Here is a 56,979-nt window from a genome sequence, read left to right as displayed (position 1 = left end):
CCGCTCGCCTTCGAGCTCGGTGTCGCCGCCGCCCAACAGTTCGACATCCGGGGCCGGAGCCGTCCCGCGCTGATCACGCTCGCGACCGAACTGGGCGACACCGTCTTCCTCATGATGCGCAGTGGGTCGGAAGCCGTCTGTCTGGAAGTCGAAAGCGGCCCGGCGCCGATCCAGGTCGTCACCCTGCGCATCGGCAGCCGCCGTCCGCTCGGTGTGGGCGCCGCCGGTCTCGCCATCCTCGCGGCCATCGAGCAACCGGAACGCGACGACGTGCTGCGGGACGTCGTGGAGCAGATCGAGCACGACTGGGGAATCACCGAACAGACTCTCGACGAGCTCATCACCCGGACCCGACACCAGGGCTACGCCCACATCGAGGACCAGATCACGGTCGGCGTCGCCGGGGTGGGCATGCCGATCCGCGACCTGTTCGGGCAGCCGATCGGCAGCGTGGGAGTCGCGGCCCCGATCAGCCGCATGCCGACGGCACGGGTTCGGGATGTCGCCGACGCCGTGGGACGCGCGGTCGGCCACATCGAGACGCGACTCTTCGCACATGGACCACGAGTTCGGCCGACCAGGGGGTCGTGACCTCGCCGTGCGCACAAGCGAGCTGCTGCTCGATCTCGACGCCGGCCCCTGAGGGGCGGCGCCGAGATCACCGACGATGCGGCTCGTGCGGTCAGACGGAGGTCAGGACTACTTCGAGGGGGCGACCTCGATGTAGGTGGTGCCGGTGACCGGGCGGTGGTCGTAGGTGCCGGTGACGGCGGCGCCGCCTTCGTAGCGGGGGCCGGTGATCACCAGTTCCTGGTCGTTGGCGTAGGTCTTGACGTTGAGCTTGGCGTGCTCGCCGGGGATGGTGATCTTCCAGCGGGTGGGGTACTTCTTGCCGGTGGTCGGGCTGGTCCAGAGGGTGGAGTTGTCGGGCGTGAGGGTCGCCTCGGCGACGGTCTGGGTGCCGTCGGGCTTCAGGACGGTTGCCCAGCTGTTCTCCTTGCTGTCCTCCGTCTTCCAGAGGCTGACCTTGTCACCGTTGGACAGGTTGAGGTTCATCCAGCCCCATGAGGCCTCGCCCGCCGCGATGTTGGGGAGGGGGCCCCACTGGCGGTCCAGCCAGGACTCTCCGCGGACCTTGTCGGTGCGGCCGTTGAGCGTCAGTGTGCCGGAGGTGTCCATGGTGGGGATGGCGTACTCGTAGTTCGGGTATTTGGCGTCGCCGAACATGGGGAAGTAGCCCGTCCCCATGTTGTAGAGGACGTTGCCCTGGGGGTGGAAGGTGACGTCGATGGTCCCCTCGGGGACCTTGGCGTGCAGCTTCTGTTCCTTGGCGTCGCCGGTCCAGCTGATGTTGTCGGTGTGGATGTCCACGCCCTGCTTGTCGGACAGGCCTGCCCGAGCCGGGAGGATTGCCTCCGACCTGGTGTACCAGCCAGTGTCCTCATCGGTGATCGACACAGCCGAGGAGGCTCGCCCCTGCTTGGCGTCGCCGGCGCTCAGATAGTGGGCCAGGAAGCCGTAGTGGTGGCCTCCGGCGGTCACGTGGGCGGTGACGTACCAGGACTCGTTGACCCGGTCGGGGTTGGCGGTGAGGTCCGCGGCGGGGTCGACGGCGACCGGGAGGCTGGTCTGGTTCAGCCCCTTCCCGGAGGCGGTGGTGTGCGCCGCAGCCGTGCCGGAGGCTGTGGTCGCGGTGGCCGTTCCTCCCGAGGCGAGGGCGAGAGAGGCGATGAGTGCGGCGGTGACGGTGGTCGCGCCGACAGTGGTCTTGCGCATGGTGACTCCTTGTGCAGATGTCCTGCACGGATGGCATGAACGTACGAAACGGTTTCGTACTCTCGATGGATGCAGTTGGGGGCGGAAGGGAAATCCGCTGACGTCGGATGGACGCTGCGCCGGCTCGTCGGCGGGCGGCGTCTGCCCTCGGGCGCTTCGCATCGCCACCCGAAAGAAATATCCAACACCCGTAGGATTATTGATATGGTGGCCCGTGTCAAGCCGGTCTCCGGGCAGGGGCCGCTGCGTCCGATCCGGGACCGGCGCTGACCTGGGACGGTGCTCAGCTGTACCGACAGGGGCGGATACGCTGGTGCGATTGACGGGCACGCACCCGCCCGCACAGCCGACTGAGGAGGACACGTGGGAGGCAAGCCGACCACCACGCGACGCCCGGGGCGTCCGGGCGCGGATTCCGCCGAGATGCCCTCGGCGCCGGACGTGTTGCAGCGGGGCCTGGAGGCGTTCGCGGAGCTGGGATACGACCGGGCGTCCGCGCGGGAGTTCGCACGCCGTCTCGGGGTCGGCCCCACCTTCATCAACGACCGCTACGGTTCCAAGGCGGCCTACTGGCGTGCGGTGGTGGATGCTGCCCTGGGGGCTCAGCTCACCCGCATGGTGCCGGCCGCCCCGGGGAGCGACGACGAGGACGTGGTGCGGCAGTTCGTCAGGGAGTTCTACCGCACCACCATCGGCGAGCCGTACCTGGCCATGCTGATGGCGGACGAATCCGCGCGGGACACCGAGCGGCTGGACTACCTCTACCAGAGCTACATCGAACCGGCGCTCGCCCTCGTCACGCCCAGCATCGAGAGGCTGATGGCATCCGGGCGCATGGCACGGGTCTCGATCGACGTCGTGTTCTTCGCCATCATGACTCCCGTGTCAGGACTGGTGCAGGAGCCGCTCGCCCGGCGCGTGGGCGGCTACGAGCACATGACGCAGGCGGACCGTCTCGCCAAGGCGGAGGCCCTGGCCGCACTGGTGATGGACGGCCTACTGGCCCCGGGTAACGCAAAGAGCCGGTAGCGAGGTGTGAAATGGCATGTTCCGCGCGGGAGGACTACTGCGCTCACCGTCCAGGACGTGGTCAGCGCCTCCAGTCGCCCACCTGCTCGGTGTAGTTCGTGCCGGTGACCTTCTTGCCCTCGTAGACCCCGGTGTAGACAGCGGGTGCCTCGTAGACGCCGTTGCCGGCCTTGTCCGCGGCCTCCTGGTCCTCGGGGCCGTTGACGCGGACGGTGAGACGGGTCTTCAGCGAGGGGATCTCGACATGCCAGCCGGTGGCATAGGTCTTGCCGGTCTTGGTGCTGGTCCAGGTCTTGTCCACGCCGTCGGCCAGGGGTTTGACCGCCGCCAGGTCGTAGGAGCCGTCCGGATGCAGGACGGTGGCCCAGGAGTTCTCGCTCTTGCTGTTCACGGTGTCCCAGAGGGCGAGCGTGTCGTTGTTCGGCAGGCGGACGCTCATCCAGGTCCAGCGCATGGTGGGATCGTCCACGGGGGTTTCGCCCCACTGCCGGTCCAGCCAGCTCTTTCCGGAGATCTTCTGGGTCTTTCCGTTCAGCGTGAGGGTGCCGCTGGTCCGCATCGACGGCAGGGCGAATTCGTACTGTGTGTCACCCAGCATCGACCAGGTGCCGGTCCCCGCGTAGTTCAGGGCCGGGCCCTTGGGAACGAGCTTGATGTCGAGGCCGCCCCACGGGGTGGTGGCCTGCAGTGACATGCGCTGCGCGTTGCCCTTCCAGGTCAGGCCGGGCATCTTGATGTCCAGCCCGGTGGTGCTCCAGTGGTAGTCGTTCTTGGCGATCGGGACGCCGTACCTCTTGTACCACCCGCTCGTCTCGTCCGTCACGACGACCGAGAGCGAGTACTGATCGACGTTGGGCTGGCGCAGCGTGATGACGTGAATGCCGAAGTCGTGACCGCCGGCCTTCACTTCGCTGTTGACGTAGATCGAGTCGGTCCAGGTCTTGCCGCTGGTGGCGGGTTGGGCGGCGAGACCGGTCGCGGGGTCGAACGCTGCCGGTATCCCCTTGTCGGTGGTGACGTCGGCCGCCTTGCGCTGTTGGGGCGAGGCCTGGGCGGCGGGCAGTGCCGCCATGCCGACCATGGCTGCGGTGGCGGCGGAGATGATGCCCAGTTTTGCCCGCTTGCTCATCTTCATGGATGTTCTCCCTGGAGTGCGGGGGACGGCTGTCGAGCCTTTCGCTCAACGCTCGTGGAGTGATCATAGGAGTGCGAGGGTGATTCGCTCAATGTCTGTTGAGTAAGTTGGCGGGGTGACGTGGAACACCGTGCGGAGGCAGGTGCCATTGCCTGGCCTGTCGGCTGTGGGAGGGTGAACGGCCATGGGATGACCCTTGGTCAGGTACGGAGCGGCGATGCGGTTCACCAAGCAGGCCCCCGGTGCCCAACTGAACGCCCTGACGCCGGACTTGACCCGCGCGGGCACGCCGGTGGCCGCAGTGGTGTGCGGCGAGCGGGGAGGGCCGGATCCCCTCCCCGCTGGTCTCGATCCAGCTCCCCGGCGGGTGCGCCTCGGCGGGTCCCGTTCGGACCGCGGCGGCGGCTTGAGTCGCTCATTGCGTACGACCGCCGGGCCCGGCCCGAAAGCCGCTCGGGGTGCCCGGCGGGCCTCTGGTCGCTGGCCTGTCCGGCGTTGTGGTCGGTCACGCCTGATACGGGCGGTGGATCATATGGTCGGCCGCAGGGCGACATGCGCGCCGGCCGCACCCATCACAGCCGCCTCTGGTGTCTCAGGGCGGCACTGTCCGCCCCGTCACGGCTGGAGGACGGGCGAGACGAGACATCAGTCGGCTTTATGATGGCCCTTCAGCGCTGATTCCGGCAGCAGTGCCTCGACGGCCGGACGCAGATGCGCGACGAGGTCATCGACGCTGGCATGCTCGACGGCGGGGGCCTTCAGCACATAACGCGTGATGGCAACACCCAGCGTCAGCGCGCCCACCAGCTGGCCACGCAGCTCGCTCGATTCGCCGTCGGATGCACCCGAAACGCGGCTGTGCTGGGCGATGGCCGTTACGTTGAAGAGTTTCAACGCCTCCTCGGCGCTCTCGTCGTGGGTGAGCATGGAGCGGAAGGTGGAGGCGGTCGCCTCCGGCTGCTCGTCCATCGCCTCCAACACCGCGCGGATCATCCGCTCGCTCAATCCCTCAGCCGGTCCGGCTGCCACCGCCGCCATGTCCAGATTCAGCTGCACCGCGGCCCGGAACAGTTCCTGCTTGCTGCCGAAGTGCTGCATGACCAGTGAGGGATCGCACCCCGCCCGTTCGGCCACCGCCCTGATCGTGGCCTTCTGGTAGCCGGACTTGGAGAACTCCTGCCGGGCGGCATCCAGGATGGCCGAACGCGTACGGGCGCGGCGCTGCGCCCTGGTGTTGATCGGCGTATCCGACATCACATCACCCAATTCGCTCAACGCACGCTGAAAGTCATCCCGGCGCGCACCTGCGATGACTCTATATGCGTTGAGCGAAGAGGCCCCAGAGCTGACACACGCCCGCCGGTCGGGTGGGGGTTCAGCAGTCGTTGTCCGGGATGAGCGCCTCGCGCTGAGCCGTCTGGGCCACTCGCATGAGGAGACGGCGGAGGTGGTTGGCGTCGTCCTCGTCGAGGTCGGCGAGCAGGCGTGCCTCGGCAAGGGAGAGGCCGTGTTGAGCGCGTTCGAGGTGGGCGCGTCCTTCGTCGGTGATCAGAACCTGGCGGGCCCGTCGGTCCCGCGGGTCGGGCCTGCGCGTGATCATCTGGCGGGCCTCGAGATCGTCGAGCAGGTATGTCATGACGGTGCGGTCGAGGTTCACCTGCTGCGCGAGGGCGAGCTGGGACGGGGGTTCGCCGTGGGCCAGGGCGACCAGGACGAGGTAGCCCCGCGGCCCGCCCGGCAGGTCCGCCACGGAACTGGTGGCCATTCGGCCGAAGGTCGAGGAGACCATGCGGAGCGCCCACCCCAGCTCCGACTCGACCCCGGCTCCGTTGGCAGAGGAAGGGGATGCGCTCATCCGGTCAATCTACCGCACTCGCACAGCCTGCCAGATAGTCTTGTCGCCAGAACATCTGTCGTGCATAGTTTCTGGCCAGGAACCCAACCTGCGCGGACAGGAAGTGAGAACGTGATGAGTGCCGGTACCCCGCTGCAGGGCAGCACTGCCCTCGTGACCGGAGCCACCGCGGGCATCGGCCGTGCCGTGGCGCAGCGACTGGCCGAGCAGGGCGCGGAGGTCGTCCTTCACGGGAGAGACCGCACCCGCGGCGAGGCTCTGGCCAAGACCATCGAGCAGGCGGGCGGATCCGCCCGGTTCGTCGCCGCGGACCTGGCCGACGCCGAGGACACCCTGCGGTTGGCCTCGGAGGCGGGCGACATCGACATCCTCGTGAACAACGCGGGTGTCTTCACCGCCTTCACGCCGACCGCGCAGACCGACGCGGCCGCCTTCGACCTGCACGTCGCGGTCAACACCCGGGCCCCGTTCCTGCTGGTCGGTGCCCTCGCCCCGGCCATGGCCGCCCGGGGACACGGCTCGATCATCACGATCGGGTCGAGCTCCGTCAGGACTCCCGCGCCGATCGGCGCGGCCTACGGGGCCTCCAAGGCCGGCGTCGAGCTCCTCACCCGGTACTGGGCCACCGAATTCGGTGGCAGCGGGGTACGGGTCAACACCGTCTCGCCCGGTCCGGTGGTGACTGAAGGCCTCTCCGCCGCGCTCGGGGACCAGATCTCCGTACTGGACCAGGCCAGCGCCCGGGGCCGGGCGGGCGAGCCGAGTGAGATCGCCGACATCGCCGCCTTCCTCGCCGGCCCCGCGAGCAGCTACATCAATGGCGCGATCATCTTCGCCGACGGCGGCGAGACCAGTCGGCTGCCGGTGTGAGGAAACCGCCGTGGAGATCCTCTCGATCGGTGCCACCGGGCTCGTCGACGGCGCCGTAGCCCGCCGCCTCGCGGGCATACGGCCCGTCACGTCATCCACCTGGCGCTCACCCGGGTCGCGGCGGTCGCTCCCAAGTCCCTGGGCAACGAGCTCCACCCATTGACCTCGTCATCGCCCGCACGCGAGGACAGGCCCCGGCTTCCGGGGGAGCGTCACGCCGCCCCCCGCGCAGAGTCAGGGCATTCCGCCGGCGACGAGTCGGCACCTTCCAGCTATCGGCTTTGCTGAACTGCTCACCCCGAACGTGGAGCCCGAATTGTCCGCTCTCGCCCGCTGGTGCTATCGACGCCGGCTCGTCGTCGTCCTCCTTTGGCTCGGCATGCTCATCGGGCTCGCCGCCCTGTCGCAGGGCGCCGGAAGTGCCTACAACAACAGCTTCTCGCTACCGAACACCGAATCCACCCGGGCCCTGAACCTGCTGAAGTCGTCCTTCCCGGCGCAGGCAGGTGACTCGGACACCGTGGTCTGGCATGTCAAGACCGGCTCCGTGCGCGACAGCGCGACGAAGACGCGGATGACGGGCACGCTGGACAAGATCTCCAAGCTGTCCGAAGTCAGCGATGTCACCAGCCCCTACGATCCGCAGGGCGCGGCCCAGATCAGCAAGGACGGCCGCACGGCCTACGCTCAGGTGAACTTCGCCAAGGTCCAGCAGGACCTCGACAAGTCGGACATCCAGCGGGTGATCGACACCGCCGAGGCGGCCAGGACCGACGGCCTCCAGGTCGAACTCGGCGGCCAGGCGATCCAGAGCACCGAGCAGACACCGCCGGCCACCAGCGAACTCGTCGGCGTGGTTGCTGCCGCCGTGGTGCTCTTCCTCGCCTTCGGTTCGCTGTTCGCCATGCTTTTGCCGATCCTGACCGCGGTAGCCGGCGTCGGCACCGCCATCCTCGCCACCGGCCTGCTCAGTCATGCGACGACCATCGGGGAGATCGCCCCGACCCTGTCCGCCCTCATCGGCCTCGGTGTGGGCATCGACTACGCCCTCTTCATCGTCACCCGGCACCGAAAGGGCCTGCAGTCCGGGCTCGACGTCCAGGAATCCCTGGTCAGGGCGGTGAACACCTCGGGACGTGCCGTTCTGTTCGCCGGCGGCACCGTCTGCATCGCCCTGCTCGGCATGTTCGTCCTCCAGACCAAGTTCCTCAACGGGGTCGCCGTCGCCTCGGCGCTGACGGTGGCGCTGACCGTGCTCGCCGCGGTCACCCTGCTTCCGGCCCTGCTGGGGCTGCTCGGCACGCGGGTCCTCGGCCGCCGGGCACGGCGCCGGCTGGCCGACGGCGAGCCACTGCCCGAGAACGCCACATCCGGCCCCTGGGCGCGCTGGGCCGCTCTGGTGCAACGGCGCCCGCGAGTGCTGTCCCTGGTCGCCCTGGTGGTGATGGTCGTCCTCACCCTTCCCGTGTTCTCCCTGCGTCTGGGCTCGTCCGACGCGGGAAACAACCCCGCGTCCACCACCACGCGCAAGGCCTACGACCTGTTGGCCGACGGCTTCGGCCCCGGCTTCAACGGGCCGCTGCAACTGGTCGCCGAGGCCCCCACGGCCGCGGACAAGGCCGCCCTGACGAAACTGTCGGCCCAGTTGAAGAACGTCGAAGGGGTCGCGAGCGTCGCCGCGCCGCCCATCCGGCCGGGCTCCACTGTGGGCATCGTCCAGGTCGTTCCCACCACCTCCCCGCAGGACAAGCAGACCTCCGACCTGATCGATCACCTGCGTGACAAGGTGATCCCCGCGGCCGAGAAGGGCACCACCCTCAAGGTCCACGTCGGCGGATCGACCGCGATATTCAACGACTTCGCGACCGTGCTCACCGGCAAGCTGCCTCTGTTCATCGCAGTGATCGTGATCCTCGGCGGGCTGCTGCTCCTGCTCGCCTTCCGCAGTCTGCTGATCCCGGCCGTCGCGGCCGTGATGAACCTGCTGGCCGCCGGAGCCTCCTTCGGCGTCCTGATCGCGGTGTTCCAGTGGGGCTGGGGCTCGGACGCCCTGGGGCTCGGCCGGGCCGGTCCGGTGGAAGCCTTCCTCCCCGTGATGATGATCTCCATCCTGTTCGGTCTGTCCATGGACTACCAGGTGTTCCTGGTCAGCCGGATGCACGAGGAATGGGTGCACACCAAGGACAACGCCCGAGCGGTGCGGGTCGGCCAGGTGGAGACCGCGCGGGTCATCACCGCTGCCGCCGCCATCATGGTCTGCGTCTTCATCGCCTTCGTCTTCGGCGGCGAGCGCACGATCGCCGAGTTCGGCATCGGCCTGGCCTCCGCGGTCGCCCTGGACGCCTTCATCCTGCGCACCATCCTGGTCCCCGCGTCCATGCACCTGTTCGGCAAGGCCAACTGGTGGCTCCCGGCCTGGCTGGACCGCAGGATGCCCCACCTCTCCGTCGACCCGCCGGACGAACCCCTCCCGTCCCCGTCGTCGGACAGCCCGGCCCCGGAACCCGAACCGTCCACCCGCTCCTGAACACCGTCCCGCACAGTCCGGTGGAGGCGCCCGGGTTCATCGGCCGCCTCCACCGGCTCCCCTCCGGCGACCGCCCGAGTCATGTGCGTCGTCCGTTCTCCCTGACCAGGTGACTTCCATGACCAACCTGCTGGTTCTCGGCGGCAGTGGCCGCACCGGAATCCATGTGCTCGTTCAGGCCGCGGGACGTGGGCACCGGGTTCGCGCGCTGGTGCGCGACCCCGACGCCGTCCAGGCTCCGGCCGGCGTCGAGCTGATCCGGGGCACGCCCTCGAACGTCGACGACCTCCGCAAGGCCGCCCAGGGCAGCGAGGCCGTGATCAGCGCGCTCAACAACTCCCGCGCCTCCGACAACCCCTGGGCCAAGCCCGTCAGCCCGCCCATGTTCATGACCGACGCCATCCGCAACACCCTGACCGTGATGGGCGAGCAGCACATCCGCCGGATCGTCCTCACCTCCACCCAGAACTCCGGAGACGGCAGGGATCAGTCCAACCCGTTTTTCAGGGCCCTCGTCAAGCTGTCCAACCTCAAGGCCACCTTCGACGACCACGACGGGGTGGACGAGGTCGTACGCGCCTCTGGCATCGACTGGACCCTCGTGCGGGCGGTCCTGCTCGCCGACAAGCCCCTCGTCACCCCGGTGCGGGCCGCCGAGGCCGGCACCGAGAAGCCGGGCCCGCGGATCAACCGCGGTGACCTCGCCGCTTTCCTCCTGGACACCGTCGAGCAGGGCACGTGGATCCGCAAGGCTCCCGTCGTCTGGAACCAACCCGACTAGTTGACATATCAAAGAGATGAACTGATATTTCAAGGAACTCACGGCGTATCAATGACGACGCGTTCGGAGGACCCCTTGAACTCGCCCACTCCCGTTACCGCCGGTGCGGTCTCCTTCCGCAGTGCCGGATGGACTCCGCGGCTAGTCCTGTCCCTGATCTCCCTGGTCTGCCTCGTCGAGTCGGCGGCCTTCGTCAACATAGCCACCAACACCGCGCTCCCGCGGATCATCGGGCACTTCAACACCACCCAGGGCGGCTGGCTGGTCACGGTCTCCGCGCTGGCCGGAGCAGCCTCCTCCCCACTGTTCGGCAAACTGGCCGACCTGTACGGCAAGCGCCGGATGATCCTGATCTCGCTGGTCGTGGCCGGCCTCGGCGAGATCCTCGCGGCGGCCGCTCCCGCGTTCTGGGTGATGATCGTCGGCCATGTTCTGCTCGGCGCGCTCACCGCCCTGCTGTTCCTGTGCTACTCGCTGATCCGGGACGTCTATCCGAAGAAACTCGTTCCCTTCGCGGCGAGCGTGTCGGTGACGGGCATGGGGCTGCTGCTGGTCGGTGCGCCATTCCTGATCGGCGCGCTGATCGACAACTTCGGATTCCGTTCGGTGTACGTCTTCAACCTCGCGTGGCTTGCCGTGACAGGGGTAGTCCTGGTGCTGACCACGCCGGAGACGAGCGTGCGTCGTCCCGCGCGCATGGACGTGCTCGGTGTGCTGCTGCTGGCCGGCGGTGTCACCTTGATCCTGCTGCCGGTGAGCAAGGGCGCGGACTGGGGGTGGGGCTCGGCCCGGGTCATCGGCCTGCTGATCGGCGGCGCGGTCGTGCTCGCGGTCTATGCTCTGGCCTCGCTTCGGACCCAGGAACCGGTACTGAACCTGCGGGTCCTGTTCCGTCGGCCCGTCCTGTTCGGCGTGCTGGGCGGGGGTATGGGCAACAGCCTCGCACTGGTGCTGACGACGCTGCTGGCGTTGCTGGCCATGACGCCGCGGAAGTTGGGCGGAACCTACGGTCTCGGCTTCTCGGCGACCCACTACGCCCTGGTGACGGTGCCGTTCACCCTTGCCAGCGTGGTGGCCGGCATCGCGGTCGGCGTGCTGGTCCGGCGTGTTGGCCCCCGGTTGCTGATGTATCTGGGCCTGGGGCTGCTCACCGCCGGCTCGCTGGTCCTGGTGTCCGCCCACGACACGCTCGGCAAGATCCTCGTCGCCTGCACGATCGCGGGTCTCGGGAGCGGTGCGGCGATCGCCTCCATGCCGAACCTGGTGATCGCGGGCACGTCGGAGTCGGAGCAGGGGGCGATGTCGTCGGCCGGCGGGCTCAGTTCGGGCCTCATCGGCGCCGTCATGACCACCACTGTGTTCGCCATCATGACGCCCACCGCGAAATCTCCGGCGCCCGGTGTGCTCATCTACGGCGACTCCGGTATCTCGACCGCTTTGCTGGCCGTCGCCGGAGTCGCCTTCGTCACCCTGCTCTTCGGTGTGATCTTCCTTCGCCCCCGCGACGGTGGGTCGGCCGAGAAACAGGGGCTGGCATCCGTAGAGGGAACCGCGCTGGCCGTGTAAAGAAACTGGCTCGGTCAGTCACGCACCGTGGTGATCTCGCTGGCGACGACGGACGGCCAGCGGGTCAGGATTCTCAGGACGCGCGCGTGCAGGTCGCCGATGTAGTCGCGGGCAAGCGCGGCGGCGGCATCGCCGTCGCGGCGTTCGACGAACTCGACCAGCTCCGCGTCGAGCGAGGGAGCGGCCATCGAGGTGTCGGACTCGGTGAGAATGAGCGCCAGGACGCGGGTGATGTCGTTCTGCAGCCTGTCGTGGATCCTGATCAGGTAGTCGTTGTCGGTCGCCGCGGCAAGGTGTGCGAAGCATGCGGCGACCGCTTCGACCCGCCGCATGGGCTGCTCGTCGACCTCGTCGCTGCCGCGTATCGCCGTGGAGAGCGCGGCGATGATGTGCCGGCGCTGTTCGGCGGTGGCGTCCTGCACGCCGAGTCTGATGGTCTCGGGTCCGACGATCCGCCAGAGCGTGAACAGATCGTCGACGGACTTCAGGGTGAGCGGGGTCACCTGGTAGCCCTTGCGCGGCATCGTCTGCACGAGGCCCTCGTGGCTGAGGCGGCTGAGTGCGTCGCGGATCGGGGAGATGCCGAAGCCCGTGGTCTCGGCAAGTGAGCGTTCGGTGAGGCGCCGGCCCGGGACGATCCGGCAGGACACGATGTCGGCCCGTAGCTGTCGGTAGGCGGCGTCGCCGAGGGACAGGGGTTCGGACGAGGGCACTGACACGTTGCTCGCTCCCGCGATCGAGGCGCTCGGTGATATACCAGTCAACCGATGATAGCCCTCACGGGCGGACACCGACCGGCCCCCGTGCCTCATCCGGCGACGTGGGTGGTGTGGCGTGGCCTCAGCGCCGCAGCGGAAGCACTACGCCGTCGCCGCTCTTCGTCCGGTCGGTCAGCAGGCGCACGGCCGACGCGCGGGTTGCCGCCGCGGCACGGCGGGTCAGCCGCGTGACTCCGAGCGCGTCGCGCCGGTCGATCACCGAGTGCCATGCCACGCCTGCGGCCAGGAGTGTGTCGACGCAGTCGGCCGAGATGAGGATCAAGGCCAGGACACGCCACATCTCGCACGACAGCGACCGGTAGACCTCGATCATCCGGTCGTTGCGGGAGGCGTTCGCGACCAGGTCGAAGGTCTGTTCGGTGATGTCGATGAACCGGACGACCCCGTCCCGGTCCAGTGGGCCGGCGAGCACGGCGTTCCCGTCCACCATCAGCTGTCGCAGCTGGGCGGCCTGTTCCGGGTCGGCCCGGCTGGTGCCCAGCGCGGCCATCTCCGGGCCGAGCAGTGCCCAGACGGCGAACAAGTCATTGACCGACTTCAGGGTGAGTGGGGTGATCCGGTACGCGTGGGGGGAGACCGCCTGGACCAGGCCGTCACTCACGAGGCGCGTCAACGCGTCGCGGACCGGGGGCGACCCCAGTCCGAATCGAACCGCGCTGGCGCGCTCGGTGAGCGGCTGGCCGGGGACCAGTTCGCCAGTCATGATCCGGGTCCGCAGCATGCGGTAAACGTCCTCGGGCGACTGGGCTTCTGTCGCCGGAGCCCGTCTGTCCGCCATGGTCCCGCCTCTCGGCCGAACGTCGCGCAAATCGGTGCGGCGTACCACACCGGTGTGGCCTGACGAACGCCATGTTATGACGAGGTCTCTGAAGTGCCATATCGGAGTTAGAGAATATTTAAACGTATTGGCGCAGCTCGCGGCGTGCCAGGGACATCTTGTGCACCTCGTCCGGCCCGTCGGCGATACGCAGCATGCGGGCCTGGGCGTACAGCTCGGCCAGGGGGAAGTCCTGGCTCAAGCCGCCACCGCCGTGGGCCTGGATCGCATGGTCGATGACCCAGGCGGCCATCCGCGGTGCGGCCACCTTGATGCCCGAGATCTCGATCGCCGCACCGCGGTTGCCGACGGTGTCCATCAGCCATGCCGTCTTCAGCACCAGGAGGCGGGTCGTCTCGATGCGTATGCGTGCTTCCGCCACCCACTCCTGGAAGACTCCCTGTTCGGCGAGCGGTTTGCCGAAGGGGGAGCGCTCGTGGGCTCGGGTGCACATCAGGTCGAATGCGCGCTCCGCCATGCCGACCAGGCGCATGGCGTGGTGGATCCGGCCGGGACCGAGGCGTGCCTGCGCGATGGCGAAGCCGCCGTGCAACTCGCCCAGGAGGTTCTCGCGAGGGACCCGGACGTCGTCGTAGAGGATCTCGGCGTGACCGCCGTGACCGCTGTCGGAGTACCCGAACACGCTGGTCGATCGCAGGACGTTCACCCCGGGGGTGTCGAGCGGGACCACGACCATGCTGTGGGTGCGGTGGTGTTCTCCGCCCGGGTTCGAACGGCCCATCACGATGGCCACCTTGCAGGCGGGGCTCATCGCGCCGCTGGACCACCACTTGCGGCCGTTGATCCGGAAGCCGCCCTCGTCCTCGGTGATCAGGGTGTCGATGTTGTTCGCGTCGGAGCTGGCGACCAGGGGCTCGGTCATCGAGTAGACGGAGCGGATCTCACCGTCCAGCAAGGGCTGGAGCCACCGCTCCCGGACCGACGGCGTGGCGAAGTGCGCGAGGATTTCCATGTTGCCCGTGTCGGGCGCGGAGCAGTTCAGCGCTTCCGGCATAATCCACGGGCTTCGGCCTGTTGTCTCGGCGACTTGCGCGTACTCGAGATTGGTCAGGCCTGAGCCCCGCTCTCCGGGAAGGAAGAGGTTCCACAGGCCACGGTCGCGGGCTGCCTTCTTGAGCTCCGCCATGACCGGCGGGGTCTCCCACGGCCCGATCTCGGTCTTCTGCCGCGCATACACCGGTTCCGCGGGGATGACGAACTCGTCCAGGAACTGGGTGGCTCGTAGCTTGAGATCCCGGATCTTCTCGGTCACCGTGAAGTCCATGGTTGTTCTGTCCTGTCGTCTCGATCGCGCGCTCAGCAGCCCGCCGCTGCCTGCGGCGGGTTGAGTGCCGTACGGCGTTCCGAAGGCCGGGACCAACCTTGCCACAGGTCCCTTTGGTGGTCCACTGGTCCACAGTACGGATCGACGGCTCTGATGGGGGTCTTCTCGGCGATGCCCATCCGTACGCGCCTCCGCTCGCCGACAGCACGGTGGTGACCGAGTCACAGGTCCAGAGGTTCCCATGTGGCGAACACACCGGTCGGCAGGCGACGTCGCCGACACTCAGTCCATACGGATGATTCCCCGGCCAAGTGCGGCGGTGACGGCGGCGGTGCGGTCGCCGACGTCGAGCTTGGCGTAGATGTGCAGCAGATGGGTCTTGACCGTGGCCTCGGACAGGCGCAGGGCGCGGGCGATCTGCTTGTTGCTCTGTCCCCGGGCCACGGCGGACAGGACTTCGAGTTCCCTGCCGGACAAGCCGCCGCCCCGGTCGCCGCGCATATGGGCGAGGACCTTGGCGGCCACCGTGGGCGACAGTGCCGCACCTCCCCGGGCGGCGGTACGGAGGGCCTCGCAGAGCTCGTGTCGTGCGGTGTCCTTGAGCAGGTAGCCGACCGCGCCGGCGTCGATCGCGGCGGTGATGTCGGCGTCCGTGTCATAGGTCGTCAGGACGAGTACCCGCACCTCGGGGTGGGCGGCGCGGATGGCGGCGGTCGCGGCGGTGCCGTCCATACCGGGCATCTGCAGATCCATCAGCACGACGTCGGGTGCGAGTGCGGCGGTCTGGCGCAGTGCCTCGGCACCTGTGGAGGCTTCGCCGACAACAGTGAGGTCGGGCTGGGTCGAGAGCATGGCGGCGAGCCCGTCGCGGACCACGGGGTGGTCGTCGGCGAGGAGCACCCGGATCGTGGGACCGGTCGCAGGACTCATGACGCCGGGGCCAGACGTTCGGTGCCCGACACGGCGGCCGAGGCTTCGGGGGCCGGGGAGTCGACGGGGAGCCGCACCGTGACGGCGATGGTCGTGCCCTCGCCCGGGGTGCTCTCGACCGCGAAGGTGCCGTCCAGGGCGGCGATGCGCTCCCGCATGGTGATCAGCCCGATGCCGGTGTGCCGGGCGGCGGGTGCGAAACCGGTGCCGTCGTCCTGGACGTCGATGGCCAGGACGTCGCCGAGGTACGAGAGCGTGACCGCCACGCTCACCGGGCGGGCGTGGCGCCGGGCGTTGGTCAGTGCCTCCTGCACGACGCGCAGCAACTCGCCCTCCGTAGCGGTCGGCAGGGCGACCGGTCGGCCGGTCACGACCGTGTAGGCCTCGATGCCGGTCTCCTCCGTCAACCGGGCGGTGAGCTCGCGGACCGCGTCCGCCAGGTGCGTGCGGTCCAGCGGCGCCGGGCGAAGGGCGTGCACCAGGCGGCGACTCTCGACGAGGTTGTCCCGGGCTGTCCGCATGGCCTGCTCGACACGGCGGGCCGCGGGGGAGCCGGGCGGCAGATCGTCACCTACGGCGTCCAGCAGCATGGCGATGGACGCGAACCCCTGCGTCAGCGTGTCGTGGACCTCCCGGGCCAGGCGCTGGCGTTCGGCCAGGGTGCCCGCCTGACGCTCCGCTGCCACTCGTTCGGCCTGGGTGGCGGTGAGTTCGTCCAGGAGCCGCTGCCGCTTGTGACTCTCGTGGTCGAGGGTGGCGACGTAGCAGGTGATGGTGACCGCCACCGCGGTGCCGAACACACAGCCCATGAGCTCCCGCACGTCGACGGAGCCGTGCGTGGCGAAGCTCTGCAACGACCAGGCGGCGCCCAGCACCAGTACCCCGCCGGTCGACCACCAGGGCCGCCGCAGCCAGTACGGGCTCAGTACCGCCACGGCGACGGGGAGGAACGCGGAGTCCACCACGGCCATGACCGCCCACACGGCCAAGGCCCCGACAAGGTAGAGCGGCGGCGGGCGATCGGCGCCGCCGCGCAGCGCGATCCAGTACACGTACCAGAGGGCGAGCCCCAGCGCTGGGCCGATCCGCGACAGCGCAGCGCCGGTCGTCATGTGCGTCCCGGCCAGCGACCCCGGCATGGACAGAGCGAACACGGTCGCGAAGAAGGCGTGCTGCCCCATGACCTTCCAGCGCTCCCACTCCCACGCCTGTTGCAGTGCCATGGCCCTCAGCGTAGGCGCAGCCGCGTCGCGGAAGAATCAGCCGGCCAGTGGGCGCGGGTCCACCGATCGGTGGACGAGGAGCGCGTCGATCGGTCGATGTGCGGGAGGGGCGCGGACGGCGACGATCGGCCCGCGACGACGGCCTGCTGTTCCGGGCAGGCCCGGGGGTTCGGGTGGTACGCCGCCGGTCGCATCATCTTCCCTCTCACCATCTGGAGTCGCCATGTCCTCCGTCTCTGAGGCGCTTCCCGTACGTCGGGGTCCGCTCGTGGTGGCGGGAGGTGTCCTCGGCGCCATCCTGCTGTCCTCCTTGGCCAACGCGTTGATCGCCGTGCTGGCGCACGCGCTGGATGCACCGGACGACTTCGGCCCGCTGAAGCCCCCGGCGTACCTCTTCCTGACCACGCTGGGAGTGCTGGGAGGAACCGTCGGATGGGCCCTGGTCCGCAGGTTCTCCCGCAATCCCGAACGGCTGCTCCGCCGGCTCGTCCCTTCGGTCGTCGTGGTCTCCTTCGTTCCCGACTTCTTCCAGTTCGGCGCCGGCAAGGTGACTGGTGTGGTGGCACTGCTGCTCATGCATGTCGTGGTCGCCGTGATCGCGGTGTCGGCGTACCGCAGGGTCATGCCGCTGAACTCGGCGCGGTGATCCAGCGCCGACCCGGCCACGTCCGTCCCGCCGCGCAGGCCGCGCGGCCATCCGTGCCGAGGCCCGCTTGCGCCGGACAGCCCCCGAACTCCCCTCCCTCGTCGCCCGGTGGGGGCGGGACCGCCGAGGTAGGAGACCAGGGGCGGGTGAGTCGGCCAGAGGGTCCCTTCGTGCTGCCCCCGGACGCCACGCACCCTGTCTTCGCCGGGGACGGGACCGCGGCCGTCGCCTTCGGGGCGATGCTGGCCGCGCTCCCCGAGGACGCACGATTCTCGGGCTGCGTGGAGACGGAGACGCCGGCGGACGGGCTGCCGCTGGCCCACGGCGACCGCCTCGACTGGCTGGTCAGGGGCGGTACATCGCTGCCGGCCCCGGTACGACGACTCGCTTCTGTGCCCGGCGGCGTCGCGTAGGTCGCCGGGAGGCGCGGACCGTGGATCGGTGCGGCACGGGCTTGTGCGGGAGGCCGGCTGGGACCGACGGTCGGTCCTCACCAAGTCGTTCCAGGCGCCGGGTAGGCGCGGGCTGGAGTGACGACCGGGCCCTGCCCACGCCTTCGGGGTCCGAGAGCACGAGCCGCCGTCGCGGCAGAAGGACGACACCGCCCGGTGGCGAGCGGCTCACGGACCAAGTCGGAGGACGGGTCCTGCGCGCCGCTGGAGCGGATCGCGAACAACCCCATCGCCGCCCGCCCGGGCTCGGTGGTCCGGCTCCGTCGTGATCTGGCTCCCAGCCGGGCGCCGGTGTTCTCAGAAGGTCGGCGGCTGTCCGGACCAAGCGGTACGCAGGAGCCTGCCGAGGCCTTCCGCGGTCACCTCGCTGGGGTTGGCGTAGGGGTTGGCCAGCGTGACTTGGACGATCCGGTCGATAGCGCTCTCGGCCATGCCGAGTTCCCGCAGGGATCGCGGGGCGCCGAGCCGGCCCGCGAGGTCCCACAGGTAGGTGGCCGGGTCGGCGGGGGTGCCGAGGGCGCGGTTGAGCGCGGCCACCGCCTTGGGCGCCGCGCCCTGGTTGTAGGCGAGGGCGTGGGGGAGGATCACGGTGTGGGTGGGGGCGTGGGGCAGGTCGAGGGTGCCGCCGAGGGCGTGGCAGAGCTTGTGGTGCAGGGACATGGTGGTGGCCCCGAGGCAGGCGCCGCACAGCCAGGCGCCGTACTGGGCCCGGGCGCGGGCATCGAGGTCGGTGCCGTCGGCGGCGACGTCAGGCAGTGCGGCGGCCAGCGCCCGTACTCCTTCCTCAGCCATCAGGTTGATGACCGGGGAGGCGTCCGGGGCGTACAGGGCCTCGACCGCGTGCGCGATCGCGTTCATGCCGCTGGTCACCGAGACGTCCGTCGGCAGCGCGACGGTGAGCGCGGGGTCGTACAGTACCGAGACCGGCAGGACGCGTGGGTCGCGGCCGGTGCGCTTGACGCCGTTCTCGGTCAGGCCCCATACGGGCGTCATCTCGGAGCCGGCGTAGGTCGTCGGGACGGCGATGACCGGCAGGCCGTACCGCAGGGCGACGATCTTTCCGAGGCCGATCGCCGAGCCGCCGCCGACGGCGACGCAGCCGTCCGCGTTCACCTCTTTCGCACGTCGTTGGGCCTCGGCCGCCGACTCGGCGGGCACGTGCATACGGGCGTGGGGGTGGATGTCCACCGCGCGCGGACCGATGAGGCCAGCGACCATCGCCGCGAGCTCCCGCTGTCGGGGAGAGCACAGCACCATGATCCGCTCGAGTCCTGCGTGGTCGATCTCGTCGGCGAGCCGGTCGAGGGCGCTGGTGCCCAGCACCACCCGCATCGGCAGTGCCTCGTAGCTGAAGGCGAGCGGGGTGTTCACCGGGCGTCCTCGTCCGCAGCCGGCTCGACGGTGATGTCGAAGTCGGCCAGCCGGAACGGAGCGGTGACCCGGTACTCGCGGGCCTTCTCCTCGTCGTCGATCTGCGCGAAGTCGACGACGAGGCTCTCCTTGACGGCGAAGACGGCGTCCGAGTCCAGGTAGGGGCCGTCGGCGACGAAGATGTGCGTCGTCAGCGGCCGGTGGCCGTCGGCCTCGACGATGAAGTGGATGTGCGCCGGGCGGTAGGGGTGCCGCCCGGTGGCGTCGAGCAGCACGCCAACCGGGCCGTCGGTCGGGATGGGGTAGTGGCTCGGCACGACCGTGCGGAACCACACGCGGCCTTCGTCGTCGGTCTTGAACAGTCCGCGTCCGTTGCCCAGCGGCTGGACGTCGGGCTGCTGCACGTCGTAGAAGCCGTCCTCGGTGCACTGCCACACATCGACGCTCGCTCCGGTCAGTGGGCCGCCGTCGGCCGAGGTGACGCGGAGCGAGACGACACAGGGTGTTCCCGTGCCCATGAGGTCGATGTTGTCGCCGGTCTCGCGCTCGGGTGACTCGACGACGTGGAAGGGGCCCAGGACGGTGCTCTCGGTGCCGCCGCCCTGCTCGTTCACGGTCTCGACCAGCATGGAGACACCCAGCACGTCGGAGAGCAGGATGAACTCCTGGCGGGTGGGGTCGCATTTCTGCCCTACGGCCGTGAGGTAGTCCACGGCGTACTCCCACTCCTGGATCGTTGGGCGCAGTTCACGGACGTAGTCGTGCAGATGGAGGACGAGCCCTTGGAGCAGTTCACGCAGGCGCGGGTCCGGGGTGTCAGCGAAACTGTCCACGGTGGCGGCCGTGATGGCCTTCGTCGCCTCGTCGGTTCCGGGCATGACATGCCTCCAGTGGTGGCGCGTTCCTCGGCCGGGGTCGCGGCCCTGATGTGCGTCTGCTGCCGTCGCACGCCGGGCGGTGCCGGGCGAACGAGTTGAGGGAAACGCTAGGGAGCCACGGCCGGGGGCGATATCCGCGGAGCGCGAGCGGCAGCCGAATCGCGCGACGTGTTCGGACGGCCGGTCCAGGGCGCGGTCAGGAGGGCTCATGGAGGACTCGTGTCCATCGCCTGTGTGACGAGGCTCGCAGCAGACCGATGACCTGGCATGATCTGTCGAAACCCGTCGATCACCCCTTGTTGCGCGGACAGGGCGCGGATAACAATGACGCATGGGCCGCTTCCCCTTGGCGAGCCACGTGCTGTGCCGCGACTCGGGCTTCGAGGACTTCCGCGAACGCCTCAACGACCTGTTCTACCCGGCGGAGGTCACCCGGCTGTCGGGTCCTGAGGGCCCCGGCGGCGAACTCCGTGGCACGCGCACCGAACACCTCACGCTCGGCCTGATGACCTTCGGCCAGCGCACGCGTGTCGATCCCGGGCGGACACCGTCGCACTACCACGTCAACGTCGTCCTGCGAGGGGCCATCGAAGCGGCCACCGGCCGCCAGGAAATGCTGGCCACCGCCGGAGACGCGATGGTCTTCACACCGTCACAGCAGCATCGGCTGCTCAGCTGCGATCAGGGCGAACAACACCTGGGAATCAAGATCGACCGGAGTCTCGTCGAAGCCGAACTCGAGGCCCTCCTGGGCCACACGCTGCAGGCTCCACTGGAATTCGCGTTCGACTTCGATCTGACCACCGCGACCGGGCGCAGCTGGCGCAGCACCCTGGACCTCTTGCTGGCGGAGTCCGACAGCACCGGCGGGCTCATCGGCCGGCTCCCGGTGCAGCGGCACTTCGAGCGCCTCCTCGTCAGCAGTCTGCTGCTGGCGCAGACGCACAACTATACGGAGGCGCTGCTGCGTCCGCAGCCTCCCGCCTACCCGCGGACGGTACGCAAGGCCGTCGACCTGATCGAGGCCCACCCCGAGACCCCGTTCACCGTCGGGGACCTGGCCCGGGCGGCAGGCGTCAGTGTCCGACGTCTCCAGGAAGGATTCAGGGAGCACCTCGGCGTGACCCCGCTGACGTACCTGCGCAACGTCCGCCTGGACCGTGTCCACGCCGACCTTCTCACGGGCGCCACCGGAGTCACCGAAGCGGCCGGGCGGTGGGGCTTCACCCACCTGAGCCGGTTCTCCGCCGTCTATCGCCGGCGCTTCGGTGCCGCACCCTCGGTGACACTGGCCGAGGCCGGCGGGCGGGACCCGGGCGAACGGATGCCGATCTAGCCGATGGCGCGGCCGACGCGCCGGCCACTGCCCCACGCAGTGGGAAGAACTCTGGGAACTTTCTGAGAACGGGGCGGCACGACGGTCGTGGGCGCCGCGTGACCTGCGTCGCTCTCCCACGGGCTCTCAGAAACCTCCCAGAACCTCTCGGGAACGTCGTACCCGGGACCGCCAGTGTGTGCGCGTCCCCTCGCACGCGGCGCCGTGGTCCCCCGCACGGCGCCGCGTGCGCCCCCGCGAGCGAAGCGGAGTCCGTCCCTATGACTGCCACCACGCCCCGCCCCCGGACCATGCCTGGTCCCGGCCCATGGCCGCCCGTTACGGATCCGCGGTCCCCGCGCCGCACCGTGCCGATCCGGCTGATCGGCACCTGGCAGAACGCTCTCGAAGGCGCGGCGGCCGTGCTGTGCGCGGTGGTCGCCATGGCGGCCTTGTCCGCGCTGGCGCTGGCCCTGTTGGACGCGGGATCGTTCGGCTCGCTGGGGTCGCTTTCGATGACCCTGACAGCCATGGCCGTCGGCGGTTCGGTGAGCGCGGGTTCGGATGTCTCCGCGGACAGCGGGTCGATGGGCGGTCTGGCTTCCCTTCTCGGCGGTGGTGGCGGTATGGGGCCGTCGATGAGCGGTGCGGCCGATGCCGTACCGCTCGGCGTCACACTGGTCGGCGCCGTCGTCCTGTGGATCGCGTTCTCCCGGCGGCTGCGTCGGGAGCGGCAGCGGCGGTTCACCGCCGGCGAACTGGCCGTGCGGGCGGCCGGAGCGGGATCCGCGGCACTGGTGACCTTCATGATCGTGGCCGGCCTCGCAGGGGGATCGGCCAGCATGCCCGCCTCGGCGATGACCGGGATGGGAGGGATCGGCGGCGACCGGTCTGCCGACGGATTCAGTGGCGGTGGCGGCCTGGGTGATCTCATGGGCGGTGGCGGTACGGGGACGCAGCCGGCGATGTCGTACCACGTGAACGCGGGATCGGCGGGCCTTGGCGCGGTGCTGTGGGTGGCTGTCGTACTCGGTGCGGGATGTCTGATCAGCCGCAGGGTGCGGCTGCCGGTGGGCGGTGCGCTGAACGGGCTGCGCGCCGGTTGGGGCCCGAGCCTCTCTGCCATCGTTCGTACGACCCTGGTCCTGGCGGCCGTTCCGCTGGTGGCCCTGACGATCGTCGGGACGGTCGTCGGTGGGCGGGCCGCCTCGGCGGCGGGCGCCGTCCTGCTGGTCGCCCCGAACGCCCTGGCGGTGTTCCTGACGCTCGGCGTCGGTTCCTCGTGGACGGCCGCGGTGCACCCGGTGCAGAGCGACGGCGGCAGCAACCCGCTCGCCGCGCTCATGGGCGGCATGGGTGGTGCGGATGGTGGGATGGGCGGCGGTCGGCAGCCCGACCGTACCGAGCACCTGAGGTCCCTGTCGGCGGGCGGATGGCCGCTGTGGCTCGCGGCCCTCGCGGTGACCTGCCTGATCCTGCTCGCCTGCGCCTATCGGGCAGCCCGGGCCACGCCCCCCGCCCGGACCCTCCCCCTGCTTCCCTATCGGGGCCCGCTGTCCGGGCACCTCGCGATGGCCGAACGGTTCGGTGCCGTCACGGCCGTGGGCCTGGGCCTGTCGGCCTGGCTGGCGGGAGCGTCCGGGAACTTCGGCGTCGGCATGTTCGGCAGTCGGATGGGGGGAATGGAGGCCGAGTTGAGCGGCAGCGTGTTGCGGACGGTTGTGTTCGGGCTGCTCGTCGGGGGCCTGGCCGGATTCGCCGGGAGCCTGCTGTCCGGGGTGCGCGGCATCCGTGGGCCGCGATGACAGGGGCCTTACGTGGTGGTGCCAGGTGCCTTGCGCCGTGATGACAGGGGGCCTTGCGCGGTGATGACGGCCTTCTTTCGTATCCTGCCGGGCAGGATCCCGCCCGCCGCGGGGTGCGTGCCTTCTACCGTGTCCGCGTATCCGGCGGGGCCGGGAGCGTTTCCCGGTCGCCTGGAGGCCTCCTTTGACACCCGTTGAGCGCTCTGCCCCACCTGGCACCGGCATGGCGGGCATGCCCCGGCCAGCGGCCTCGACCGGCGTGAACCTGCTGGTCGTGGACGACGAGCCCACCGTGCGGGAACTGCTGTGCGCGGCCCTGCGGCACGCCGGTTTCACCGTCGCCGCCGCCTGTACCGGCCAGGAGGCCCTGGACCGGGCGGAGGAGGTCTCGCCCGACCTCGTCCTGCTGGACGTCATGCTTCCCGACCTCGACGGCTTCGAGGTGATCCGCCGGCTGCGTGAGCGGTACGGGTCGGCGGCGGCGCCTCGCACAGGCCACATCCCGGTCATGTTTCTCAGCGCCCGTGACGCGACCCAGGACAAGATCGAGGGCCTGGTCCTGGGCGGCGACGACTACGTCACCAAGCCGTTCGACCTCCAGGAGCTGATCGCGCGCATCCGTGCCGTGCTGCGCCGCACGAGCGGCGACCCCACCGCGCTGCTGCGCGTGGCCGACCTGGAACTCGACCCGGACGGCGTCCAGGCGGCCCGTGCGGGAGAGCCGCTGCGCCTGTCGCCCACCGAATTCCGGCTGCTGCACTACCTGATGGCCAATGCAGGGCGCACGGTCTCGAAGCCGCAGATCCTCCAGCGGGTGTGGGACTACGACTTCAACGGCGACACCGGCATCGTCGACACCTACATCAGCTATCTGCGACGCAAGATCGACAACGGTGGTCCGAAGCTCATCCACACCGTGCACGGCGTGGGCTATGTGCTGCGCGGAGCGAAAACGTGACCAGGCCCCCGCGGGTCCTTGCCCTGTGGGCGCGCGGCTCCCTGCGCAGCCGAGTGCTGGTGTTGTGCGTCGTCCTGCTGGCGGCCGGCTTCTCGGCGTTCGCCCTGGTGACCGGAAACGCCCTGCGCGGCTATATGGAGAACCGTGTGGACGCCCAACTCCGGGCCGCCGCACAGGTATTCGCCGTCCTGCCGCCCACGGTGGCGGAGAACGGAGCCGACCGGAAGCCGCCGGCGTACCTCGCCGACTTCAATACCGACATCCTCGGCAATCCCGTCATCACATACGTCACCGCGGCCGGCACCGTCGAGAGCAGCATCGACTCCTTCGCGGGGGCTGACCGGACGAACAGCGCGCACGGTCCGGCACTCACCCGGCTGGACACGGCCGCGGTCGCGGCCCATGGCGGCCACCCCTTCACCGTCGACAGCACGAAGGGCGACGCCCGCTGGCGGGTGATCGCCCTGCCCAGAGTCACGCGTACCGCACTCACGGGTACCACGGTCACGAGCGCTGCGGCCTCCGGCAGTGTGGTCGTGGCCATGTCGCTGGACCAGGTGGACGGCACGGTGGGCCGCATGTGGCAGAACTACCGCACCACCGGTCTCGCCCTGCTCGCCATCCTGGCCGTGGCGGGCTGGTTCGCGGTCCGCTCCGGGCTGCGTCCGCTGTCCCGCGTCGAGCAGACCGCTGCCGAGATCGCGGGCGGTGACCTGTCGCGCAGGGTGCCCGAACTGGCCGGGCCGAGAACGGAGTTGGGGCGTCTGGCCGCCGCGCTGAACAGCATGCTCGGGCAGTTGGAGACCGCGTTCGCCGCGCGCGCCGAGTCCGAGACTCGGATGAGCCGGTTCGTCGCCGACGCCAGCCATGAGTTGCGCACCCCGCTCGCCGGCATCAAGGGCCTGACCGACCTGCACCGCATGGGCGCCCTTCCCGCACGCGAGGACGTCGACGGCACGATGGACCGCATCGCCCGCGAGTCCGAGCGCCTCACCCGGCTCGTCGAGGACATGCTCCAGCTGGCCCGCCTCGACGAACACGCGTTGAGGACCACGGGGAGCCCCACCGGTGCGCACGCGCCCGGCATCCCACCGGACCTCGACCTCGCCCCCGCCGACCTGCGCACCCTCGCCGCCGACGCCCTGCACGACGTACGCGCCCTGGACCCGGCCCGCACCGTCACGCTCACCGGACCGGCCGACGACGGCCCGCCCGCCCCGGCACCGGCCCTCGCCGACGAGGCCCGGCTGCGCCAGGTCGTCACCAACCTGGTCGGCAACGCCGTCACCCACACCCCGCCCGGCACTCCCCTCCGGATCGGCGTCGGCACGGTCGACGACCACGCCGTCCTGGAGATCGCCGACCAGGGACCAGGCCTCACTCCGGAACAGAGCAGCCGTATCTTCGAACGCTTCTACCGCGCCGACACCTCACGCAACCGCGCCACCGGCGGCTCGGGCCTCGGCTTGTCCATAGTCCACTCCCTGATCACCGCCCACGGCGGACACATCGAGGTCGAATCGGCCCCCGGCGAGGGCTCCACCTTCCGGATCCTGCTTTCTCGGCTCACAGATCAGCCGGCGCCGACGACCCCGCCGGAACCGGCGGTCCGTCGGCGGTGACCGCCCTCGCACCGGAGTTCTCGCACCTCATGAGGGTCGGCCGCTCGGTCGTCACGACGTCGTAGAGCTCGCGACGGTCGCGGCGGCGTACCGGCTGCGCGAGTCGGCGGCGAGGAGAGCGCCGATCCGGTCGACGTCATGCGGGCCGTCCTCGGCCACAGCGCTGCCTCGGTGCCGAGGCCGAGGTGGTGCGGTTCCACCACCGCGCGAATCGTCAGCCGGCCGTCGCGTCGAAGGGCCTCAAGCCGCCGACGAGCCGTGGATTCGGCGACGCCGAGCAGGCGCGCCAGTCGGCCGGTGGGGATGCGGCTGTCCTCTGCCACGGCTTGCGCGAGCGCTCGGTCGGCGCTGGGGAGCGGTGCACACGTGGTCCCCGTACACCGAGACGGCCGTTCCGTGGACGGCCGCTGTCGGACGCGCTCGACATAGGGGTGCCTGTGACCGGGCTGTGCTGGATGCTGCGCGCGGGCGGTCGGAGTGGTCCAATCTTCATATTCATCTGGGAGCCGCCAGGCCGAGCCACGTGGACTGGCACAGGCTCGTCGCAGGACGGCCGAGGCGGGAGACGGGGTTGGGCGAGCACATCGGGGCGTGGGTGAGGCGGTTGCGCCCGGCGGCCGTGGATGCCGAGGAGCCCACCTGCACGCTCGAAACGGTCCGCCGTGCGACCGACCAGGTCGGTGACCAGCCGGTCGCGTGGGCGGTCGGGGTGGCGGCCGACATCGTCCAGGGCAACGCATACCCGGAGCTGACCGGCGGCGGCCCGAAAGGCCCGCAGGTGTTGCGCTCCGCCATCGAGTCGATCGTGATCTCGACGCTCCTCGCCATCGAGGCCGACGGACACCCACCGGCCCAGCTCCCGCCCGAGGCGGAGGCGCAGCTCGTGGACATGGTCCACCGCCGGGTTCCTCTCGACCTGCTCCTCACTCATCAGCGCAGGATCCACTCGCAGCTGGCCGACCACTTCATGGGCGGCTGCCGCTCCCTGGTACCGGTCCCCGATCTCGCGGCGTCACTCGAGCACGTTTCCCATGTGCTCTTCGAGTTCGCCGACACGTTCGCCACCATGACCGCCGAGTCGTACACCGCCGAGAACGAGCGATTCCTGAGGAGCACCGCCGCCGCCAGGTACGAGACGGTTCTGGCGCTGCTGGCGGGAGAGGGCGCCGTGGAGACGGCGTCCCGACAGCTGGCCTACCCCCTGTCGAACGCGTACCACGTCGGCCTGGTGCTGCATCCCGCGACCTCTCCGAGCCGTACCGCGGATCACCTGGACCAGGTGGCCCGATCCCTGCTGCGCGGCATCGGCGCGGACGTTCAACTGGTGGTGGCGGTGGACCGTACCGAGGCATGGGCGTGGGGAGCGTTCAAGGCAAGGCCACCGAGTGAAAAGCCGCTGCTGCCCGGCGGGTCCGACGTGCTGGTGGGCATGGCGTCACCTCACCGGGGGGTCCAGGGCTTCCGGCGCACCCACGAGGAGGCCCTCGACGCGGCGCGGGTGGGGGCCTTCGGCGTGCGCTCGACGGCGGACGCGAGTGTCGTCCGGTACGACGAGGTCCGGTTGCTCTCGCTGCTGATCGCGGACCCCGACAAGGCCGCTCGTTTCGTGCGGGACGAGCTCGGCGCACTGGGGTCGAGCGCGGGTTCCGCGCAGGTTCTCCGTCGGACGGTGCGGGCGTACCTCGACTGCCACGGCAGTCCGCAGGAGGCCGCCAAGGAGCTCCAGGTCGCGAAGAACACGGTCATCTACCGGGTCAAGCGGGCCGAGGAGCTCCTCGGCCGGTCCATCAGGGACTCCCAGCTCGAGCTGCACGCGGCGCTCCGCCTCGCGGAACTGCTCCCCGATCCGGACGACACCGGTCACTGACGGGCACAAGTCACGCATCCCGCACGCCGCCACTGCCGTCGGGCTCACGCCGCGCGACCCGCGAGCCCGGCGACCGTGTCACCGTGTCAGACCCCGTTTTGGACCCCGGGTCCAATCGGCGGCGAAACGTTGGTGGGTCAGGCATAGAGGCCCTCGTCACGCCCGGACTTCAATCGAGGGCAGGACGACAGCACCGGCCACCGCTTCGGCGGATGAGCCGCCGAGGCAAGGAGGCCTCATGACGACTCTCGATGACGTCACGACGTTCGGACCGCAGGCGCAGGCCGAGGTTCGCGAACGTCTCCTGCAGACCGCTCGCGAGCTGCGGCCGCTCCTGCGTGAGCACGCCGACGAGTCCGAGCGCAACCGCCGCCTGGCCGAGAAATCGGAGCGGGCCCTGCGCGAGTCCGGGTTGTTCCAGGCCAACGCGCCGCGCCGGTCGGGCGGGGCCGGCGGAGACGTCCGGACCCTCATCGAGCTGTCGGCCGAGATCTCTCGGGGGGACTCGTCCGCGGGCTGGGTCGCCTTCATCGCGAACACGACCGCGTTCGGCATGGGCCTCTTCCCCGACGACGTACGGGAAAAGGTGTACGGCCCGGACCCCCGCAACGTCGCGATCAGCCAGTTCGCCCCGGGCGGGACCGCCGAGAAGGTCGACGGTGGCTACCGCATCAACGGCAAGTGGGGTTTCGCCTCGGGCTGCTACCAGGCCCAGTGGACGCTGAACGCGTTCCTGGTCCTCGACGCGGAGGGGCAGCCCTCGGAGGTGCGCTGGGCGCTGATGCCGTTGGCCGACATGCGGATCGAGGACACGTGGTACGTCGTCGGCATGGCAGGGACCGGCAGTAACACCCTCGTGGCCGAGGACCTCTTCGTCGAGGACCGGTGCACCCTGGACCTCCAGACGTTCATGGGTACGGCTGTCTTCCCGATCTGGCACGAGGACGAGACCAGCTACCGTGCGTCGCTGAACAGTCTCGCCTGTCTCGGCCTGTGCGGTCCGCTGCTGGGCATGGCCGAGGCCGCCTGGGACTTCACGACGGAGAACCTCGGCAAGGGCCGCCCCATCAGCTACTGGGCCTACTCGGACCGCCGGGACGCCCCCAGCTACCGCCTCGCCCTTGCCGACGCGCGGGTCGCGATCGACGCGGGCAGGATGCATCTGCTCAGGTCCGCCGACGAGATGGACGACGCCGCACGCGAGGGCCGGGTCCTCGACAGTGCGGCCCGGGCGCGGATCCGCGGCGACTCCGAGATCGCGACGCGCAACTTCCGCCAGGCCGTCACGCTCATGCTCGACATCGTCGGCACCAGCAGCTTCGCCCAGTCCAACCCGCTGCAGCGCGTCTGGCGTGACCTGACCGTCGCCAGCGGCCACGGGCTGAACAACCCCCTGCTGAACCGGGAGATCTACGGCCAGAGCCTCGTCGGACGCGACACCGCGGAGATCGGTTCGCTCTGAGGCCGTCACGGCCGGGCCCTAGGCCCTGTCGTCAAATTCCCGCCTGCCGGGCGACGCCAGCACGCACTCTCGCCGCACCGGGCGTAGACCCGCGTGCAACCAGTACGAGGGTCTACGCCCGGCACGCCGAGAGCACGCACCTGACGCCGCCCGGCAGCCCTTCGGGCGACGGCGGGAATTTGACGACAGGGCCTAGCGGCCCGGCCCTCGGGCCTCCACGGCGCGACTCGACACGTAGAAGGGAAGTTCCGCCATGACGACATTCGCCATGCCTTCGCCCGCTCACCCCCCGATCCACCTGACCACGGCGGAGCGGGCGGAGTCACTGCCGGCCGAGACCTTCAGGTCGGCGTTCCGGATGCACCCCTCCGGGGTCGCCGTCGTGACCGCCGAACTGGGCGGGCGGCCGGTCGCGATCACGGTCAGCTCGCTGGCCTCCGTCAGCGCCGAACCGCCACTGATCGTCTTCTCCGTCTCCTCGAAGGCCTCCAGCAGTTCGGTCCTACGGCGAGCTGACAGCGTCGTCGTCCACATGGTGGGCAGCGACCAGCTCTGGCTCGCGCAGCTCGGGGCCACCAGCGGGGTCGACCGCTTCGCCGACACGAGTGCCTGGACGCGGTTGGCCACGGGCGAACCGGTCTTCTCGGCAGCTCCTGCGTGGGTGCGGGGAAAGGTGGTCTCCCGTATCGAGGCGGGCGAGGCCTCGATCTTCGTCGTCCACGCGGTGTCGGCGGCCGTGCCCGAGGGGGCCGCCGAGCCCGGGTCGGCTCCACTCGTCTACCACTCCCGGTCCTGGCACCGGCTCGACGAACGCTCGAAGCTGGCGTGACCCGGGCTGCGGGTTCCTGTACCGCGGCCGACGGACCTGCTCGTCCCGCCGCGGCGGCTACGGCGCGCCGGTGAGGTTGCGCATCACCGCGTGGAGCTGCGGCGGGGTCAGCGGGGCGGCCGGGAGCGGGTGGGCGGCCTCGGTGCGCAGGCCGTCGAGGGTGAAGGCGATGCCCCGGCGCCAGCCCTCGGAGGCCGCGTCCGTGAAGGCCCGGGCCAGCAGGCCATTGGTGCCGAAGACGAACAGCAGGTCCTCTTTGGTGAAGTCGGGGCGCAGGGTGCCGGCCTTCTGCGCCCGTCGGATGATGCGCGTGGAGGCGGCGTCGGTGCTCTCGCAGACAGCCATCAGGCGTTCGGCGTCCGGATAGCTGCCGGTGACCACGTCCCTGATCACGGGATCGGTGACCTGGAGTTCGCACATCTTCTCGATGTAGTACGTGAATCCGTCCCAGGCGTCGTCACTGGTCAGGGCCTCTTCGGCGACCTTGTCGAGCCGGTCCGCGACCAGCTCGGCGACCACCTCGTCGATGAGCGCCTCGCGGCTGCCGAAGAGGTTGTAGAGCGTGCCGTGGCTCACGCCTGCCCTGCGGGCGATCTCCTTCAGGGGGACCTGGAGGCCGCGCTCACGGAAGAGCTCGGCTGCCGCGGTTCGCAGCTTCTCCGCGTTGCGTTGCGCGTCGGCCCGCATCCGGCGCCCTCCTGGTCGTGTAAGCGGCGTCCATGGTCGCATTCTCGGGCACCTCGGAACTTGACCGGTGGGTCAAGTTCGATGGTAGCGTCGGAGCTGAAGTTGACCCTTGGGTCAAGATATCTCGCGGCAAGGAGAACCCCCATGTCCAAAGTGATCGCCGTCTTCGGGGCCGGTACCGGCCTGGGCCTTTCCGTCGCCCGCCGCTTCGGCAGGGAAGGCTTCCGCGTCGCCCTGGTGGCCCGCCGCAAGGAGCGGCTCGACGCCCTCGTCGCGCAGCTCGCCGACGAGGGCGTCGAGGCCGTCGCCTTCCCCGCCGACCTGTCCGACCCCGACGGGATTCCCGCCCTGCTGGACGCCATCCGCGGCCACTTCGGCCGGATCGACGTCGTCGAGTACGGGCCGATCGGCGCCGAGGAGGCCTTCACCCCCGCCGCCCAACTGGACGCGGCCACTCTGGAAAAGATCTCCCGGGTGCTTCTCCTGACCCCGGTGGAGGTGTTCCGCTCCGTGCTGCCGGAGATGACCGACCGCGGCGACGGCGCCCTCCTGATGACCACCGGCTACTCGGCCGTGCAGGGCGTGCCTCACCTCAGCGGCCCGGGCCCGGTGATGTCCGCCGCCCGCAACTACGTGTACGCGCTCAACGGCGAACTCGCCGGTACCGGTGTCTACGCCGGCACCCTCACCATCGCCGCCATGATCACCGGCAGCGAGGCGGCCGAGGCAACCGCCAAGGGCGATATCGAGCTTCCGGACAACGGTGTGGAGTTCCCCGTCGTCCACCCGGACGAACTCGCCGAACACTACTGGGACATGTACACCAAGCGTGACCGCGTCGAGCAGGCCCACCCCGTGGAGTTGACCCCGCAGAGCGCTGTCCCGGCGTTCAACCCGCAGGTCGACGCCACCGCGTAACCAACCTGGCATGGCGGGAAACTCCAGGCTTCAGCCGGTGCAGTTCATCAGCGACTGACTGTTGTCGTCCTCAGTCGGCAACGCGACCATCACCAGTAACCCAGATATCCACTATCCGCGCATGAATGTGCATTCCGGTTGAAAGGGGACGCCGGTGACACTCGCCTACGACGCCGGCCGGGAAGCCGCCGCGGTGCCTGACCGCCTCGGCGCCGACACGCTGTCGGCGTTCGAGCTGTGCCGGGACACCGACCTCGGCGTGGTCACCAGAACGCTCGAAGACGTCTCTGCCTGCTCCGGCAGTTGGGAACTGCTGAGTCCCGGCGCCGAGCCGGAGCCGTCAGTCGTCCGGGCCGTTGAGCTGACGCATCTGACGCTCTGCTCCGTCCAGTTCGGAACCGAGGTGCGGATCGTGATCGACCCGATTCAGGCGTACCACGTCACCGTGCCGATCACCGGTCAAGTGCTGTGCCACTTCGGCTCTCGCGACGTCACGGTCGGTCCCGGCCTCGCCTCCGCGGTGACCACCGGCAACCCCGCGTTCATGCCGCACTGGAGCGCGGGGGCCGAAGTCCTCTGCATCAAGATCCGGCAGGACGCGCTGGAGAGCGAGCTGGCAGCGATGATCGGCCGGCCGGTCCGGCCGCCCGTGCGGCTCGGAATAGGGCTCGGTCTCACCACGCCCGCGGGCCAGAGCTGGCTCTCCGTGCTCGGTCTGCTGCTGAACGACCTCGCGACACCGGACAGCCTCTCCCGCACCTCGAAACATCATCGCGAGCAGTTGGAGCGGTTGGTCATCAGCACGCTCCTTCGCGCACAGTCGCACGACTACTCGGACGACGTGTGGAGCGGCCAGGCGCCGGCGCGCTGGTCGTCGGTCAAGCGTGCCGTCGAAGCCATCGACGATGCCCCGGAGCTGGCCTGGACGCTGACGTGGCTCGCGGAGGTGGCGGGGGTGAGCGGGCGCCGCCTGCAGCAGGGGTTCCACGCTCAGCTCGGGATGTCCCCGATGAAGTACCTGCAGAACGTTCGCCTGGAAAGAGTGCATCGCGATCTCCTGAACGATGCGGGACCGGTCGGCGATCTCTGCACACGCTGGGGATTCACCCACCTCGGGCGATTCGCCGGTGCCTACCGCGAGCGGTACGGCGAGTCTCCGTCGCAGACCCGCCGTCGTAGCCGGTCGGTCCCCGTCTGACCAAACTTTCGCATCCCGGATCGTCCGCTTCGGAATCCGGATCGCACAGCATCGGCAGCCCGCTGAGACTTGCGCAATCGACTGTCAACGCGGACAGGAGCCTCCGATGCCCGAAACACTCAGCCAGTCAGCCGACCGCACAGCTACCGACGCCGACCTCCTCGCGAGGGCGACGGACCTGCGTGAACTGCTCTGCAAGGAGGCTGCTGTCGGGGACGAGCAGCGCAACATCACCGATACCGCCGTTGCCGCGCTGCGCGACGCGGGTATGTTCCGGCTCGGCACACCCAGGCGGTGGGGCGGCCATCAGGCAGGCATGCGGACCACCCTCCAGGTACTCGCCGAACTCGGGCGGGGCGACGCGGCCGCCTCCTGGGTCACGATGATCTACGCGGTCACCAACCTCGCGGCGTCCTTGAACACCGACCGGGCGCAGGAGGAGATCTGGGGAGACAACCCGGACGCGGCCGTCGCGGGCACGTCCAACTTCATGGGCAGCACGGCGGTGAAGGTGGACGGCGGCTACGTGGTCAACGGGAAATGGCCGTTCAACTCCGGTTGTCTGCACGCCGACTGGACGATGACGCCGTTCCCGATTCTCGGCGAGGACGGCGGCCTGGCGGGCGTCAGGTTCGGCCTCGTTCCCTATACGGATCTCACCATCGAGGACACCTGGCACGTCGCGGGAATGCGTGGCACCGGAAGCAACACGGCAGTCGGTACGGACGTGTTCGTCCCCGACCACCGCATCATCGATTTCGACAGGATCGTGTCCGGGGGCTCGCTGTCCGAGCATCCGGAGGCACAGGAGATCCCGGGATCCGTACAGATCGCGATGATCCTGGGACTCGTGGGACCGTTGCTCGGAGCCGCTCACGCCGCCGTCGACCTGGCCCGGGAGGCCATCGACAAGGGACGCCCGGTGATCGGGTCCATTTATCAGAAGGCGGCGGATTCACCCACCCACCAGCTCAATTACGCGACCGCCGTGTCGCGGTTGGACACCGCGTATCTGCATGTCCTTCGTGCCGCCGACGATGTGGACCGGTCGGTGGGAACGGAGCCGCCTGACGACGTGACCCGGGGCAGGATCCGCATGGACATCGCGGTCGCACTGCAGAGTCTCCGCGAAGCCGTGACGCTGTCCATGAGCATCGGCGGCGCCGGAAGTTTCGCGACCGCGAACCCCGCCAACCGGGTATGGCGTGACTTCGAAACAGGCGCGCGGCACGCCATCTTGAACCCCGGCATCGGAGCCGAGACCTACGCCCGGGCACTTCTGGGCCTCGAGCCCATCGCCGTCTTCTGAACAGAACCTCCCGACTCTCACGCGGACCATCCACCCGCCCACGTCGGCGGTTCTCCATGAGGAGCGATGAAAACATGGCGACAAAACAGGCGCCGCAAGCGGGCGACGTCGTCCACACGGACGTTCTGGTCGTCGGCGCCGGACCCGCGGGACTGACCGCGGCCGCGTTTCTGGCCGAGTACGGCGTCGACGCGATCACGGTGACCAAGTACCCGTCGACAGCGCCCACCCCTCGCGCGCACATCACCAACCAGCGGACCGTGGAGGTGCTGCGCGACCTGGGCATCGAGGACCGGGTCCGCGAGATCGCCATGCCCGCCGACCTCATGGGCACCAACGTGTGGGCGACCTCGTTCGCGGGCGTCGAACTGGCACGCATGATGACCTGGGGTCAGGGCCTGGACCGCCGCAGCGAGTACGCGGCCGCGAGCCCGTGCGACATGTGCAACGCGCCCCAGAACGTACTGGAACCCGTGATCCTCGCCGCCGCCCGGGAACGCAAGGCCGACATCCGGTTCAACACCGAACTCATCGACATCAAGCAGGACGACGAGGGGGTACGGGCCACACTGCGGCGGCGCGACGACGGTACGGAATACACCGTCGAGGCCCGCTATGTGATCGGCGCCGACGGCGGGAACAGCACCGTCGCCCGCGTTCTCGACTTCGCGATGGAGGGCGAGGCCGGTATCGGCTCGGCCTTCACGGTCTGGATCGAGGCGGACCTGACCCGTTTCACCGAGCACCGTCCCGGCGCCCTGTTCTGGGTCTCGCCCCCCGGCACCAACGTGCTGTGGAGCCCGTGGACCACCATCGTGCCCCACACGGAGTGGATGGCCCTGTTCCTGATGCACGACCTGCTGCCCGCCGACACCTCGGACGAGGCGGTCGCCGAGATCGTCCGGGCCGGAATCGGGGATCCCGACGTCGAGTTCAAGATCAAGCACATCGGGCAGTGGCAGGTCAACCACGTGGTGGCCGAGCGGTACCGCAAAGGCCGGGTCTTCCTGGCCGGCGACGCGGCACACCGTCACCCGCCGTCCAACGGACTCGGCAGCAACACCTCGATCCAGGACTCCTACAACCTGGCCTGGAAACTGGCCCTCGTGCTGCGCGGAGACGCCGGCGAGGAGCTGCTGGACAGCTACCACGACGAGCGCAAGCCGGTGGGACGTCAGGTGATCGACCGGGCGATCAAGAGCCTCGCCCAGCTCCAGCCGTTGAGCGAGACGATTGGCCTGGCCTACGGGCAGACCCCCGAGCAGGGCTGGGCGATCGTCGACGAGCTCTTCGCCCCGGGCGAAGCCGGGGCGGCCCGCCGAGCCAAACTGCTGGACGCGGTGCAGCTGGTCAACTACCAGCTGAACGCCCACGGCGTGGAGCTGGGGCAGCGGTACACGTCCACCGCCGTCGCCGACGACGGCACACCGTTCCCCGAGTACACACGAGACCCCGAGCTCCACTACCACCCGACGACGCATCCCGGCGCCCACCTGCCCCACGTCCGGCTCCAGCACGGCACCGAGTACGTCTCGACCCTCGACCTCGTCGGGCACGGCCGGTTCACCGTGCTCACCGGAGTCGACGGAGCGGCCTGGACCGAGGCCGCGGCGGCCGTCTCACGCGAAACAGGTCTCACCATCGAGGCGCGGACGATCGGCATGCGCTCCGAGTACGACGACGTGCTCGGGGAGTGGACCAGGAACCGCGAGTTCGACGACGACGGCTGCCTCCTGGTCCGCCCGGACCGCCATGTGGCGTGGCGCTCCCGTAACGCGGTCGACGACCCGGTGAAGACACTCCGTGGCGTCCTCGCCTCCGTGCTGGGGACGCCATCCGGCAACGACTGAGAGGGCCCACGGCCCGCCCGCGGTGAAGGGCGTCCCGACGGCAAGGGAGTCGCCGTCGGGCCCCTGGTCGGCGCACCGCATCAGGGACAAGGGGGCCTGCCGCCCCGTCGTGGCCCCTGTATGGACACGTTGTTTCGTCAATGCTGACTGCTGACTGGAGACGCGCCGATGTCGGAAACCACTGACCGCGATCGCGATCACATACGCCAGCACATCGCGTTGATCGACGAAGCCTCGCTGGAGCCGGGGTTGTCGGCCGACGGTTTCCGTGAGGCCTTCCGCAACCACGCGGGCGGAGTCGCGGTCGTGACCGCCGACGCCGGCCGGGGTCCGGTCGCCTTGACCGCGACGTCGGTGATATCGGTGAGCGCGACGCCTCCGCTCCTCGTGTTCTCCGTGTCCGCCCTCTCTTCGGCGACGCCGACGATCCTGGAGTCGTCGTCCCTGGTCGTGCATCTGCTGGGGGCCGGTCAGGTCGACCTCGCCAGGCTCTGTGCGACGAGCGGAGCGGACCGCTTCGCCGACACCGGTGCCTGGGCCCGGCTGCCGACCGGCGAGCCGTACTTCATCGCGGCTCCGGTATGCATCCGCGGCGCCATTGCCGCCACCTTCGCCGCGGGAGCTTCAACCCTCGTCGTCGTCAACGCCACCCACGCGCACTACGCGCCGACGGACGACGCCCGGAGCGACGCGTCGCGTCCGCTGGTCTACCACAACCGGACTTGGCATCAGTTGAGCGAGCTGTCCGAGTTGGCAGACCCCCACCTCTTTTCAAAGGAGCGGAGAACTCCCCATGGCCGAGCTGAAGATCATCATCGCGAGCACGCGGCCGGGCAGGATCGGCCTGACCATCGGTGAGTGGTTCGAGACCCACGCCAAGGAGCACGGCGGTTTCGACGGGATCGAGCTGGTCGACCTGGCCGAGGTGAACCTGCCGTTCATGAACGAGCCGCACCACCCGCGCCTGGGCCGGTACACCCACCAGCACACCCGTGACTGGAGCGCCAAGGTCGCGGAGGCGGACGCCTTCGTGTTCGTGATGCCGGAGTACAACTTCGGCTACAACGCCGAGTTGAAGAACGCCATCGACTACCTGCACCGCGAGTGGCAGTACAAGGCGGTCGGCCTGGTCAGCTACGGGGGCGTCTCGGCCGGCACCCGGGCCGCGCAAATGATCAAGCAGGTGGTGACCACACTGAAGATGACGCCGGTCGTGGAGTCGGTCTCGATTCCCTTCGTCCACCAACTCATCGACGAGGAGGAGGGCCTGATGCCGAACGAGATCATGACCGGCTCCGCGACAGCCATGCTCGACGAACTCGCGCGGGTCACCGAGGCCCTGCGCCCACTGCGCACGCCTGCGGCCTCGTGACCCACCCCCGCCGACTGGGCGGGGACCCGGCTACCTCGCCGCCCGGTCGGAGTGGACGGCGGATTCGGTGGCCGGGGCGACGCCCATGATGGCCAGGAACGGGCGGAGGAGGAAGGCGAGTTGGCGGCCGTCGCCGAGTCGTGCGCCGATCAGTGCCACGGGCCCGGTGACGACGTGCGGGCCGTACGTCTCCGGCGGGTGTTCGTCCCCGCGACCGCATCCAGGCTGACCTGGGACGCCTGTCGGCGCCGAAGACGAGCATCCGGCGCCATCCGGCGCCCGCAGGTTCGAAAGGTCTCCGAGGTGTACGGATGCGCTCGGCTCAGCCCAGAGGTCGCGATGTCGAGGCGGGCTGAGCGCCTGCTTGACCACCCAGCTGCATGAGGCATAGGTTCCTATCGAACCGCATCATGGTTCTATGGTCCGTATAGTGGACCACCCCGTGCGCACACGTTTCGGGGTAGCGCGTCGACGCGATGACGGTGACCAGGTACGCCCGGTCCCGTTGCCATCAGCCCTGCCCTCGGGAGCGCTCCATGACCGCCTCATACTCCGCCCCGCGCTCACTCCTGCTGTCCCGCCGTGACCTGGAGTTCCTGCTCTACGACTGGCTCGACGTCGAAACGCTGACCCGGCGCGAGCGGTACGCCGACCACACGCGGGAGACGTTCGACGCCGTCCTGGACCTGTGTGCGGAGATCGCCGAAGAACGCTTCGCTCCGCACAACAGGCTGAACGACCAGGAGGAACCGAGGGTCGTCGATGGCCGGGCGGTGGTGCAGCCCGACGTGAAGACCGCCCTCGACACGGTCGCGGACGCCGGACTGCTGAGCGGCGGTATGGATGCCCGCGTGGGGGGCCTGCAACTCCCGCAGGTGGTCCAGAGCGCCTGCTTCCTCTGGTTCCAGGCGGCGAACATCAGCACGTGGGCATACGCCATGCTGACGGTCGCGGGCGCCAACCTCCTGCTCGCCCATGGCACCGACGAGCAGGTCGCCACCTACGTCCGCCCCATGATCGAGGGCCGCTATCACGGCACCATGTGTCTGTCGGAGCCGCAGGCGGGATCCTCGCTCGCCGACCTCACCTGCCGTGCCGAGCCCCGCGACGACGGCACCTTCCGGATCTTCGGCAACAAGATGTGGATCTCGGCAGGAGACCACGAGTTGGGGGAGAACATCGTCCACCTCGTCCTGGCGAGGATTCCGGGCGGCCCGCCCGGGGTGAAGGGCCTCTCACTCCTCCTCGTACCCAAGTACCTGGTGAACGCCGACGGCACGCTCGGCGAGCGCAACGACGTGGTCCTCGCCGGGCTGAACCACAAGATGGGATACCGCGGCACGACGAACACACTGCTGAACTTCGGCGAGGGCACCTACCGGCCCGGCGGCGAGCCCGGGGCGGTCGGCCACCTCGTCGGCGGCCCGCACCAGGGACTGGCCGCCATGTTCCACATGATGAACGAGGCCCGGACCGGCGTCGGAGCGGGGGCGACGGCACTGGGATACACCGGCTACCTGAAGTCCCTCGAGTACGCCCGTACTCGCGGCCAGGGACGTCCGGCAGGGGACAAGAACCCCACCGCACCGCCGGTGCCCCTCATCGAGCACGCCGACGTGCGGCGGATGCTCCTGGCCCAGAAGTCCTACGTGGAAGGGGCGCTGGGACTCGTCCTGTACTGCGGCAGGCTGCTCGACGAGGAGCGCAGCGCGACCGACGAGACGGAGCGGGCACGGGCCCACCTGCTGCTGGAGGTTCTCACCCCGATCGCGAAGAGCTGGCCTTCCCAGTGGTGCCTGCAGGCGAACGACCTGGCGATCCAGATCCACGGCGGCTACGGCTACACCCGCGAGTACGACGTGGAGCAGCACTACCGGGACAACCGGCTCAACCCCATTCACGAGGGAACCCATGGAATTCAGGCCCTCGATCTGCTGGGCCGCAAGGTGGTCATGGACGACGGGGCCGGCCTTGCCGCGGTCGAGGCGCTGGTAACGGCCACGGTCGGGCGGGCCCGTGCCGTCGGAGGTGAGGCACGTGATCTCGCGGCCGACCTCGATCGTGCCTTCACCCGGCTCGTCGAGGTGACCCGGACGATTCACACCGCCGACGTGCCCGTCGGCGTTCGCCTGGCCAATGCGTCGGTGTATCTGGAGGCCGCAGGGCATGTCGTCCTGGCCTGGATCTGGCTGGAGCAGTTCCTCGCCACCGGTGACGGCGACGAGGTCCTCCGGCAGGGCAAGCGGCAGGCCTGCCGCTACTTCTACCGCTATGAACTGCCCCGTACCGCAGCGCAGTTCGACCTCCTCGCGCGCCTGGACACGACGACGCTGGGCACCGACGACAGTTGGTTCTGATGGCACATGGTTCTGAAGGGGCGACACCGATGACCTGCCGATGATCACCATCGGCAGGTCATCGCACACCCGAACGGTCATCTCACCCGCGGCGGATCCACGAAGAAGTCGAGCTCCGGCTCCCAGCCCCCGCCGTACCCGGAGAGATCCGTGTGACCGGCCTCGGTCAGCACGTCGGCGTCGACGAGGGTATGGCCCGTCCGTTCACGCGGCGGGCGGGAGAGCACGGCGAGGGCCGCGTCCGCCATGATCTCGGGGCCGCGTGACCGGGCGGTGAGGCTCTCGCCGTCAAGGACGTTGGCCACCGCGGCGGTCGCGATCAGGGTCTGCGGCCACAGGCAGTTCGCCGCGATGCCGTCCTCCGCGAACTCGGCCGCCCAGCCGAGGGTGAGCAGCGTCATCCCGTACTTCGACAGGGTGTAGGCGGGGTGGGCGCCGAGCCAGCGCGGGGCGAGGTTGAGCGGCGGTGACAGGGTCAGGATGTGGGCGTGGTCGGACCGCTTCAGGTATGGCAGGCAGGCCCGAGTCAGCAAGAAGGTGCCCCTGCTGTTGATCGACTGCATGAGGTCGAAGCGCTTGACGGGCAGTTCCTCGGTGCCCCGCACGTCGAGGGCGCTGGCGTTGTTGACGCAGACGTCGACGCCCCCGAACCGGTCCACCGCCGTGGCCACCGCGCGCTCGACGTCGGCTTCCTCACGGACATCGCCGACCACCGCGACGGCGGATCCGCCGGCCGCCTCGATCTCGGCGACCGCCGTGTGCACGGTGCCCGGCAGCCTCGGATCGGGCGTGTCGGTCTTGGCCAGGAACACCGCGTTGGCGCCCTCGCGGGCCGCGGCGGTGAGTATGGCCAGCCCGATGCCACGGCTGCCGCCGGACATCACGATGGTCCGGCCCTTCAGTGATGTCCCCATGCCGGGGTGCTCCTGTCGTCGATCGTGCGTCGGGTTCAGCGGCCGGTGAAGTGAGGGGGCCGCTTCTCCAGGAAGGCGAGGGCGCCTTCGCGGAGGTCGTTCGAGGTGCGGCAGCGGGCGACGGCCTCGATGGCGTGACTCAGCGCGGCACTGCCCGCCGCTTCGTCGCCCTCGCTCAGGCGGCGGACGGCTTGTACGGACGCCTTGGCGGCGCGGACCGACAGAGGTGCGTTCGCCGCGATGGTCGCGGCGAGTTCGTCGACGACCTTGCCCAGTTCGTCGGGTTCGACGACCCGGTCCACCAGGCCCACGGCGTGCGCCTCGGCGGCCGGCAGCCGGCGTCCGGTGAACAGCAGGTCGCTCGCGACCGACGGCCCCACGGTCTGGACGAGCGCGGCGGTCTGCGCCAAGGGATAGCCGACGCCCAGGCGGGCGGCCGGGATGGCCAGGACGCTGCGGGTGTCCGCGTAGCGCAGGTCCGCGCCCAGGGCGAGGGCCATGCCCGCGCCCAGGCAGTAGCCGTGGATCCGGGCGATGACGGGCACCGAGAGCGCCGACAGCTGGGTGAACAACGTCGTGGCAGCGTCGTCCGCCGCCTGTCGTGCGGCCTCGTCCTGTCGGCCCGGGAACTCGCTGATGTCCGCGCCGGAGACGAAGGCCTGCTCGCCCGCGCCGCGCACGACGACCACGCGCACCTCCGGGTCTTCGTCCATCGCCCTGAGCGCGGCGGCGAGTTCGGTCATCATCGCCACGGACAGCGCGTTGCGCCGGGCCGGGTTGCTGATCTCCACGGTGCCGACCGCGTTTCGTACGTCGGTGCGGATCCGTGGCGAGGAGGTCACGGTCACCGCGGTCATCCGACCTTCTCCGCCACGAAGCGATTGCGCAGCGCGCCGATCCCCTCGATGCGCACTTCGAACTCCGAGCCGTCGCGCAGGAGCACCTTCGGCTCGCGCACGAATCCGACCCCCGACGGGGTGCCGGTGAGGATCAGGTCACCCGGCTCCAGGGTCATCACGGTGGTGATGTAGGCGACCAACTCCGGTACACCGAACAGGAGCGAGGAGGTGCGGTCGCTCTGGAGAACCTCGCCGTCGAGCGTGCCCTTGATGGCCAGGTCGGGTCGTGCGCCGCCGAGTCGCGTGGCGGGCACGACGACCGGCCCGACGGGGGTGAGACCGTCCCACGCCTTGCCGGCGACCCGCTGAGTGGTGTGGAACTGGAAGTCACGCACGGAGACGTCGTTGGCCGCAGTGTACCCGAAGATGACGCTCTCCGCGTCCTCGGCCGCGATCCGGCGCGCACGGGCACCGATGACCACGGCGAGTTCGCTCTCGTAGTCGATCTGGTCCGATTCCGGTGGCAGGGCCACGTCCGCGAAGGGCGCCGCCAGTGAGGTGTGCCATTTCGGAAAGAGATCCGGGTGGGCCGGTCCCGTGTCACGGCCGCCCTCTTGCACGTGCGTGAGGTAGTTCTGCCCGATGCAGATGACCTTGCCCGGGCGTCCGACCGGGCTCAGCAGCCGATGGTCCGGCGCGTCGATCACGGGGCCGGCCTCGATGGCCGCCGGGTCGCCCTGAGCCGCCTCCAGCAGCGGGGGCAGATCCTCGAAGACCTGGCCCTCCACGAGGGCGAGGCGCGCCTTGGCCGCCCCGTCCCGCCTGAGCGCGACCACAGGGCCACCACCGTGCAGGACCCGGGCGAGGCCGAGTCCGTCGGTCCAGTCCGCCGGTGAAGCGGGCGTCGGAGTGGTCATGAAGGTGCCCTCCTGATTCATTTCTGCGCCTCGGCGCTGCGGGCGGCCGGGGTGGCCGCCTCCGTCCTCGCGTGAGCGGCCGTGGCCGTGTCGGCATCGTGCACGCCGACGACACCGGCCTCGACCAGGGCGGCGATCCGGTCGTCGTCGTATCCCAGTTCGGCCAGGACCGCGATCGTGTCCCCGCCGAGCTCGGGTGCGCGGCCACGGGCGCGCGGCGCGCCGTCGGCGACGATGGGGGTGTTCACGATGGTCCGCTCCGCGAAGCGCTTGTCGTCGTGCACGAACAGGCCGCGCGCGGCGAACTGTTCGTCGGTGAGGATGTCGCTGATGCCGTTGACCGGACCGCAGGGGACCCCCGCCGCGCGCAGCGCGTCCATCCAGTGGTCCCGGGGAGCCGTCGCGAAACGTGCCTGGATGATCTCCGCGAGGGGCGCCCGGTGCTGGAAGCGTTCGTACTCGGTGGCGAAACGTGGGTCGTCGCGCAGGTCGAGCTCCAGGACGGCACACAGCGCCTCCCACGCCCGGTCGACCGCGCCGAGCACGAGAGTTGCGCCGTCTTGGCAGGTGAACGCCTCGTAAGGGGCGGCCAGTCGGTGCGCCGTGCCCAGCGGGGCCGGCTCAACCCCCGTCGCCACGTAGTCGGCGACCTCCCACAGCGACCAGGCGGCCACCGAGTCCGCGAGCGCGACGTCGATGTACGCCCCGCCGCCACCGGCGCGTGCGCGCAGCAGGGCGGCCAGGACGCCGATCGCTCCCCACATGCCGGTGCCCACGTCGGATATGGGGAAGCCCGCCTTGGCGAGTTGCCCGTCGACCGACCCGGTCACGGACATCAGCCCGCTGTAGGCCTGCGCGATCAGGTCGATGCCCTTCGCGTCGCGCATCGGGCCGAACTGCCCGAAGCCGGAGATGGAGCAGTAGACGAGGTCTGGGCACTCCGCCCGCAGGTCCTCGTAACCCAGCCCGAGCCGCGCCATCGCGCCCACCCGGAAGTTCTCCACCAGGACGTCGCTGCGTCGTGCCAGGGAGCGCACGATGTCGGCGCCGGCGGGGGACTTCATGTCGACCGCGAGGCTCTGCTTGTCGCGGTGGGTCAGGTCGAAGGGGATCGACCTACGCTCCGGGCCCATCCGCCGGGCGCGCATGCCGTCACCCCTGACCGGTTCGATCTTGAGGACGTCCGCGCCGAGGTCGGACAGGATGGTCGTGCAGTAGGGGCCGGCCAAGGCTCCAGTCACATCCAGGACGCGTACGCCTCGTAGGAAGGCCGGCCCGGGTTCGGCGGACTCCGTTGTCGCTGTCATGGCGCCCTTCATTTCATCTCGGTCCGTATTGTGGACCAGTGGACCGGAATAAGGACCTCTGGCAAACTTAGGCCTGGTCTTCCGGGAGCGTCAAGCAGGTGGGAAGGACGCCAGTGAACCGCATGCCGGACCGGGGGACCCGCTAGCGGTCCGCTGGGTCGGCGGGATAGTTTCCTGAACGCCTCCGTGCGTTCTGACCGTCGCGAGGCTTCTCAGGGGCGGCCGTCGGCCACGCATCCGCCGGCCGCCCCGTCCCGGGCGCCGCGTCCGCCATCGACGGTCCGCCCCCCATGGCCCGGTCGGCGCCGCCGTAATCGCATCGCACCCCTCCACAAGAAGACGCTGAGGAGCACCTCCCATGGCCATCGCCATCTCCGCCACCTGGACGGCCCACCCCGGCAGGGAGGACGTCGTCCGCGACGCCCTGGCCAAACTGGTCCCAGCCGCTCGTGCCGAACCCGGATGCCAGGCATACGTCGTTCACCAGGACCCTGAGCGGCCCACGGTCTTCAGGTTCTTCGAGATCTACGACGACGAGGACGCGCTCAAGGCGCACGGCGACTATCCCCACTTCACGAAGTACGCGGTGGGCCAGGCGGCTCCGGCGCTGGCGGACCGCTCCCACGAGTTCACCACCGTGCTCGATTTCTGACAGGTGGAGACCCCGGGTCCGCAGTCCTCGGGGGCACGCTTCCCACCTGCTTGACGCTCCCGGAAGATCAGGCCTAAGTTTGCCAGAGGTTCTTATCCCGGTTCACTGGTCCACATTGCGGACCGAGTGAAATGAGGGGAGTCATCATGCCGAAACCGCCTGAGACCGACGCGCGGCACGCCACGCGGTTCCGTCGCTACGTTCCCGCCTCCGACGACCCGCGCGTCGCCGGCCTGCACGAGCACACGGCTCGGACGTACGCCGACGCCCGGCTGAGCATTCCGGTGCTCGCCGAGGTGGTACGCCAGTGGCGCGAGAGCGCGGAAGAACCGTACGTCGGCATCACCACCGACGGCCGCGTCCGCCACGGCGTCTACGAACTCGACGCGGTCCCCGACGCCGAACGCCCGCCCACCGAGGCGATGCTCAGCGCGGTCGAGGAGATCCGCCGCCACACCACGCACGAGCAGTGGCAGCGGCTCACCTATCCGCTGGAGGCACCGCAGTGGCGGACCTGGAGCAACCCCGAGGCGCTGCTGTACGACAACGGCCTCCGCCTGGAGGAAGTGCCGGACGAGACCGCGGACGCGCTGCTGGGGCTGGTGAGAGCGACCCTCAGCGAGGACGGCTACACCGTGGTGCGCCATCTGATGCGGCTCAACGGTTTCCTCGGTGAGCTCACCGACATGAGCGGGGTCATGAATCCCGGCAGTTACCAGTTCGCCGTCTTCGGCGAGCCGTCCCAGGACCAGCCGTGGGGATGGCACCTGTACGGCCACCACGTGTGCGTCAACGCCCTCGTGGCGGGGGACCGGATGGTGATCGGCCCCGTCTTCCTCGGTGCCGAGCCGGACAGTACCGACGTCGGTCCGGATGCCGGTGTCCGGCCGCTGGGTGTCCGTGAAGGGGTCGGGCTGTCGTTCGTCAACAGCCTGACTCCGCAACAGCTCGCCGTGGCCCGCACCTACCCGGAGGTGCGCGATCCACGGATGCCGGAAGGACGGGTGCACCCGGTGGAGGAGCGGTTCCTCGCGGGGGCCTTCCAGGACAACCGGGTGATCCCGGTGGAGGGCATCCGCGCCACCGAACTGGACGGCGAGCAGCAGCAGTTGCTGCTGGCCGTCATCGAGCAGTACAACGACCTGCTGCCCGAAGGCCCACGGGCCGCCCGCATGCGCGAGGTGCGTGCGCACCTTCCGGAGACGTACCTGACCTGGATCGGCGGCGTCGACGACGAGCAGCCGTTCTACTACCGGGTGCAGAGCCCGGTGGTGCTTATCGAGTTCGACCACCACGCCGGCATGTTTCTGACCAATCCGGTACCGGCCCGCTTCCACATCCACACCATCCAGCGGCTGCCCAACGGCAACGACTACGGCCGGCTGCTGTGGAAGCCCCGTACCTGAGGGGACCGGCTCCCACCCGCATCTCGGGTGCGGACGGCACCCAGCCACAGCCCATGACACCGGGCCGCAGGGAATCCCTGACTGCCCACGCCACATGAGGAGCCGCTATGGACATCAATGTCGATGTCGTCATCGTCGGGTACGGACCGGGAGGTGCCGTACTGGCTTCCCTCCTGGGACAGCGAGGCCACAAGGTGGCCGTGCTGGAGAAGTTCCCGGCCCCCTACAACCTGCCCCGGATGAGCACGCTCGACGGCGAGATCGCCCGTGTCCTGCAACACGCCGCGGACCCCGTCGCAGCGCTCAAGGACTCGGTGCCCCAGGCGAGCGTGAGCCTTTACGGCGCCGACGGCAAGCTGGCTCTCGTGGGCGACTGGAACAGGACGGTGTGCGGCCACCCGCTCCACCTCAGCCTCCACCAGCCCAACATCGAAGCCGCCATGCACGACCGTGTGGACGCCAGCCCGTCGGTGCAGGTCCACTGGGGCACGCCTGCCACCGGTGTCGAGGACCTCGGTGACCGGGTCGTCGTCACCGCCGTCAGGGACGCCGACGGTGAGCAGATCCGGGTGAACGCCCGCTACGCCGTCGGCATGGACGGGGGCTCGAGCTTCGTCCGGGATGCGGTCGGCATCCGTATGGACGTGATCCATCGCCATGACGACGAGTGGCTGATGACCGACTACGACATCGTCGATCCCGAGGTCGCCACACCGCCGACCGAGCTCCACCTGGAAGTCCCCCGTGCCTACTACTGGGGGCCGAACGGCGACCGGCGTTGCCGCATCGACATGAGGCTGCTGCCCGACGACCCCGCCGAGGTCCGTACCCACGAGCACGCACTGGGCTTCCTGCGGGACAAGACCGGCATCGAAGCGCGTTCGGTGCGCGTCACACGGCAGGTCAACTACCGGTTCCGCTCCCAGATCGCCGACCGGATGCGGGTGGGCAACGTCTTCCTCGGCGGTGACGCCGCCCATCTCATGACCCCCTCCGGGGCGCAGGGGTCATGCAGCGCGATGCGGGATGCCATCAACCTCGCGTGGCGTCTCGACCTCGTGCTCGACGGCCGGACCTCCGACTCGGTTCTCGACACCTATGGGCCGGAGCGGCTCGCCCATGTCGCCCCCATCATCCAGGCTTCGCTGATGGGGTGGGCCCTGGCCGCGGAGTCGGACCCGGACAAGGCCGCCGCCCGCGACGCCTTCCTTCGCACCGGCGAGGCGCCACTTCCGGCCGCGTCCTCGCTGACGACCGGATTCCTGCGGGACACCCCCGAGGGCGACCTGGCTCCGCTGGCCGGCACGCTGAGCCCGCAGGGGCGCGTGCGTATCGGTGAGCGCAGCGGGCTGCTCGACGATCTCGTCGGCTTCGGTTTCCAACTGGTCAGCCGGGTCCCGGTCGCGGCGTTGCTCACGCCGGCCCACACCGCCCTGCTCGAGCGACTGGGCGTTCATGTCGTAGTCCTCGGTCCGGACGACGTCGAGGACGTCGACGGCACCTACCGAAGCTTCCTGGACGAGAACGGCCTGGTCGCCTACCTCAGCCGCCCGGACTTCTACCTCTTCGGTACGGCGGCGACGGCTGAAGACCTCCCCGCACTGATCGACGCCCTGTCCGCCGCGTTGACCCGCACCGAACCCTCTGTCTCCTCCGCCACACAGTCACCCGTCCCGCAGCCCGGAGCCGCCTTCACCCGGGCGACGGTCCCGGCCGGCGAATTCACCCTGCACTACGCCGAATCCGCCCCCGCGGCCCCTCTCGGCACCATCGTGTCGCTGCCCGGTTCCGCCGGCCTGGAGATGTCCACCGCCAAGGACCGCCTGGCCGAGCGGTACCGGGTCGTGGAGATCAACCCCCCGGGCTGGGGCGACCAGACGGACGTGTCCCGGCCGTTGTCCCAGAGCGAGATCGGTGGGGTGCTGGCCGAGGCGGTCGGGCACCTCGTCGACGGGCCGTTCGTCCTGCTGGCCACCTCCATGGGCGGCGCCAACGCGCTGCACATGGCCGCGAGGATCCCGGACCGGGTGCAGGGCATCATCCTCGAAGCGTCCATGACGCCGAGCCGACCGGAGGACCGTCACCCTCTGCCTACCGGCGCTCCCGCGATCCACCCCAACAAGCCGTGGGCCACCCCCGCGTACGTCGCGCACCAGATGGCGAACCGGATGCGGATGATCCAGCTGACACCCCCGGACATGGACGCCGCCGAGGCGATCGCCGTCGTACGTGAGCGCGGGATCCCGGTACTGGGGCTTCTCGGCACCGACGACGAGGTCCTGAAGCCGTCCCTGGAGGAGACCTTCCGCACGGTCCTGCCCGAGGGGGAGTTCCGGCTGGTTCCCGGCGGCGGGCACGACCTGCAGAACACCGCACCGGAGGAAGTCGTCGATCTCGTCGAGACCTTCGTCACGGACCGGGTCGGTTCGGCCACGACCAGACGGTGAGGCCCTCGTATGCCGGAGCAGCCGGTCCGCCGCAAGCGAATGACGGCCGAGCGGTGGGTCGAACTGCTCACCACCGCCCTCGACGTGATGCGCGAGGAGGGCTATGAGGCCATGACCATGGACGCGGTGGCGGTCCGGGCCCGCTGCAGCAAGGCCACGCTGTACCGCATTTGGCGTGGCAAGCCGCAGCTGATCGTGGCGGCGCTGCACGCCACGCGGCGGGTGGACACAGGCGCGATCGACACCGGCACATTGCGCGGTGACCTGCTGGCCCTGTGCGGCCAGCTGGTGGCGGATGTGCAGCGGGACACCGAGTTGTTGACGGCGCTCGCCCACGCCGTGCTCATCGACCCGGAGCTCGCCTCGGCCATGCGCACGTCGCTCGTCGAACCCGAGTCCGCCGCGTTGGACGGATTCGTGGAACGGGCCGTCCGGCGCGGTGAACTGACCGCCAGGCCGGCCGCCGTCGAGTTCCTGCCGCAGCTGATGTTCGTCATGCTGATGGGCCGGCCGCTGACGGAGGGCGTCTTCCTCGACATGGAGTACGCAACGCGCTACATCGACCTGGCCATCATGCCCGCACTGCTGACCAGTTGCCCTGCCGTTCCGACCTCGTTCGAGTCATGAGGCAGGTCCCGAATTTCTGACGCGTTCGTCAGCGGCGCGCCAGTTCCGCCGCGATCCGCTCGGTCGCCGCCATCACCAACTGCCCGTAGGGCTCGTGGAGATCGTCGGTGAGCCGGTAGCTGGGCAACGAGATCGACAGGGCGGCCACGGGCTGTCCCTGGCGATCGTCGATGGCCGAACCGACCGCGGAGACGTCCGGTCGCCACCGCCCCGGGTTGACGGCGAAACCCCGTCCCGCGACGGTCTCCAGCTCGGCGAGAACCTCCTTGCGGGTAAGGCGTGCGCCGGTGGCCAGCTCGACGACGGGCGGGATGCGGGCGGCCCGCTCCGCAGCCAGGAGGTGGGAGAGGTAGGCCCACCCCGACGCCGTAAGGACCATGGGAACCCGCTCGCCGACCTGCGCGACCGTTTGAACGGGCCGGGTGGACGGCACCTTGTCGATCAGGACCAGCGAATCGCCGTCCGGGACGGACAGGTGGATGTTCTCGTCCGTTTGCCGGCCGAGCTCTTCGAGGATGGGGCGGGCTCGTTCGCGGAGGTCGTCCTGAGTCATGACCCTCGCGCCGACCGCGAGAGCCCGGGCGGTCAGGACCCAGCGCTGTTCGCCCGGTGCCCCCTGCGGGGCCAGCCAGCCCGCCTCGCCGAGAGTGCGCAGGATCCTGTGGACCGTCGCCTTGGGGATCTGCAGCGACCTCGCGAGGGCGCTGATGCCGACGGGCTGTGACAGGGCGACGGCCTCGAGGACATCAAGGGACCGCAGCACCGACTGCATTCCCTGCCGTGTGCCCGACGACTCACTCACGCTCTCTCCTTCGGTGGTGGACCCCGTCATCGTAGTGAGGACGCCATGGGGAGTGCTTCTGATCGTAGTTGCGGCCCCTTCGGTCCGTATAGTGGTTCACTTAACCGCATTATGGGTCGACAGTGGGGGTTTGTGGCGGTGGTCCCCGCCCACGATCGTGTTGCGGAGGATCCCGAGGCGCTCGACCTCGACCTCCACTGTGTCGCCGGGCCGCAGCAGCCAGGGCGGTGTGCGAGCGTAGCCGACACCGGACGGGGTGCCGGTGGCCAGCAGGTCGCCGGGGCGCAGCGTGAGGGTGCGCGAGATGTGGGCCAGCGTCTCGCCCACGTGGTGGATCATCTGGCTGGTTGAGGCGTCCTGGACGGTCGTGCCGTTGACCCGGGTCCGCACCCGCAGCCCGTCCCGCAGGTCGCCCACCTCGCCGGCGGGCACCATGGGGCCCAGCGGGCCGGAGCGGTCGGCGTTCTTCCCGAGGGTCCACTGTGAGGTCAGTTTCTGTGCCCGCCGCGCGGTGACGTCGTTGAATGTCGAGTAGCCGACCACCGCGTCGAGCGCCTCGGCGGGGTCCGCGTCCACCAGGCGTCGGCCCACCCAGGCCACGATCTCGCCTTCCCAGTCGAGACCGTCCTCGGTGGAGGGCACGGGGATCTCGGCGCCGCTGACCGTCAGCGACCGCGTCCACCGCGCGAACAGCGTGGGGTGCTCGGGCAGTTCCTGGTCGCGGTAGGACCCTTCGGCGGCGTGTTCGAGGTAGTTCAGACCGACGCACAGCATCTGTGCCTCCGGCAGTACCGGCGGCACCAGGCGCACCTCACCCGCGGGCACCACCTCGCCGGTCGGGGGGCGGGCCAGCCATCCTTCGGGGTCGGCCCAGAACTCCCGCAGCCCGGCCACCACGGTGAGGCGGTCGCCGTCCGGCGACAGGTTCGCAACCCGCACCTCGTCGCCGTACGCCATTCCGACGATCTGCATCCGCACTTCTCCGCTCGGGAAGACAGCAAGCCATACCTTCTAAAGGTTATAACCTTTGTGATTGAATGAGGTCATGGTCACCGAGAACCGCGCCCTGCTGGCCGGCCTGCGCGCCCCCGGCGGCAGCCGGGCCGACCGACTCGCCGACGCCCTCGAAGACCGCGTCCGTGAACTGAGTCCCGGCTCCGCGATCGGCACCATCGAGGAGGTCCGGCAGGAGTCAGGTCTGGCACGCGCCACGGTCAGCGAGGCCATCCGGCTCCTGCGCGACCGTGGGGTGCTCGAGATCCGCCCCGGTCGCGGTGGCGGACTGTTCGTCGCGGACCAGAGCCCGGTCGTGCGGCTGCGGCACACCCTGCTGAGCGTCGCGGGAGAACCGGACACGGTGGCGGACGCCGTCGAGCTCCGCAACCACCTGGAGGAACTCGTCGCCGTCGGCGCCGCCCGGTGCGCGGGTGCGGGCGACATCCCGCCGCTGCGGGCCTGCCTGGACGAGATGGCGGCCGCGCCGGACTGGGACGGGTTCATACGCGCCAACTGGGCCCTGCACGAGCGCATCGCGGTGCTGTGCCCGAACGCCATGGCCCGCGCGGTCTACATCGGCACGCTGGGACATCTCACGTCGTCCACCGCGCGCGCCGCCGACCGGGACGCCGACGCCTACCGGGCGAGGCGGCTGCGGATCCACGCCGACCTGGTGGAGGCGATCGCCGCCGGGGACGAGGGCGCCGTTCGCGCGGCCGTCGCACGCCACAACCACACCGACTGAACGCACGGGGTCACCGGAGCTGTCATGCCATCAGCCGAGTACCGCAAGTACCTCTACCCGTCCGACTCACCGCGCCTGTCCTCGATCAGAGGCCTGGACGCCTACGCATACCGGGAGGCGGCCAAGGCGAACCCGTTCACCGGCGAGCTGATCCGCGGCTGGAAACCCCTCCAACTCGCCGATTTCCGTGGAGTGAGCGAGGACGGCACGCCACGGCCCGAGGTGCACGCCTGGGAACCCGCCCGCCCCGGCGAGGAGGCTCCCGTCGCCGACATGGTCGCCGCGGCGCGGGACCTGCTGGCGGCGCTCGACGAGGACGCCCGTGCCAAGCTGTGCCACCCGGTGGACGGGGTCGAGTGGCAGACCTGGGCCAACCCCGAGTTCCTGCAGTTCGACACCGGTGTCCGCCTGGAGTTTCAGCCACCGGAGGTCCGCAAGAAGGCCCTCGCCCTGGTGGAGGCCTCGCTGAGCCCCGAGGGCTTCCGCCTGGTGCACGACATGATGCTGATCAACGGCTTCCTCGGCGAGGTCGTGGGGCTGGAGACCATCCTCAACGAGTTCAGCTACAACGTCGCGCTCTACGGCGACCCCGATGCCGAAAAGCCCTGGGGCTGGCAGCTGTTCGGCCACCACTGCGCCGTCCACTGCCTTGTCGTCGAGGGGCGCATGGTCGTCAGTCCCGTGTTCCTCGGCGCCGAACCAAACGAGATCGACGACGGCCCGCACGCCGGCACGGCCGCCCTGACCGACCCGATCCGGCTCGGCACGGACCTGATGGCCGCGCTTCCGCGGGATCAGCGCACCACCGCGACCGTGTACGAGCACATGGTCGACCCCGCCATGCCGCCCGGCCGCATCCACCCCGGCGACGAACGGCACCTCGCCGGCGCCTTCCAGGACAACCGGGTGATTCCGGCCGAGGGCCTGCGGGCCGCGGACATGCCCGAACAGGCCCGGCAGCTCCTCCTGTTGATCGCCGAGTCGTTCGTGTCCCTGCTGCCCGACGGCCCGCGCGCGGCCCGGATGCGCGAGATCCGCGACCACCTCGACGAGACCTGGTTCAGCTGGATCGGAGGGCACGAGGTCGGCGACGTCTTCTACTACCGTCTCCAGTCGCCGGTGCTCATCGCCGAACTCGACCACCACTGCGGCGTCTTCCTCGACTACGACACCCCCAAGCCTTTCCACATCCACACCGTGCTGCGTACTCCGCACGGCAACGACTACGGCCGCGCCTACGTGCGCGCCTGGCAGGCACGGAACGCCTGAGGGGTCCTTGCCCGCTGAGCGGAGAAGGGCGGTGCACGCCTCGCCGGAGGGAGCGCCGCACCTCTGGAGAGCACCGACGACGGCTCGGAGCGCGGGGGCAGGAGCGCTGCCAGGACCGGTTCCCGGGGATCCCGTGTGTCGCAGGCGGACGCCGACATCTTCCCGGAGGGGTTCGGCGCGCAGCGCCGAGTCGGTTTGTCGCTTCCAGTACGGCTACTGGGCCATGTTCGCCGGGCGAGTGGCTTCTGCACCAGTCGTGACACCGCGCAGCAGCACGTCCGCGCCGGGACGGCCTCGGCGCCGCGTGGTGGTCGCGGTCGCTGACCGGACACCGGCTTGACACGGGCCGCCGTATCGGTAATCCTACGGGTGTTGGATATTTCTTTCGGGTGGCCGATGTGAGCGCCCGAGGACACGCGCCGCCCGCCGACGAGCCGGCGCAGCGTCCATCCGGCGTCAGCAGGTTTTCCTTCTGCCCACAACTGCGTTCATCGAGAGTACGAAACAGTTTCGTACAGTTCATCTCCGTGCAATCCGTCCAGGACATCTGCACAAGGAGTCATCATGCGCAAGACCACTGTCGGCGCGACCGCCGTCACCGCCACACTCATCGCCTCGCTCGCCCTCGCCTCGGGAGGAACGGCCACCGCGACCACGGCCTCCGGGCAGGGACTGAGGCAGACCAGCCTCCCGGTCGCCGTCGACCCCGCCGCGGACCTCACCGCCCACCCCGACCGGCTCAACGAGTCCTGGTACGTCACCGCCCACGTGACCGCCGGAGGCCACCACTACGGATTCATGGCCAACCACCTGACTTCCGGCGACGCCAAGACGGGGCACACCCTCTCGACCGTCTCGCTCACCGACGAGGACACCGGCTGGTACACCAAGTCGGAGATTGCTCTTCCGCCCCGCACGGGTCTGTCCGACAAGCAGGGCGTGGACATCCACACCGACAACATCAGCTGGACCGGTGACGCCAAGGAGCAGAAGCTGCACGCCAGGGTCCCCGAGGGGACCATCGACGTCACCTTCCTGCCGCAGGGCAACGTTCTGTACAACATGGGGACGGGCTACTTCCCCATGTTCGGCGATGCCAAGTACCCGAACTACGAATACGCCTTCCCCACCATGCAGACCTCGGGGACGTTGACCCTGAACGGCCGCACCGAAAAGGTCCGCGGGCAGTCCTGGCTGGACCACCAGTGGGGGCCCCTTCCCGACATCGCCGCGGGCAAGGCCTCGTGGTCCTGGATGAATCTCGACCTTTCCAACGGCGACGAGGTCAGTCTCTGGAAGACGAAGGAGAACAAGGAGAACACCTGGGCGACCGTCCTGAAGCCCGACGGTACCCAGACCGTCGCCGAGGCGACCCTCACACCTGACAGCTCCACCCTCTGGACCAGCCCGACCACCGGCAAGAAGTACCCCACCCGCTGGAAGGTCACCATCCCGGGCGAGCACGCCCAGTTGAACGTCAAGACCTACGCCAAGGACCAGGAACTGACGGTCCCCGGGCCTCGCTACGAAGGCAGCGCGGCCGTCACCGGTACCTACGGCCACCGCCCGGTCACCGGCACCACCTACGTCGAACTCACCGGCGGACAGTAGCCGTCCGCAGCCGCCGCACGTCCCTGCTGCCTGCCCCCGCACTGCCCAACCGCCCTGTCCTTTCGCCCGGTTCTGGAGTCCTACTCATGTCTCGAACACCCGCTGACACGTCGGCAGTTGCCACCGTGTCCGCCCTCCCGTCTGCAGACGCACCGCCTCGCCACCGCTGGTGGATCCTTGTCGTCATCGGCCTGGCCCAGCTCATGGTGGTGCTCGACGCGACGATCGTGAACATCGCCCTGCCCTCAGCCCAGAAGGACCTGGGCTTCTCCGACGGCGACCGGCAGTGGGTCGTCACCGCCTACGCACTCGCCTTCGGCAGCCTGCTCCTGCTCGGGGGACGCATAGCCGACCTCTTCGGCCGCAAGATGACCTTCCTGGTCGGGCTGGTCGGATTCGCCGGTGCTTCCGCCCTGGGCGGCGCCGCCCCCACCTTCGAGGTGCTCATCGTCGCGCGGGCGGCGCAGGGCCTGTTCGGTGCCCTGCTTGCACCGGCCGCCCTCTCCCTGTTGACCACGACCTTCACCGATGCCAAGGAACGCGCCAAGGCCTTCGGCGTGTACGGTGCCATCGCCGGCGCTGGCGGTGCCGTAGGGCTGCTGCTGGGCGGCGTGCTGACCGAATACCTCGACTGGCGCTGGACGCTGTACGTCAACCTCGCCTTCGCCGTGGTCGCCTTCGTCGGCGGAGTGCTCCTGCTGCAGCGCACCACCCGCGACAAGTCCGCCACCATCGACATCCCGGGCGCCGTCCTGGTCATCAGCGGCCTGTTCTGCGTGGTCTACGGCTTCTCCAACGCCGAGAGCCATGACTGGAGTTCCCCGCAGACCTGGGGCTTCCTGGTTGCCGGAGCCGTCCTGCTCGCGGCCTTCACCTGGTGGCAGACGCGCGCCGCCCACCCGCTGCTGCCGCTGCGGGTCCTGCTCGACCGTAACCGCGGCGCCTCCTTCATCTCCGTTCTGATCGTCGGCGCGGGCATGTTCGGCGTGTTCCTGTTCCTGACCTACTACCTCCAGCAGAGCCTGGGCTACACGCCCGTCAAGACCGGGCTGGCCTTCCTGCCCATGGTCGCCGGTCTCATGCTCGCCTCCACTCTCGCCACCACCGTGCTGATCCCCCGCATCGGCCCCAAGACGATCGTGCCGCTGGGCATGGGTCTCGCCGGCGCCGGTATGGTCTGGCTCACCGGCCTCGACCTGAACAGCAGTTACGCCACCAACATCATGCCCCCGCTGGTCCTGGCGGGCCTCGGTCTGGGCCTGGTGATGGCCCCGGCCATGAGCCTGGCCACTGCGGGCGTGGGTGCCGAGGATGCCGGCGTCGCCTCCGCCTCCGTCAACACCATGCAGCAGGTTGGCGGCTCCCTCGGCACCGCCCTGCTCAACACCCTCTTCTCCAGTGCCGTCACCAACTACCTCGACGGCAGGAACCCGGCGGACCCGGCCGTCCAGGCCCATGCCAGTCTGGAGGGCTACTCCACCGCCTACTGGTGGTCGGCCGGATTCTTCGCCGTCGGCCTGGTCATCAGCGTCGTGCTCTACCGCCGAGGCGTACCCACCCAGGACCCGGACGCGGCGCCCGTCGTCCACATGTAGGACCCCGACGGGCCGCGACCGACCGCCCCCCCCGAGACGGCCCGCCCGCCAACCCGGCGGGTCGCCTCGGCCCGGCGCCCGAGCACTGTCGTCGACGACGTCGCATCCCCCACACCCGGCAAGGAGAACGACCGGCATGGCCTCCGTACTCATCGTCAGCGACCAGTCCTTGCAGCGACTCGGCCTCCGTATGCTCCTGGCCGCCGAGCCCGATCTGACCGTCGTCGGCGAAGCGGCCCGAGGAGCCGAGGTGGTCCGCCTGAGCGCTTCGCTCCGGCCCGACGTCGTCCTGATGGCCATCCCTCCCTTCGACGCGGAGTGCATCGAGGCCATCCGACGCATCACCCGACCCGTACGCCTTCTCCCCGCCTCCGCCGGAGCAGATCAGGTCCCGCCCCGCGTCCTGGTCCTGGCGTCGACCAGTCGCGAGGGACACGCCCAGGCCGCGCTGCGCGCCGGTGCCGGCGGAGTCCTCCCGCACGACGCCGGCCCGGACCAACTCACCGCCGCTGTCCGCATCGTCGCCACCGGAGACGCCGTCATCACCCCCGGCCTGACCCGCGTACTCATCGACGCCGTCCGCGAACAGCGCACCCCCTACCCCCATGACCTGCACACCGGGTCCGACACCTTCACCGGACGCGAACGCGACGTCCTCCTCGCCGTCGCCTCCGGCTGGTCCAACGCCGAGATCGCCGCCCGGCTGTGCATCGCCCCGGCCACCGTCAAATCACACGTCAGCCACATCCTCGCCAAGATCCGGGCCCGCTCCCGCGTCCAGGCGGTGACCTACGCCTACGAATCCGGCCTCGTACAACCGGCGGCCTGACGGCTGTTCAGTTCGAGGTTGCACGATTTCTTCACAAAGATGAGGGCGGAATTATGTATGAAGGTTCAAGTACTCGCATTAGGGTCCGATCATGAAAGGCCCGAAAGAGTTCCGTCCTTCTCCTGGTCTCGCTGATCTGGCGAGCCTGATCAGATTTCCCGCCGCCCTCAGCGTTCCCGGTGACGTGCTTGCCGGTGCCGTCGCTGCGGGTGAGACGCCCCGTCCCCGTATTGTCGCCACGATGGCGTCGTCCATCGCGCTCTACTGGGCCGGAATGGCGCTCAACGACTACGCGGACGCGACCGTCGACGCGGTGGAGCGCCCCGAACGCCCCATACCCGCCGGGCGGGTTGCCCGCCGCACCGCGCTGGGCACCGCGTGCGGCCTCACGGCTGCCGGCCTCGGCCTCGCCGCCCTGGCCGGCGGGCGGCGAGCGTTGAGTGTGGCGCTTCCCCTGACCGGACTGGTGTGGGCGTACGACCTGGGTCTGAAGTCCACCCCCGCCGGTCCCGCAGCGATGGCGGGCGCACGGACGCTGAACGTGCTGGCCGGAG

Annotated in this window: 51 protein-coding genes and 1 pseudogene (2 of these 52 running past the window's edge); 32 read left to right on the top strand and 20 right to left on the bottom strand. The window is 69.7% G+C overall.

Going from position 1 to position 56,979, the window contains the following annotated elements; genetic code table 11:
* A protein-coding gene (locus ACFXC1_RS34615) for an IclR family transcriptional regulator (protein ID WP_381250475.1) crosses the window boundary here: on the top strand, positions 1–591 show its 3' portion. 207 nt of this gene lie to the left of the window's left edge; only the last 591 of its 798 coding nucleotides appear in the window; the start codon falls outside the window, past its left edge; the stop codon is at positions 589–591.
* Positions 592–699: 108 nt separating this feature from the next.
* Here ACFXC1_RS34615 and ACFXC1_RS34610 read toward each other — a convergent pair whose 3' ends face one another.
* On the bottom strand, positions 700–1,776 hold the full coding sequence (locus ACFXC1_RS34610; RefSeq protein WP_381250472.1) for a lipocalin family protein: 1,077 nt from the start codon (positions 1,774–1,776) through the stop codon (positions 700–702).
* A 363-nt stretch (positions 1,777–2,139) separates the two neighbouring features.
* Between ACFXC1_RS34610 and ACFXC1_RS34605 the strand changes: the two genes are divergently transcribed.
* Entirely contained in the window at positions 2,140–2,805 is a 666-nt protein-coding gene (locus tag ACFXC1_RS34605) for a TetR/AcrR family transcriptional regulator (RefSeq protein WP_381250469.1), read from the top strand.
* A 61-nt stretch (positions 2,806–2,866) separates the two neighbouring features.
* Here the strand turns inward: ACFXC1_RS34605 and ACFXC1_RS34600 are convergent, their stop codons facing one another.
* The 3 genes from ACFXC1_RS34600 to ACFXC1_RS34590 all read right to left on the bottom strand — a co-directional run bounded on the left by ACFXC1_RS34600 (position 2,867) and on the right by ACFXC1_RS34590 (position 5,795).
* The gene (locus tag ACFXC1_RS34600; protein ID WP_381250466.1) at positions 2,867–3,940 is read right to left on the bottom strand and encodes a lipocalin family protein; all 1,074 of its coding nucleotides are present in this window, start codon (positions 3,938–3,940) and stop codon (positions 2,867–2,869) included.
* A gap of 645 nt (positions 3,941–4,585) precedes the next feature.
* Positions 4,586–5,215 (bottom strand): TetR/AcrR family transcriptional regulator, encoded by a 630-nt coding sequence (locus ACFXC1_RS34595; protein ID WP_381250463.1) that lies wholly within the window; start codon positions 5,213–5,215, stop codon positions 4,586–4,588.
* Positions 5,216–5,315: 100 nt separating this feature from the next.
* On the bottom strand, positions 5,316–5,795 hold the full coding sequence (locus ACFXC1_RS34590; RefSeq protein WP_381250460.1) for a MarR family winged helix-turn-helix transcriptional regulator: 480 nt from the start codon (positions 5,793–5,795) through the stop codon (positions 5,316–5,318).
* A 114-nt stretch (positions 5,796–5,909) separates the two neighbouring features.
* Here ACFXC1_RS34590 and ACFXC1_RS34585 point away from each other — a divergent pair, with 114 nt between their 5' ends.
* The 4 genes from ACFXC1_RS34585 (at position 5,910) to ACFXC1_RS34570 (ending at position 11,539) form a co-directional block, all read left to right on the top strand.
* A complete protein-coding gene (locus tag ACFXC1_RS34585; RefSeq protein ID WP_381250457.1) occupies positions 5,910–6,665 on the top strand; it encodes an SDR family NAD(P)-dependent oxidoreductase in 756 nt (251 codons plus the stop codon).
* 316 nt (positions 6,666–6,981) lie between these two features.
* A complete protein-coding gene (locus ACFXC1_RS34580; RefSeq protein ID WP_381250454.1) occupies positions 6,982–9,192 on the top strand; it encodes an MMPL family transporter in 2,211 nt (736 codons plus the stop codon).
* Positions 9,193–9,310: 118 nt separating this feature from the next.
* Positions 9,311–9,973: an NAD(P)-dependent oxidoreductase gene (locus ACFXC1_RS34575; RefSeq protein WP_381250451.1), complete on the top strand. Its 663-nt coding sequence runs from the start codon at positions 9,311–9,313 to the stop codon at positions 9,971–9,973.
* Between the two features lie 51 nt (positions 9,974–10,024).
* Positions 10,025–11,539, top strand: coding sequence for an MFS transporter (locus tag ACFXC1_RS34570; RefSeq protein ID WP_381250448.1), 1,515 nt, complete (start codon positions 10,025–10,027; stop codon positions 11,537–11,539).
* Positions 11,540–11,553: 14 nt separating this feature from the next.
* Here ACFXC1_RS34570 and ACFXC1_RS34565 read toward each other — a convergent pair whose 3' ends face one another.
* The 5 genes from ACFXC1_RS34565 to ACFXC1_RS34545 form a co-directional block, all read right to left on the bottom strand.
* Positions 11,554–12,258, bottom strand: coding sequence for a GntR family transcriptional regulator (locus tag ACFXC1_RS34565; protein WP_381250445.1), 705 nt, complete (start codon positions 12,256–12,258; stop codon positions 11,554–11,556).
* Positions 12,259–12,379: 121 nt separating this feature from the next.
* Positions 12,380–13,096 (bottom strand): GntR family transcriptional regulator, encoded by a 717-nt coding sequence (locus tag ACFXC1_RS34560; RefSeq protein WP_381250442.1) that lies wholly within the window; start codon positions 13,094–13,096, stop codon positions 12,380–12,382.
* 118 nt (positions 13,097–13,214) lie between these two features.
* Positions 13,215–14,420 (bottom strand): acyl-CoA dehydrogenase family protein, encoded by a 1,206-nt coding sequence (locus tag ACFXC1_RS34555; protein ID WP_381250439.1) that lies wholly within the window; start codon positions 14,418–14,420, stop codon positions 13,215–13,217.
* A gap of 282 nt (positions 14,421–14,702) precedes the next feature.
* The gene (locus ACFXC1_RS34550) at positions 14,703–15,350 is read right to left on the bottom strand and encodes a response regulator transcription factor (protein ID WP_318021449.1); all 648 of its coding nucleotides are present in this window, start codon (positions 15,348–15,350) and stop codon (positions 14,703–14,705) included.
* Positions 15,347–16,573 (bottom strand): sensor histidine kinase, encoded by a 1,227-nt coding sequence (locus ACFXC1_RS34545; protein WP_381250436.1) that lies wholly within the window; start codon positions 16,571–16,573, stop codon positions 15,347–15,349. The genes ACFXC1_RS34550 and ACFXC1_RS34545 overlap by 4 nt, the downstream gene beginning before the upstream one ends.
* Positions 16,574–16,796: 223 nt before the next feature.
* Between ACFXC1_RS34545 and ACFXC1_RS34540 the strand changes: the two genes are divergently transcribed.
* Positions 16,797–17,219, top strand: a complete 423-nt coding sequence (locus ACFXC1_RS34540; RefSeq protein WP_381250433.1) for a DUF6069 family protein — start codon at positions 16,797–16,799, stop codon at positions 17,217–17,219.
* Between the two features lie 146 nt (positions 17,220–17,365).
* Positions 17,366–17,632, top strand: coding sequence for an SIP domain-containing protein (locus ACFXC1_RS34535; protein ID WP_381250430.1), 267 nt, complete (start codon positions 17,366–17,368; stop codon positions 17,630–17,632).
* Positions 17,633–17,968: 336 nt separating this feature from the next.
* On the opposite strand, the gene ACFXC1_RS34530 is transcribed toward ACFXC1_RS34535, so the two are convergent.
* Together ACFXC1_RS34530 and ACFXC1_RS34525 are read right to left on the bottom strand one after the other, a co-directional pair.
* Complete coding sequence (locus tag ACFXC1_RS34530; protein ID WP_381250427.1) at positions 17,969–19,042, bottom strand: maleylacetate reductase; 1,074 nt, start codon at positions 19,040–19,042, stop codon at positions 17,969–17,971.
* On the bottom strand, positions 19,039–19,920 hold the full coding sequence (locus ACFXC1_RS34525) for a dioxygenase family protein (RefSeq protein WP_381250424.1): 882 nt from the start codon (positions 19,918–19,920) through the stop codon (positions 19,039–19,041). The genes ACFXC1_RS34530 and ACFXC1_RS34525 overlap by 4 nt, the downstream gene beginning before the upstream one ends.
* Before the next feature lie 331 nt (positions 19,921–20,251).
* On the opposite strand from ACFXC1_RS34525, the gene ACFXC1_RS34520 reads away from it, so the two are divergent.
* From ACFXC1_RS34520 to ACFXC1_RS34505, 4 genes are all read left to right on the top strand, one after another.
* Entirely contained in the window at positions 20,252–21,256 is a 1,005-nt protein-coding gene (locus tag ACFXC1_RS34520; protein WP_381250422.1) for an AraC family transcriptional regulator, read from the top strand.
* A gap of 347 nt (positions 21,257–21,603) precedes the next feature.
* Entirely contained in the window at positions 21,604–23,040 is a 1,437-nt protein-coding gene (locus tag ACFXC1_RS34515; protein ID WP_381250419.1) for a streptophobe family protein, read from the top strand.
* A gap of 232 nt (positions 23,041–23,272) precedes the next feature.
* A complete protein-coding gene (locus ACFXC1_RS34510; RefSeq protein WP_381250416.1) occupies positions 23,273–23,998 on the top strand; it encodes a response regulator transcription factor in 726 nt (241 codons plus the stop codon).
* Positions 23,995–25,620, top strand: a complete 1,626-nt coding sequence (locus ACFXC1_RS34505; protein ID WP_381250413.1) for a sensor histidine kinase — start codon at positions 23,995–23,997, stop codon at positions 25,618–25,620. Before ACFXC1_RS34510 ends, ACFXC1_RS34505 begins: the two co-directional genes overlap by 4 nt.
* 230 nt (positions 25,621–25,850) lie before the next feature.
* Here the strand turns inward: ACFXC1_RS34505 and ACFXC1_RS34500 are convergent.
* Positions 25,851–26,168, bottom strand: a pseudogene (locus ACFXC1_RS34500) (AsnC family protein); the annotation flags it as partial.
* 23 nt (positions 26,169–26,191) lie between these two features.
* Between ACFXC1_RS34500 and ACFXC1_RS34495 the strand changes: the two are divergent.
* The 3 genes from ACFXC1_RS34495 to ACFXC1_RS34485 all read left to right on the top strand — a co-directional run bounded on the left by ACFXC1_RS34495 (position 26,192) and on the right by ACFXC1_RS34485 (position 29,778).
* Positions 26,192–27,487, top strand: a complete 1,296-nt coding sequence (locus ACFXC1_RS34495) for a PucR family transcriptional regulator (protein WP_381250411.1) — start codon at positions 26,192–26,194, stop codon at positions 27,485–27,487.
* A gap of 238 nt (positions 27,488–27,725) precedes the next feature.
* The gene (locus ACFXC1_RS34490; protein WP_381250408.1) at positions 27,726–28,949 is read left to right on the top strand and encodes an acyl-CoA dehydrogenase family protein; all 1,224 of its coding nucleotides are present in this window, start codon (positions 27,726–27,728) and stop codon (positions 28,947–28,949) included.
* Positions 28,950–29,202: 253 nt separating this feature from the next.
* Positions 29,203–29,778 carry a flavin reductase family protein gene (locus tag ACFXC1_RS34485; RefSeq protein WP_381250405.1) on the top strand — a complete coding sequence of 192 codons (576 nt, stop codon included), beginning with the start codon at positions 29,203–29,205 and terminating at the stop codon, positions 29,776–29,778.
* 57 nt (positions 29,779–29,835) lie between these two features.
* Here ACFXC1_RS34485 and ACFXC1_RS34480 read toward each other — a convergent pair whose 3' ends face one another.
* The gene (locus tag ACFXC1_RS34480; protein WP_381250402.1) at positions 29,836–30,465 is read right to left on the bottom strand and encodes a TetR/AcrR family transcriptional regulator; all 630 of its coding nucleotides are present in this window, start codon (positions 30,463–30,465) and stop codon (positions 29,836–29,838) included.
* A gap of 144 nt (positions 30,466–30,609) precedes the next feature.
* On the opposite strand from ACFXC1_RS34480, the gene ACFXC1_RS34475 reads away from it, so the two are divergent.
* From ACFXC1_RS34475 to ACFXC1_RS34450, 6 genes are all read left to right on the top strand, one after another.
* Positions 30,610–31,383 carry an SDR family NAD(P)-dependent oxidoreductase gene (locus tag ACFXC1_RS34475; protein WP_381250399.1) on the top strand — a complete coding sequence of 258 codons (774 nt, stop codon included), beginning with the start codon at positions 30,610–30,612 and terminating at the stop codon, positions 31,381–31,383.
* A gap of 154 nt (positions 31,384–31,537) precedes the next feature.
* Positions 31,538–32,581: an AraC family transcriptional regulator gene (locus ACFXC1_RS34470; RefSeq protein WP_381250396.1), complete on the top strand. Its 1,044-nt coding sequence runs from the start codon at positions 31,538–31,540 to the stop codon at positions 32,579–32,581.
* A gap of 106 nt (positions 32,582–32,687) precedes the next feature.
* On the top strand, positions 32,688–33,890 hold the full coding sequence (locus ACFXC1_RS34465; protein ID WP_381250393.1) for an acyl-CoA dehydrogenase family protein: 1,203 nt from the start codon (positions 32,688–32,690) through the stop codon (positions 33,888–33,890).
* A 74-nt stretch (positions 33,891–33,964) separates the two neighbouring features.
* Entirely contained in the window at positions 33,965–35,740 is a 1,776-nt protein-coding gene (locus tag ACFXC1_RS34460) for an FAD-dependent monooxygenase (RefSeq protein WP_381250390.1), read from the top strand.
* Positions 35,741–35,908: 168 nt separating this feature from the next.
* Complete coding sequence (locus ACFXC1_RS34455; RefSeq protein WP_381250387.1) at positions 35,909–36,598, top strand: flavin reductase family protein; 690 nt, start codon at positions 35,909–35,911, stop codon at positions 36,596–36,598.
* On the top strand, positions 36,534–37,112 hold the full coding sequence (locus tag ACFXC1_RS34450; RefSeq protein ID WP_381250384.1) for an NADPH-dependent FMN reductase: 579 nt from the start codon (positions 36,534–36,536) through the stop codon (positions 37,110–37,112). Before ACFXC1_RS34455 ends, ACFXC1_RS34450 begins: the two co-directional genes overlap by 65 nt.
* Positions 37,113–37,142: 30 nt before the next feature.
* On the opposite strand, the gene ACFXC1_RS34445 is transcribed toward ACFXC1_RS34450, so the two are convergent.
* The gene (locus ACFXC1_RS34445) at positions 37,143–37,271 is read right to left on the bottom strand and encodes a hypothetical protein (RefSeq protein ID WP_381250382.1); all 129 of its coding nucleotides are present in this window, start codon (positions 37,269–37,271) and stop codon (positions 37,143–37,145) included.
* A 377-nt stretch (positions 37,272–37,648) separates the two neighbouring features.
* Here ACFXC1_RS34445 and ACFXC1_RS34440 point away from each other — a divergent pair, with 377 nt between their 5' ends.
* On the top strand, positions 37,649–39,469 hold the full coding sequence (locus ACFXC1_RS34440; protein WP_381250379.1) for an acyl-CoA dehydrogenase: 1,821 nt from the start codon (positions 37,649–37,651) through the stop codon (positions 39,467–39,469).
* 77 nt (positions 39,470–39,546) lie between these two features.
* On the opposite strand, the gene ACFXC1_RS34435 is transcribed toward ACFXC1_RS34440, so the two are convergent.
* The 4 genes from ACFXC1_RS34435 to ACFXC1_RS34420 are packed head-to-tail and all read right to left on the bottom strand — an operon-like array spanning position 39,547 to position 43,446.
* A complete protein-coding gene (locus ACFXC1_RS34435) occupies positions 39,547–40,383 on the bottom strand; it encodes an SDR family oxidoreductase (protein WP_381250376.1) in 837 nt (278 codons plus the stop codon).
* A gap of 35 nt (positions 40,384–40,418) precedes the next feature.
* On the bottom strand, positions 40,419–41,240 hold the full coding sequence (locus tag ACFXC1_RS34430; protein ID WP_381250373.1) for an enoyl-CoA hydratase-related protein: 822 nt from the start codon (positions 41,238–41,240) through the stop codon (positions 40,419–40,421).
* On the bottom strand, positions 41,237–42,139 hold the full coding sequence (locus tag ACFXC1_RS34425) for a fumarylacetoacetate hydrolase family protein (RefSeq protein WP_381250370.1): 903 nt from the start codon (positions 42,137–42,139) through the stop codon (positions 41,237–41,239). Before ACFXC1_RS34425 ends, ACFXC1_RS34430 begins: the two co-directional genes overlap by 4 nt.
* A gap of 17 nt (positions 42,140–42,156) precedes the next feature.
* On the bottom strand, positions 42,157–43,446 hold the full coding sequence (locus ACFXC1_RS34420) for a CaiB/BaiF CoA transferase family protein (protein WP_381250367.1): 1,290 nt from the start codon (positions 43,444–43,446) through the stop codon (positions 42,157–42,159).
* A 358-nt stretch (positions 43,447–43,804) separates the two neighbouring features.
* Between ACFXC1_RS34420 and ACFXC1_RS34415 the strand changes: the two genes are divergently transcribed.
* The 4 genes from ACFXC1_RS34415 to ACFXC1_RS34400 all read left to right on the top strand — a co-directional run bounded on the left by ACFXC1_RS34415 (position 43,805) and on the right by ACFXC1_RS34400 (position 48,578).
* The gene (locus tag ACFXC1_RS34415; protein ID WP_381250364.1) at positions 43,805–44,098 is read left to right on the top strand and encodes a putative quinol monooxygenase; all 294 of its coding nucleotides are present in this window, start codon (positions 43,805–43,807) and stop codon (positions 44,096–44,098) included.
* A 146-nt stretch (positions 44,099–44,244) separates the two neighbouring features.
* Entirely contained in the window at positions 44,245–45,504 is a 1,260-nt protein-coding gene (locus tag ACFXC1_RS34410; protein ID WP_381250362.1) for a DUF3500 domain-containing protein, read from the top strand.
* Between the two features lie 107 nt (positions 45,505–45,611).
* Positions 45,612–47,951 (top strand): bifunctional 3-(3-hydroxy-phenyl)propionate/3-hydroxycinnamic acid hydroxylase, encoded by a 2,340-nt coding sequence (locus tag ACFXC1_RS34405; RefSeq protein WP_381250359.1) that lies wholly within the window; start codon positions 45,612–45,614, stop codon positions 47,949–47,951.
* A 9-nt stretch (positions 47,952–47,960) separates the two neighbouring features.
* A complete protein-coding gene (locus tag ACFXC1_RS34400) occupies positions 47,961–48,578 on the top strand; it encodes a TetR/AcrR family transcriptional regulator (RefSeq protein ID WP_381250356.1) in 618 nt (205 codons plus the stop codon).
* Positions 48,579–48,606: 28 nt separating this feature from the next.
* Here ACFXC1_RS34400 and ACFXC1_RS34395 read toward each other — a convergent pair whose 3' ends face one another.
* Positions 48,607–49,380 (bottom strand): IclR family transcriptional regulator, encoded by a 774-nt coding sequence (locus tag ACFXC1_RS34395; protein ID WP_381250353.1) that lies wholly within the window; start codon positions 49,378–49,380, stop codon positions 48,607–48,609.
* Positions 49,381–49,476: 96 nt separating this feature from the next.
* Positions 49,477–50,352, bottom strand: coding sequence for a fumarylacetoacetate hydrolase family protein (locus tag ACFXC1_RS34390; RefSeq protein ID WP_381250350.1), 876 nt, complete (start codon positions 50,350–50,352; stop codon positions 49,477–49,479).
* A 73-nt stretch (positions 50,353–50,425) separates the two neighbouring features.
* Here ACFXC1_RS34390 and ACFXC1_RS34385 point away from each other — a divergent pair, with 73 nt between their 5' ends.
* From ACFXC1_RS34385 to ACFXC1_RS34360, 6 genes are all read left to right on the top strand, one after another.
* Positions 50,426–51,121 (top strand): FadR/GntR family transcriptional regulator, encoded by a 696-nt coding sequence (locus ACFXC1_RS34385; protein ID WP_381250347.1) that lies wholly within the window; start codon positions 50,426–50,428, stop codon positions 51,119–51,121.
* A gap of 24 nt (positions 51,122–51,145) precedes the next feature.
* The gene (locus ACFXC1_RS34380; RefSeq protein ID WP_381250345.1) at positions 51,146–52,390 is read left to right on the top strand and encodes a DUF3500 domain-containing protein; all 1,245 of its coding nucleotides are present in this window, start codon (positions 51,146–51,148) and stop codon (positions 52,388–52,390) included.
* Between the two features lie 564 nt (positions 52,391–52,954).
* Positions 52,955–54,001 carry a lipocalin family protein gene (locus ACFXC1_RS34375; RefSeq protein WP_381250344.1) on the top strand — a complete coding sequence of 349 codons (1,047 nt, stop codon included), beginning with the start codon at positions 52,955–52,957 and terminating at the stop codon, positions 53,999–54,001.
* Between the two features lie 86 nt (positions 54,002–54,087).
* Entirely contained in the window at positions 54,088–55,596 is a 1,509-nt protein-coding gene (locus ACFXC1_RS34370) for an MFS transporter (protein WP_381250343.1), read from the top strand.
* Between the two features lie 136 nt (positions 55,597–55,732).
* Positions 55,733–56,425: a LuxR C-terminal-related transcriptional regulator gene (locus tag ACFXC1_RS34365; RefSeq protein ID WP_381250342.1), complete on the top strand. Its 693-nt coding sequence runs from the start codon at positions 55,733–55,735 to the stop codon at positions 56,423–56,425.
* A 91-nt stretch (positions 56,426–56,516) separates the two neighbouring features.
* Positions 56,517–56,979, top strand: the 5' portion of a protein-coding gene (locus tag ACFXC1_RS34360) for an SCO3242 family prenyltransferase (protein ID WP_381250340.1). The gene runs 437 nt beyond the window's last position; only the first 463 of its 900 coding nucleotides appear in the window; it begins with the start codon at positions 56,517–56,519; the stop codon falls past the right edge of the window.

It is taken from the genome of Streptomyces hokutonensis, assembly GCF_042751305.1.
Classification (GTDB): domain Bacteria; phylum Actinomycetota; class Actinomycetes; order Streptomycetales; family Streptomycetaceae; genus Streptomyces; species Streptomyces hokutonensis_A.
Note: the sequence above shows the minus strand (reverse complement) of the source record. Positions and strands in the feature narration are given on the sequence as shown.

Coding starts and splice junctions, on each gene's coding strand:
- ACFXC1_RS34610 (WP_381250472.1), bottom strand. CDS start 1,776: ATGCGCAAGACCACTGTCGGCGCGACCACCGTCACCGCCGCACTCATC.
- ACFXC1_RS34600 (WP_381250466.1), bottom strand. CDS start 3,940: ATGAAGATGAGCAAGCGGGCAAAACTGGGCATCATCTCCGCCGCCACC.
- ACFXC1_RS34590 (WP_381250460.1), bottom strand. CDS start 5,795: ATGAGCGCATCCCCTTCCTCTGCCAACGGAGCCGGGGTCGAGTCGGAG.
- ACFXC1_RS34585 (WP_381250457.1), top strand. CDS start 5,910: ATGAGTGCCGGTACCCCGCTGCAGGGCAGCACTGCCCTCGTGACCGGA.
- ACFXC1_RS34575 (WP_381250451.1), top strand. CDS start 9,311: ATGACCAACCTGCTGGTTCTCGGCGGCAGTGGCCGCACCGGAATCCAT.
- ACFXC1_RS34570 (WP_381250448.1), top strand. CDS start 10,025: ATGACGACGCGTTCGGAGGACCCCTTGAACTCGCCCACTCCCGTTACC.
- ACFXC1_RS34560 (WP_381250442.1), bottom strand. CDS start 13,096: ATGGCGGACAGACGGGCTCCGGCGACAGAAGCCCAGTCGCCCGAGGAC.
- ACFXC1_RS34555 (WP_381250439.1), bottom strand. CDS start 14,420: ATGGACTTCACGGTGACCGAGAAGATCCGGGATCTCAAGCTACGAGCC.
- ACFXC1_RS34550 (WP_318021449.1), bottom strand. CDS start 15,350: ATGAGTCCTGCGACCGGTCCCACGATCCGGGTGCTCCTCGCCGACGAC.
- ACFXC1_RS34545 (WP_381250436.1), bottom strand. CDS start 16,573: ATGGCACTGCAACAGGCGTGGGAGTGGGAGCGCTGGAAGGTCATGGGG.
- ACFXC1_RS34540 (WP_381250433.1), top strand. CDS start 16,797: ATGTCCTCCGTCTCTGAGGCGCTTCCCGTACGTCGGGGTCCGCTCGTG.
- ACFXC1_RS34525 (WP_381250424.1), bottom strand. CDS start 19,920: ATGCCCGGAACCGACGAGGCGACGAAGGCCATCACGGCCGCCACCGTG.
- ACFXC1_RS34520 (WP_381250422.1), top strand. CDS start 20,252: ATGGGCCGCTTCCCCTTGGCGAGCCACGTGCTGTGCCGCGACTCGGGC.
- ACFXC1_RS34510 (WP_381250416.1), top strand. CDS start 23,273: ATGCCCCGGCCAGCGGCCTCGACCGGCGTGAACCTGCTGGTCGTGGAC.
- ACFXC1_RS34490 (WP_381250408.1), top strand. CDS start 27,726: ATGACGACTCTCGATGACGTCACGACGTTCGGACCGCAGGCGCAGGCC.
- ACFXC1_RS34485 (WP_381250405.1), top strand. CDS start 29,203: ATGACGACATTCGCCATGCCTTCGCCCGCTCACCCCCCGATCCACCTG.
- ACFXC1_RS34480 (WP_381250402.1), bottom strand. CDS start 30,465: ATGCGGGCCGACGCGCAACGCAACGCGGAGAAGCTGCGAACCGCGGCA.
- ACFXC1_RS34475 (WP_381250399.1), top strand. CDS start 30,610: ATGTCCAAAGTGATCGCCGTCTTCGGGGCCGGTACCGGCCTGGGCCTT.
- ACFXC1_RS34465 (WP_381250393.1), top strand. CDS start 32,688: ATGCCCGAAACACTCAGCCAGTCAGCCGACCGCACAGCTACCGACGCC.
- ACFXC1_RS34460 (WP_381250390.1), top strand. CDS start 33,965: ATGGCGACAAAACAGGCGCCGCAAGCGGGCGACGTCGTCCACACGGAC.
- ACFXC1_RS34455 (WP_381250387.1), top strand. CDS start 35,909: ATGTCGGAAACCACTGACCGCGATCGCGATCACATACGCCAGCACATC.
- ACFXC1_RS34450 (WP_381250384.1), top strand. CDS start 36,534: ATGGCCGAGCTGAAGATCATCATCGCGAGCACGCGGCCGGGCAGGATC.
- ACFXC1_RS34440 (WP_381250379.1), top strand. CDS start 37,649: ATGACCGCCTCATACTCCGCCCCGCGCTCACTCCTGCTGTCCCGCCGT.
- ACFXC1_RS34435 (WP_381250376.1), bottom strand. CDS start 40,383: ATGGGGACATCACTGAAGGGCCGGACCATCGTGATGTCCGGCGGCAGC.
- ACFXC1_RS34430 (WP_381250373.1), bottom strand. CDS start 41,240: ATGACCGCGGTGACCGTGACCTCCTCGCCACGGATCCGCACCGACGTA.
- ACFXC1_RS34425 (WP_381250370.1), bottom strand. CDS start 42,139: ATGACCACTCCGACGCCCGCTTCACCGGCGGACTGGACCGACGGACTC.
- ACFXC1_RS34420 (WP_381250367.1), bottom strand. CDS start 43,446: ATGACAGCGACAACGGAGTCCGCCGAACCCGGGCCGGCCTTCCTACGA.
- ACFXC1_RS34415 (WP_381250364.1), top strand. CDS start 43,805: ATGGCCATCGCCATCTCCGCCACCTGGACGGCCCACCCCGGCAGGGAG.
- ACFXC1_RS34410 (WP_381250362.1), top strand. CDS start 44,245: ATGCCGAAACCGCCTGAGACCGACGCGCGGCACGCCACGCGGTTCCGT.
- ACFXC1_RS34405 (WP_381250359.1), top strand. CDS start 45,612: ATGGACATCAATGTCGATGTCGTCATCGTCGGGTACGGACCGGGAGGT.
- ACFXC1_RS34400 (WP_381250356.1), top strand. CDS start 47,961: ATGCCGGAGCAGCCGGTCCGCCGCAAGCGAATGACGGCCGAGCGGTGG.
- ACFXC1_RS34390 (WP_381250350.1), bottom strand. CDS start 50,352: ATGCAGATCGTCGGAATGGCGTACGGCGACGAGGTGCGGGTTGCGAAC.
- ACFXC1_RS34385 (WP_381250347.1), top strand. CDS start 50,426: ATGGTCACCGAGAACCGCGCCCTGCTGGCCGGCCTGCGCGCCCCCGGC.
- ACFXC1_RS34380 (WP_381250345.1), top strand. CDS start 51,146: ATGCCATCAGCCGAGTACCGCAAGTACCTCTACCCGTCCGACTCACCG.
- ACFXC1_RS34375 (WP_381250344.1), top strand. CDS start 52,955: ATGCGCAAGACCACTGTCGGCGCGACCGCCGTCACCGCCACACTCATC.
- ACFXC1_RS34370 (WP_381250343.1), top strand. CDS start 54,088: ATGTCTCGAACACCCGCTGACACGTCGGCAGTTGCCACCGTGTCCGCC.
- ACFXC1_RS34365 (WP_381250342.1), top strand. CDS start 55,733: ATGGCCTCCGTACTCATCGTCAGCGACCAGTCCTTGCAGCGACTCGGC.